Annotated in this window: 56 protein-coding genes, 1 tRNA gene and 1 pseudogene (2 of these 58 running past the window's edge); 35 read left to right on the top strand and 23 right to left on the bottom strand. The window is 60.3% G+C overall.

The window, feature by feature from the left end; translation table 11 throughout:
- The 5 genes from urtA to urtE all read left to right on the top strand — a co-directional run.
- Positions 1-687, top strand: the 3' portion of a protein-coding gene (gene urtA / locus ACOYQJ_RS11930; RefSeq protein ID WP_422906241.1) for an urea ABC transporter substrate-binding protein. 594 nt of this gene lie to the left of the window's left edge; only the last 687 of its 1,281 coding nucleotides appear in the window; its start codon lies off the left edge, out of view; it ends in the stop codon at positions 685-687.
- Positions 688-750: 63 nt separating this feature from the next.
- Positions 751-2,679, top strand: a complete 1,929-nt coding sequence (gene urtB / locus ACOYQJ_RS11925; protein WP_422906240.1) for an urea ABC transporter permease subunit UrtB — start codon at positions 751-753, stop codon at positions 2,677-2,679.
- Between the two features lie 101 nt (positions 2,680-2,780).
- Complete coding sequence (urtC, locus tag ACOYQJ_RS11920; protein ID WP_422906284.1) at positions 2,781-4,013, top strand: urea ABC transporter permease subunit UrtC; 1,233 nt, start codon at positions 2,781-2,783, stop codon at positions 4,011-4,013.
- Positions 4,013-4,753: an urea ABC transporter ATP-binding protein UrtD gene (gene urtD, locus ACOYQJ_RS11915; protein ID WP_422906239.1), complete on the top strand. Its 741-nt coding sequence runs from the start codon at positions 4,013-4,015 to the stop codon at positions 4,751-4,753. Before urtC ends, urtD begins: the two co-directional genes overlap by 1 nt.
- Positions 4,754-4,756: 3 nt before the next feature.
- The gene (urtE, locus tag ACOYQJ_RS11910) at positions 4,757-5,452 is read left to right on the top strand and encodes an urea ABC transporter ATP-binding subunit UrtE (protein WP_422906238.1); all 696 of its coding nucleotides are present in this window, start codon (positions 4,757-4,759) and stop codon (positions 5,450-5,452) included.
- A gap of 75 nt (positions 5,453-5,527) precedes the next feature.
- On the opposite strand, the pseudogene ACOYQJ_RS11905 reads toward urtE, so the two are convergent.
- A pseudogene (locus tag ACOYQJ_RS11905) lies at positions 5,528-6,336 on the bottom strand (ABC transporter permease).
- A gap of 119 nt (positions 6,337-6,455) precedes the next feature.
- Between ACOYQJ_RS11905 and ACOYQJ_RS11900 the strand changes: the two are divergent.
- Entirely contained in the window at positions 6,456-7,049 is a 594-nt protein-coding gene (locus tag ACOYQJ_RS11900) for a GcrA family cell cycle regulator (protein ID WP_422906237.1), read from the top strand.
- A 212-nt stretch (positions 7,050-7,261) separates the two neighbouring features.
- Here ACOYQJ_RS11900 and ACOYQJ_RS11895 read toward each other — a convergent pair whose 3' ends face one another.
- Positions 7,262-7,948, bottom strand: coding sequence for a GntR family transcriptional regulator (locus ACOYQJ_RS11895; protein WP_422906236.1), 687 nt, complete (start codon positions 7,946-7,948; stop codon positions 7,262-7,264).
- Positions 7,949-8,088: 140 nt separating this feature from the next.
- Between ACOYQJ_RS11895 and ACOYQJ_RS11890 the strand changes: the two genes are divergently transcribed.
- Together ACOYQJ_RS11890 and ACOYQJ_RS11885 are read left to right on the top strand one after the other, a co-directional pair.
- A complete protein-coding gene (locus tag ACOYQJ_RS11890; protein WP_422906235.1) occupies positions 8,089-9,246 on the top strand; it encodes a M24 family metallopeptidase in 1,158 nt (385 codons plus the stop codon).
- A 2-nt stretch (positions 9,247-9,248) separates the two neighbouring features.
- Positions 9,249-10,043, top strand: coding sequence for a carbon-nitrogen hydrolase family protein (locus tag ACOYQJ_RS11885; RefSeq protein ID WP_422906234.1), 795 nt, complete (start codon positions 9,249-9,251; stop codon positions 10,041-10,043).
- Between the two features lie 63 nt (positions 10,044-10,106).
- On the opposite strand, the gene ACOYQJ_RS11880 is transcribed toward ACOYQJ_RS11885, so the two are convergent.
- Positions 10,107-12,011, bottom strand: a complete 1,905-nt coding sequence (locus tag ACOYQJ_RS11880) for an AsmA family protein (RefSeq protein WP_422906233.1) — start codon at positions 12,009-12,011, stop codon at positions 10,107-10,109.
- A gap of 177 nt (positions 12,012-12,188) precedes the next feature.
- Here ACOYQJ_RS11880 and rimO point away from each other — a divergent pair, with 177 nt between their 5' ends.
- Positions 12,189-13,553, top strand: coding sequence for a 30S ribosomal protein S12 methylthiotransferase RimO (gene rimO / locus ACOYQJ_RS11875; RefSeq protein ID WP_422906232.1), 1,365 nt, complete (start codon positions 12,189-12,191; stop codon positions 13,551-13,553).
- On the opposite strand, the gene ACOYQJ_RS11870 is transcribed toward rimO, so the two are convergent.
- Both ACOYQJ_RS11870 and ACOYQJ_RS11865 read right to left on the bottom strand, forming a co-directional pair.
- Positions 13,550-14,620 (bottom strand): hypothetical protein, encoded by a 1,071-nt coding sequence (locus tag ACOYQJ_RS11870; RefSeq protein WP_422906231.1) that lies wholly within the window; start codon positions 14,618-14,620, stop codon positions 13,550-13,552. The two genes, rimO and ACOYQJ_RS11870, sit on opposite strands and share 4 nt — an antisense overlap.
- Before the next feature lie 34 nt (positions 14,621-14,654).
- Positions 14,655-15,113, bottom strand: coding sequence for a phage regulatory CII family protein (locus ACOYQJ_RS11865; protein ID WP_422906230.1), 459 nt, complete (start codon positions 15,111-15,113; stop codon positions 14,655-14,657).
- A gap of 286 nt (positions 15,114-15,399) precedes the next feature.
- Between ACOYQJ_RS11865 and ACOYQJ_RS11860 the strand changes: the two genes are divergently transcribed.
- On the top strand, positions 15,400-15,984 hold the full coding sequence (locus ACOYQJ_RS11860) for a thymidine kinase (RefSeq protein ID WP_422906229.1): 585 nt from the start codon (positions 15,400-15,402) through the stop codon (positions 15,982-15,984).
- 124 nt (positions 15,985-16,108) lie between these two features.
- Entirely contained in the window at positions 16,109-17,755 is a 1,647-nt protein-coding gene (locus ACOYQJ_RS11855) for a DUF1963 domain-containing protein (protein ID WP_422906228.1), read from the top strand.
- Between the two features lie 8 nt (positions 17,756-17,763).
- Here ACOYQJ_RS11855 and ACOYQJ_RS11850 read toward each other — a convergent pair whose 3' ends face one another.
- The 6 genes from ACOYQJ_RS11850 to pcaQ form a co-directional block, all read right to left on the bottom strand.
- Positions 17,764-18,675, bottom strand: coding sequence for an MBL fold metallo-hydrolase (locus tag ACOYQJ_RS11850; RefSeq protein WP_422906227.1), 912 nt, complete (start codon positions 18,673-18,675; stop codon positions 17,764-17,766).
- Between the two features lie 18 nt (positions 18,676-18,693).
- On the bottom strand, positions 18,694-19,812 hold the full coding sequence (locus ACOYQJ_RS11845; protein WP_422906226.1) for a beta-ketoacyl-ACP synthase III: 1,119 nt from the start codon (positions 19,810-19,812) through the stop codon (positions 18,694-18,696).
- 75 nt (positions 19,813-19,887) lie between these two features.
- Complete coding sequence (locus tag ACOYQJ_RS11840) at positions 19,888-20,226, bottom strand: tRNA-binding protein (RefSeq protein ID WP_422906225.1); 339 nt, start codon at positions 20,224-20,226, stop codon at positions 19,888-19,890.
- The gene (gene proC / locus ACOYQJ_RS11835) at positions 20,219-21,034 is read right to left on the bottom strand and encodes a pyrroline-5-carboxylate reductase (RefSeq protein WP_422906224.1); all 816 of its coding nucleotides are present in this window, start codon (positions 21,032-21,034) and stop codon (positions 20,219-20,221) included. Before proC ends, ACOYQJ_RS11840 begins: the two co-directional genes overlap by 8 nt.
- A gap of 118 nt (positions 21,035-21,152) precedes the next feature.
- Positions 21,153-21,653 carry a type III secretion system chaperone family protein gene (locus ACOYQJ_RS11830; protein ID WP_422906223.1) on the bottom strand — a complete coding sequence of 167 codons (501 nt, stop codon included), beginning with the start codon at positions 21,651-21,653 and terminating at the stop codon, positions 21,153-21,155.
- Between the two features lie 179 nt (positions 21,654-21,832).
- Entirely contained in the window at positions 21,833-22,756 is a 924-nt protein-coding gene (gene pcaQ, locus ACOYQJ_RS11825) for a pca operon transcription factor PcaQ (protein ID WP_422906222.1), read from the bottom strand.
- Positions 22,757-22,853: 97 nt separating this feature from the next.
- Between pcaQ and pobA the strand changes: the two genes are divergently transcribed.
- The 5 genes from pobA to ACOYQJ_RS11800 all read left to right on the top strand — a co-directional run bounded on the left by pobA (position 22,854) and on the right by ACOYQJ_RS11800 (position 26,750).
- The gene (pobA, locus tag ACOYQJ_RS11820; protein WP_422906221.1) at positions 22,854-24,023 is read left to right on the top strand and encodes a 4-hydroxybenzoate 3-monooxygenase; all 1,170 of its coding nucleotides are present in this window, start codon (positions 22,854-22,856) and stop codon (positions 24,021-24,023) included.
- A gap of 14 nt (positions 24,024-24,037) precedes the next feature.
- A complete protein-coding gene (gene pcaC, locus ACOYQJ_RS11815) occupies positions 24,038-24,415 on the top strand; it encodes a 4-carboxymuconolactone decarboxylase (protein ID WP_422906220.1) in 378 nt (125 codons plus the stop codon).
- Between the two features lie 44 nt (positions 24,416-24,459).
- A complete protein-coding gene (gene pcaH / locus ACOYQJ_RS11810) occupies positions 24,460-25,188 on the top strand; it encodes a protocatechuate 3,4-dioxygenase subunit beta (protein WP_422906219.1) in 729 nt (242 codons plus the stop codon).
- A 1-nt stretch (position 25,189) separates the two neighbouring features.
- On the top strand, positions 25,190-25,810 hold the full coding sequence (pcaG, locus tag ACOYQJ_RS11805; protein WP_422906218.1) for a protocatechuate 3,4-dioxygenase subunit alpha: 621 nt from the start codon (positions 25,190-25,192) through the stop codon (positions 25,808-25,810).
- A gap of 106 nt (positions 25,811-25,916) precedes the next feature.
- Entirely contained in the window at positions 25,917-26,750 is an 834-nt protein-coding gene (locus ACOYQJ_RS11800) for a 3-oxoadipate:acetyl-CoA acetyltransferase (RefSeq protein WP_422906217.1), read from the top strand.
- 23 nt (positions 26,751-26,773) lie between these two features.
- Here the strand turns inward: ACOYQJ_RS11800 and ACOYQJ_RS11795 are convergent, their stop codons facing one another.
- Positions 26,774-27,295: a DUF3859 domain-containing protein gene (locus ACOYQJ_RS11795; protein WP_422906216.1), complete on the bottom strand. Its 522-nt coding sequence runs from the start codon at positions 27,293-27,295 to the stop codon at positions 26,774-26,776.
- A gap of 113 nt (positions 27,296-27,408) precedes the next feature.
- The gene (locus ACOYQJ_RS11790) at positions 27,409-29,007 is read right to left on the bottom strand and encodes a phosphoenolpyruvate carboxykinase (RefSeq protein WP_422906215.1); all 1,599 of its coding nucleotides are present in this window, start codon (positions 29,005-29,007) and stop codon (positions 27,409-27,411) included.
- Between the two features lie 361 nt (positions 29,008-29,368).
- On the opposite strand from ACOYQJ_RS11790, the gene ACOYQJ_RS11785 reads away from it, so the two are divergent.
- From ACOYQJ_RS11785 to ACOYQJ_RS11755, 7 genes are all read left to right on the top strand, one after another.
- Entirely contained in the window at positions 29,369-30,070 is a 702-nt protein-coding gene (locus tag ACOYQJ_RS11785) for a response regulator transcription factor (RefSeq protein WP_422906214.1), read from the top strand.
- 3 nt (positions 30,071-30,073) lie between these two features.
- Complete coding sequence (locus tag ACOYQJ_RS11780; protein ID WP_422906213.1) at positions 30,074-31,801, top strand: sensor N-terminal transmembrane domain-containing protein; 1,728 nt, start codon at positions 30,074-30,076, stop codon at positions 31,799-31,801.
- A 2-nt stretch (positions 31,802-31,803) separates the two neighbouring features.
- Positions 31,804-32,241 (top strand): HPr kinase/phosphorylase, encoded by a 438-nt coding sequence (locus tag ACOYQJ_RS11775; protein WP_422906212.1) that lies wholly within the window; start codon positions 31,804-31,806, stop codon positions 32,239-32,241.
- Positions 32,242-32,243: 2 nt separating this feature from the next.
- The gene (rapZ, locus tag ACOYQJ_RS11770; RefSeq protein WP_422906283.1) at positions 32,244-33,164 is read left to right on the top strand and encodes an RNase adapter RapZ; all 921 of its coding nucleotides are present in this window, start codon (positions 32,244-32,246) and stop codon (positions 33,162-33,164) included.
- Positions 33,161-33,559 (top strand): PTS sugar transporter subunit IIA, encoded by a 399-nt coding sequence (locus ACOYQJ_RS11765; protein WP_422906211.1) that lies wholly within the window; start codon positions 33,161-33,163, stop codon positions 33,557-33,559. The genes rapZ and ACOYQJ_RS11765 overlap by 4 nt, the downstream gene beginning before the upstream one ends.
- A gap of 34 nt (positions 33,560-33,593) precedes the next feature.
- Positions 33,594-33,872, top strand: a complete 279-nt coding sequence (locus tag ACOYQJ_RS11760) for an HPr family phosphocarrier protein (protein ID WP_422906210.1) — start codon at positions 33,594-33,596, stop codon at positions 33,870-33,872.
- A 79-nt stretch (positions 33,873-33,951) separates the two neighbouring features.
- Positions 33,952-34,827, top strand: a complete 876-nt coding sequence (locus ACOYQJ_RS11755) for a lysophospholipid acyltransferase family protein (RefSeq protein ID WP_422906209.1) — start codon at positions 33,952-33,954, stop codon at positions 34,825-34,827.
- A 12-nt stretch (positions 34,828-34,839) separates the two neighbouring features.
- Here ACOYQJ_RS11755 and ACOYQJ_RS11750 read toward each other — a convergent pair whose 3' ends face one another.
- Together ACOYQJ_RS11750 and ACOYQJ_RS11745 are read right to left on the bottom strand one after the other, a co-directional pair.
- A complete protein-coding gene (locus ACOYQJ_RS11750; RefSeq protein ID WP_422906208.1) occupies positions 34,840-35,343 on the bottom strand; it encodes a GNAT family N-acetyltransferase in 504 nt (167 codons plus the stop codon).
- A complete protein-coding gene (locus ACOYQJ_RS11745) occupies positions 35,340-36,215 on the bottom strand; it encodes a 3-hydroxybutyryl-CoA dehydrogenase (protein WP_422906207.1) in 876 nt (291 codons plus the stop codon). Before ACOYQJ_RS11745 ends, ACOYQJ_RS11750 begins: the two co-directional genes overlap by 4 nt.
- Before the next feature lie 156 nt (positions 36,216-36,371).
- Here ACOYQJ_RS11745 and ACOYQJ_RS11740 point away from each other — a divergent pair, with 156 nt between their 5' ends.
- Positions 36,372-37,211, top strand: a complete 840-nt coding sequence (locus ACOYQJ_RS11740) for a DUF6473 family protein (RefSeq protein WP_422906206.1) — start codon at positions 36,372-36,374, stop codon at positions 37,209-37,211.
- Positions 37,212-37,331: 120 nt separating this feature from the next.
- Here the strand turns inward: ACOYQJ_RS11740 and ACOYQJ_RS11735 are convergent, their stop codons facing one another.
- From ACOYQJ_RS11735 to ACOYQJ_RS11715, 5 genes are all read right to left on the bottom strand, one after another.
- A complete protein-coding gene (locus ACOYQJ_RS11735) occupies positions 37,332-38,258 on the bottom strand; it encodes an electron transfer flavoprotein subunit alpha/FixB family protein (protein ID WP_422906205.1) in 927 nt (308 codons plus the stop codon).
- Positions 38,258-39,016 (bottom strand): electron transfer flavoprotein subunit beta/FixA family protein, encoded by a 759-nt coding sequence (locus ACOYQJ_RS11730; RefSeq protein ID WP_422906204.1) that lies wholly within the window; start codon positions 39,014-39,016, stop codon positions 38,258-38,260. Before ACOYQJ_RS11730 ends, ACOYQJ_RS11735 begins: the two co-directional genes overlap by 1 nt.
- A gap of 231 nt (positions 39,017-39,247) precedes the next feature.
- Entirely contained in the window at positions 39,248-40,345 is a 1,098-nt protein-coding gene (locus ACOYQJ_RS11725) for a M48 family metallopeptidase (protein ID WP_422906203.1), read from the bottom strand.
- Positions 40,342-41,571 carry a DUF898 family protein gene (locus tag ACOYQJ_RS11720; protein ID WP_422906202.1) on the bottom strand — a complete coding sequence of 410 codons (1,230 nt, stop codon included), beginning with the start codon at positions 41,569-41,571 and terminating at the stop codon, positions 40,342-40,344. Before ACOYQJ_RS11720 ends, ACOYQJ_RS11725 begins: the two co-directional genes overlap by 4 nt.
- Positions 41,572-41,628: 57 nt before the next feature.
- Entirely contained in the window at positions 41,629-44,052 is a 2,424-nt protein-coding gene (locus tag ACOYQJ_RS11715) for a DNA topoisomerase IV subunit A (protein ID WP_422906201.1), read from the bottom strand.
- A gap of 164 nt (positions 44,053-44,216) precedes the next feature.
- Here ACOYQJ_RS11715 and ACOYQJ_RS11710 point away from each other — a divergent pair, with 164 nt between their 5' ends.
- Genes ACOYQJ_RS11710 through ACOYQJ_RS11695 form a run of 4 tightly spaced genes read left to right on the top strand, consistent with a single transcriptional unit; the run spans position 44,217 to position 46,488 of the window.
- Positions 44,217-44,765 carry an SH3 domain-containing protein gene (locus ACOYQJ_RS11710; protein WP_422906200.1) on the top strand — a complete coding sequence of 183 codons (549 nt, stop codon included), beginning with the start codon at positions 44,217-44,219 and terminating at the stop codon, positions 44,763-44,765.
- A gap of 49 nt (positions 44,766-44,814) precedes the next feature.
- Positions 44,815-45,648: an SDR family NAD(P)-dependent oxidoreductase gene (locus ACOYQJ_RS11705; protein WP_422906199.1), complete on the top strand. Its 834-nt coding sequence runs from the start codon at positions 44,815-44,817 to the stop codon at positions 45,646-45,648.
- 59 nt (positions 45,649-45,707) lie between these two features.
- The gene (locus ACOYQJ_RS11700) at positions 45,708-45,911 is read left to right on the top strand and encodes a twin transmembrane helix small protein (protein ID WP_422906198.1); all 204 of its coding nucleotides are present in this window, start codon (positions 45,708-45,710) and stop codon (positions 45,909-45,911) included.
- A 4-nt stretch (positions 45,912-45,915) separates the two neighbouring features.
- Entirely contained in the window at positions 45,916-46,488 is a 573-nt protein-coding gene (locus tag ACOYQJ_RS11695) for a cob(I)yrinic acid a,c-diamide adenosyltransferase (RefSeq protein ID WP_422906197.1), read from the top strand.
- Here ACOYQJ_RS11695 and ACOYQJ_RS11690 read toward each other — a convergent pair.
- A complete protein-coding gene (locus ACOYQJ_RS11690; RefSeq protein WP_422906196.1) occupies positions 46,485-47,849 on the bottom strand; it encodes a cytochrome P450 in 1,365 nt (454 codons plus the stop codon). The two genes, ACOYQJ_RS11695 and ACOYQJ_RS11690, sit on opposite strands and share 4 nt — an antisense overlap.
- 102 nt (positions 47,850-47,951) lie before the next feature.
- Here ACOYQJ_RS11690 and ACOYQJ_RS11685 point away from each other — a divergent pair, with 102 nt between their 5' ends.
- The 3 genes from ACOYQJ_RS11685 to tuf all read left to right on the top strand — a co-directional run bounded on the left by ACOYQJ_RS11685 (position 47,952) and on the right by tuf (position 50,510).
- Positions 47,952-48,494, top strand: a complete 543-nt coding sequence (locus ACOYQJ_RS11685) for a hypothetical protein (protein WP_422906195.1) — start codon at positions 47,952-47,954, stop codon at positions 48,492-48,494.
- A gap of 146 nt (positions 48,495-48,640) precedes the next feature.
- On the top strand, positions 48,641-49,180 hold the full coding sequence (locus ACOYQJ_RS11680; protein WP_422906194.1) for a hypothetical protein: 540 nt from the start codon (positions 48,641-48,643) through the stop codon (positions 49,178-49,180).
- 154 nt (positions 49,181-49,334) lie between these two features.
- Positions 49,335-50,510, top strand: a complete 1,176-nt coding sequence (tuf, locus tag ACOYQJ_RS11675) for an elongation factor Tu (protein WP_422906177.1) — start codon at positions 49,335-49,337, stop codon at positions 50,508-50,510.
- 168 nt (positions 50,511-50,678) lie between these two features.
- Here tuf and ACOYQJ_RS11670 read toward each other — a convergent pair whose 3' ends face one another.
- Positions 50,679-50,906 (bottom strand): hypothetical protein, encoded by a 228-nt coding sequence (locus ACOYQJ_RS11670; protein WP_422906193.1) that lies wholly within the window; start codon positions 50,904-50,906, stop codon positions 50,679-50,681.
- A gap of 455 nt (positions 50,907-51,361) precedes the next feature.
- Between ACOYQJ_RS11670 and ACOYQJ_RS11665 the strand changes: the two genes are divergently transcribed.
- Positions 51,362-51,437: transfer RNA gene (locus ACOYQJ_RS11665), tRNA-Trp, on the top strand.
- A 116-nt stretch (positions 51,438-51,553) separates the two neighbouring features.
- Here the strand turns inward: ACOYQJ_RS11665 and ACOYQJ_RS11660 are convergent.
- Positions 51,554-52,126 carry a hypothetical protein gene (locus ACOYQJ_RS11660; protein WP_422906192.1) on the bottom strand — a complete coding sequence of 191 codons (573 nt, stop codon included), beginning with the start codon at positions 52,124-52,126 and terminating at the stop codon, positions 51,554-51,556.
- A 246-nt stretch (positions 52,127-52,372) separates the two neighbouring features.
- Between ACOYQJ_RS11660 and secE the strand changes: the two genes are divergently transcribed.
- The 3 genes from secE to ACOYQJ_RS11645 all read left to right on the top strand — a co-directional run.
- Positions 52,373-52,573 carry a preprotein translocase subunit SecE gene (secE, locus tag ACOYQJ_RS11655; RefSeq protein ID WP_422906191.1) on the top strand — a complete coding sequence of 67 codons (201 nt, stop codon included), beginning with the start codon at positions 52,373-52,375 and terminating at the stop codon, positions 52,571-52,573.
- Positions 52,574-52,750: 177 nt separating this feature from the next.
- Positions 52,751-53,281, top strand: a complete 531-nt coding sequence (gene nusG, locus ACOYQJ_RS11650) for a transcription termination/antitermination protein NusG (RefSeq protein ID WP_422906190.1) — start codon at positions 52,751-52,753, stop codon at positions 53,279-53,281.
- A 153-nt stretch (positions 53,282-53,434) separates the two neighbouring features.
- Positions 53,435-54,377, top strand: the 5' portion of a protein-coding gene (locus ACOYQJ_RS11645) for a hypothetical protein (protein ID WP_422906189.1). Its footprint extends 44 nt past the window's final position; the window shows 943 of its 987 coding nt (coding positions 1-943); it begins with the start codon at positions 53,435-53,437; its stop codon lies off the right edge, out of view.

The following is a 54,377-nucleotide window of genomic DNA, read 5'->3' as shown; positions in this document are numbered from 1 at the left end:
TACACTCCCTTCGGTCACTCCGACTGGGCAACGATCGTCTCTGACGTTGTGGCGCTGGGCGCTGACGGCAAGCAGGTTGGTGTGATCTCGACCATCAACGGCGACGCCAACATCGGTTTCTACAAGGAACTGGCTGCCGCTGACGTAAGCGCCGACGACATCCCGGTTGTGGCCTTCTCGGTTGGTGAAGAGGAACTGTCCGGTCTCGACACCTCGAACCTTGTCGGGCACCTCGCCGCATGGAACTACTTCCAGTCCGCTGACACCCCGGCGAACAAGGAATGGGTTGCCAAGTGGAAAGCCAAGATGGGCGAAGACCGCGTGACCAACGACCCGATGGAAGCCCACTACATTGGCTTCAACATGTGGGCCAACGCGGTTACCGCTGCTGGCACCACCGAAGTCGACGCTGTTCGTACCGCCATGTACGGCCAGGAATTCCCGAACCTGACCGGCGGCACCGCCGTGATGCTTCCGAACCACCACCTGTCCAAGCCGGTCTTGATCGGCGAAATTCAGGCGGATGGCCAGTTTGACATCATCAGCCAGACCGACCCGGTTCCCGGCGACGCCTGGACCGACTTCCTGCCGGAGTCGGCGGTTCTCAAGTCCGATTGGAAAGACCTCGGCTGCGGCATGTACAACACCGAAACCGAGACCTGTGTGCAGATCAAATCCAACTACTGATCTGACCTGACCGGGGCGCGCGCTTCTCCCTCGCGCGCCCCAACCCTTTACGGAAAGACCTACATGCTACGCGCGTTTTTCGCCTTTCTCCTGCTTGTCCTGACGGGTCTTTCGGCCCCTGCCAAGGCGCAAGAACTCCAGACACTTCTGCAAAAGCATGCCGATGAGGTGGCCAAGCCGGGCCGCCAGACGGTCAGCGTGGTGATCAACGATCTTATGTTGTCCGGGCTTCCTCAGGTGCAGGTGTTCCTTGAGCGTTGGCAAGCCCGCGAAGTGGTGCAGGACACGGCGACCGGGCTGTTCTACTACGAAGGCGATCCGGTCACGGACGTGGACAGCGGCGAAGCGGTTGATCTGGGCGATGCCGATCTTGACGCGATCAAGCCCAACGGCGGCGTGCGCAAGGCCATTGGCGGCGCGCTGGTCCAATTTCAACTGTCCGATCCCGATAGCGCCAAACGTCGCGAAGCGCTCGATGCGATTGCCCGCGCCCCGAGTGGCGATCAGATTGCCCCGCTCGAAGCCTCTCTCGCCGGGGAAACGGACCCTGATATTTTGCTGCGCAAGCAGGGCGTCGTGGATATGCTCAAAGCCCGCTATGGCGAGACGACCAAGATTCGCGTGGCGGCAATCGAAAACCTTGCTGGCGGGCTCAGCGTAGAAGCCCGCGCGACGCTCAACCAGATCCTGACCACCAGCGCTGGCGTCGGGACGGAGATTCCCGAAAACGCAAATATTGCCCGCATCCTGACGCCCGGCACCGACCTGACCGAGGTCGAAGCCTACGGCCGCCTTGTCGATGCAGGCCTTGCCACCGCGCGTATCTCCAATGCCGCCATCAAAGAGGCGCTGGCCGCCAATATCGTTGGGGGGGCCGTCGCGGGGATTCCAGTGCACGACCTTGATACGCTGGAGCGCCGCTTCGAGGCCTACACTGCCCTTGCGGATCAAGGGCTCGTACCGCCGACAGTCACCGATGATGCGGCCGCTGAAATCCTTGCTGCACACAGCTTCTTTGAAACCTATGCCGAGCAGGACCCCGAGGTCACAGCCGCCGCCGCCCGCGTTCTTGACAGTATCGAACGAAACGTCGCCCTCAATCAGACCGCTGACCTTGCACTGGATGCACTCTCCCTGGCCTCTATCTACTTTCTCGCGGCGATCGGACTTGCCATCACTTTCGGAGTGATGGGAGTGATCAACATGGCGCATGGCGAATTCATCATGATGGGCGCCTACACTGGTTATGTCATGCAGCAGCTCATCCCCGACTACACCCTGTCGCTGATCGTCGCCCTGCCGGTGGCCTTTGCCGTCACCTTTGGAGCAGGCGTGGCGATGGAACGTCTGGTGATCCGTTGGCTCTACCACCGCCCGCTGGAAACGCTGCTCGCCACCTTCGGCATATCGATTGCCTTGCAACAACTGGCCAAGAACATCTTTGGCACGCAGGCGCGTCCTCTGACCTCACCCGGCTGGCTGGACGGAGCGCTGGTGGTCAACGAGGTCGTGCAGATCAGTTACATCCGCATCGCGATCTTCGTGCTCGCGCTGATTTTCCTCGGTCTGATCCTGTTTATCCTGAACAAGACCCGCCTCGGTCTCGAAGTCCGTGCCGTGACGCAAAACCCCGGCATGGCCGCCTCGATGGGCATCAACCCCGACCGCATCAACATGCTGACTTTCGGACTCGGCTCCGGCATCGCCGGGATCGCTGGGGTCGCCATTGGCCTATACGCCAAGGTCACCTCGGAAATGGGCGCGGATTACATCGTTCAAAGCTTCATGACCGTTGTGGTCGGCGGCGTTGGCAATGTCTGGGGCACGCTCGCGGGGGCGTCGATGATCGGCACGCTGCAAAAGGGGATCGAGTTCCTGAACCCTTCGAACACCCTCGCTGCCCAAACCTACATGATCCTCTTCATCATCCTCTTCATCCAGTTCCGGCCCAAGGGCATCGTTGCTCTCAAAGGCCGCGCGGCTGAAGCATGACACAGAGAACAGAAAGCGCGCTTATGGCTTCATCGGTCCAGAAATATCCCGGGGGTCTGGGGGCGGAGCCCCCAGCGGATCGCGGCGCAAAGCGCGGCGAAATCCCTCGTAAAAGCTTTATCGTCCAAAATCCCTCGGTGTTGTGGTTCCTGCTCGCTCTGGCCTTGTTCACGTTTGGCGTCACCCTGTTGTCCGAAGCCACCGGCTCTGATTTCCTATCCACCTCCTTCGTCAAGACCCTGGGCAAGACCCTTTGCCTTTGCCTTGTCGCCATCGCCATGGATGTGGTTTGGGGCTATTGCGGCATTCTTTCGCTGGGTCACATGGCCTTTTTCGGCATCGGCGGTTACGCCATCGGCCAATGGCTGATGTACGCCCGCACCGAGATCATTGTTGAGCAAAGCCTCTCGGCCGCCGCCATCCCGCCGACGACGCAGGAAATCAGCGACGCCATCGGCAACCAGATCTTTGGCGTCGTGGGGTCTTCCGACTTTCCGATGATCTGGGCCTTTTCCGACAGCCTGTTTCTGCAACTATTGATGGTCGTCGCCATCCCCGGCCTCCTAGCGCTTGTCTTTGGTTGGCTCGCCTTCCGCAGTCGCGTCACCGGAGTTTACCTGTCGATCCTGACGCAGGCGATGACCTTGGCCCTGTCGCTGTACCTGTTCCAGAACGACAGCGGTCTGCGCGGCAACAACGGCCTGTCCGGTCTGCAAAATATCCCCGGTTTCGAAGAAACCTCTCAGGCGACCCTCTCGATTGCTTTCTTCTGGGCCTCGGCGATGGCTCTTGGGTTGGGCTATGTTCTTTTCGCATGGGTGACGTCGGGCAAGATGGGGAGTGTGATCCGCGGCATCCGCGATGACGAAGCGCGCGTGCGCTTTCTCGGTTACCACGTCGAAAGCTACAAACTCTTCGTCTTTACCGTCACCGCTATCGTCGCGGGCATCGCTGGCGCGCTGTATTATCCGCAGGCCGGTATCATCAACCCGGCCGAGATCGCGCCCATCGCCTCGATCTACCTCGCCGTCTGGGTCGCCATCGGCGGACGCGGGCGCCTTTATGGCGCGGCGATCGGCGCCGCGTTTGTCTCCCTTCTATCGTCGTGGTTCACAGGAGGAGGCGCGCCGGACATCAACCTTGGTTTCTATACGATCAACTGGACCGACTGGTGGCTCGTGCTGCTTGGCCTCAGCTTTGTTCTGGTTACTCTCTTTGCCCCCAAGGGGATCGGAGGTCTGTTCGACATGATCATGATCCGCCGCACACCGGACCGTCAGGGCGACTATGGCCCGGACAAGGGCTCCAAACGCGCTGAGGAGGGATCTGAATAATGGGAACGCTTCTCGAAATGTCCGGGGTTTCGGTCTCGTTCGACGGCTTCAAGGCCATCAACAACCTCAGCTTCCAGATCGGTGAGCCGGAAATGCGCGCCATCATCGGCCCGAACGGCGCCGGTAAGACAACCTTCATGGACATCATCACCGGCAAGACCCGGCCCGACACTGGTCGCGTCATCTTTGGCGAGAAATCCATCTCGCTGCTCAAGATGTCCGAATCCCATATCGCCCGCGCCGGGATCGGCCGGAAGTTCCAGAAACCAACGGTGTTCGAGGCGCAAAGCGTGCGCGAAAATCTGGCCATGGCTCTGAAAAATCCGCGCGGCCCCTTCGACGTGTTGCTCTATCGCAAGTCCGCCAAAGGTGCGGGTCGGATCGAAGCGATCGCCAGCGAGATCGGGCTTTCCGATCATCTGACGCGCCCTGCGGGCGAGCTGTCACACGGTCAGAAACAGTGGCTGGAAATCGGCATGCTACTGGCGCAAGAGCCTCGGCTTTTGCTGGTGGATGAGCCCGCTGCAGGCATGACCCCGGCGGAGCGCGAACACACCACGGACCTGCTCAAACGCCTTGCGGAAAAACATGCGGTCGTCGTTGTCGAACACGATATGGAATTTGTCCGCCGTCTGAACTGCAAGGTCACCGTTCTGCATGAAGGCTCGGTTCTTGCCGAAGGCTCGCTTGAGCATGTCACCAAAAACAAGGACGTCATTGACGTCTATCTGGGACGCTGATCCATGCTGGAAATCCAAGACCTCACCCTTCGCTATGGCCAAAGCCAGATCCTCCACGGCATTTCCCTGACGGCGGAACCGGGGCAGGTGACGGGCGTCATGGGCACCAACGGCGTGGGCAAGACCTCGCTGCTCAAAGCGATTGCGGGGCGGCATCCGTTCACCGGCGGCACGATCACGCTGAATGGTCAGGACCTTGGCCATCCCACGGGTTTTTCAGCCGCCAAGGCTGGCATCGCCTATGTCCCGCAGGGCCGCGAAGTTTTTCCCCTGATGACGGTAATGGAAAACCTCGAAACCGGCTTTGCCTGCCTGCCGCGTAGCGAGCATCATGTCCCGGATCGAATTTTTGACCTTTTCCCGATCCTCAAAGAATTCCTGCATCGGCGCGGTGGCGACCTCTCCGGGGGGCAGCAACAGCAGCTTGCCATCGCCCGCGCCCTGATCACCCGGCCCAAGGTGCTCCTGCTGGACGAGCCGACCGAAGGCATCCAGCCCAGCATCATAAAACAGATCGGCCGCGTGATCGAAGTGCTTCGCGAGGAGGGCGAAATCGCCATCATTCTGGTTGAGCAGTATTTCGACTTTGCGGTCGGGCTGGCCGATCAGGTCTTTGTCATGAACCGCGGGCAGGTCAGCTTCAAGACACCCAATCCCAAACAAGACCGCGAGGCTTTGCTGGAAAGCGTCTCGATCTGAGGCCTGCCGCGCTTCATCTTGTCAAAAATACCCTGGGGGAGTCCCGCAGGGACGGGGGCAGCGCCCCCTGAACCGCTAGGCTTTCAGCCGATAGCCTTTGCGGAACATCGCCCAAGCCAGCGCGCAGACTGCAAGGGTGGCGCCCAGTGAGATGGCAAATCCCAGCAGTGGATTGCTGTCCGAAACCCCGATGATCCCCAGCGCACCCCGTCGATCAGATAGAACACAGGGTTCACATGGGTGATCTGGTACAGCACCGGCGGCAACGCCTCGACCGAATAGAAAGTACCGGACAAAAAGGCCAAGGGGGTGATGATGAAGTTGGTGATTGCCGCCATTTGATCGAATTTGTTGGCGAAAATCCCGGCAATCATTCCAAGTGCCGACAAAAATGCTGCGCCCATGATCACAAAACCCAATGCGGCCAGCGGGTGCGCCGGAACGATCCCGAGCACCAGTGCCAAGGCCAACCCGATCGCCACCGCAACAAACAAGCCGCGCGCCACGCCTCCTGCCAGGTATCCCAGCACCATTTCCCCCGCCGACAGCGGCGGCATCAGCGTATCGACGATGTTTCCCTGCACCTTTGAGATGACCAAAGAGCTGGAGGTATTGGCAAAGGCGTTCTGGATCACGGTCATCATCAGGATACCGGGTGCGATGAAAGTGGTGAAAGGCACCCCCATCACGTCGCCCCGGCGTGGCCCGATTGCAATTGAAAAGATCAACATGAACAGACCCGCCGTCACCAAAGGTGCAAGCAGGGTTTGTGTCCAGACGTTCGCGAACCGCAATATCTCGCGTAGGGCGAGGGTATAAAGCCCCAGCCAGTTGACCCGTCCAAATCGCCGGGTTCCGGGGGCATAACTTTGAGTCTGCGGCATGGGGCCTCCTTAGGTGTTCGGCGCCTTGTAACTTGCTTTGTGATGATTAGAATAGGGGGGAACCCGGAAACGACAGGCGGCCCGCATGGCGGCGCCGCTTTTTTCAGTAGGAATACCTCATGTCCTGGACCGATGAACGCGTCGAGCTGCTCAAGAAGATGTGGGGCGAAGGCCAATCCGCAAGCCAGATCGCCAAAGAACTTGGCGGGGTCACCCGCAATGCCGTGATCGGCAAGGTGCATCGCCTTGGCCTGTCCAACCGCGCAGGCGGCGGCGCTGCGGCCCCCGCGCCGGCAAAACCGGAGGCCAAGCCCAAAGCCAAACCCGAGGCCAAGCCCAAGCCCGTGAAGGCGGAGGCCAAGCCCAAACCCGAGCCCGAGCCCAAGCCTGCCGTTGCGGCTGCTCCGGCGCCTCAGCCCATGAGCCCGGCCCGCAAGCAGATCATCCCCGCAGGCCAACCCCTGCCGCCGCAGCCTTCGGCCAATGAGATCAGCCCCGAAGCGCTTGCCAAGGTCAGCGCCGTCGAGAAAAAGGCCAAGCGGCTGGATCTGATGGAATTGACCGAGCGCACCTGCAAATGGCCGGTCGGCGACCCGGCGACTGAAGATTTCTGGTTCTGCGGATTGCCCGTACAGCAGGGCAAACCCTATTGCGAAGCGCATGTCGGCGTGGCGTTCCAGCCGATGTCATCGCGTCGGGATCGTCGCCGCTAAAGGTGACAGGTCAAAGAAAATTGGGCTGGCCTAGGCCAGCCCTTTGCATTTCCTGATACTGATAGTTGATTGCTTAAATCGGGGTGGCGACAATCGTTTCGAGCCCGGAATGTTGAATGCCGCAATGCAACGGACTGGTTGCCAGGCTTCGCAAGCAGTCAATGCCGATGCTTGGATGCGCCACAAACTAGGCCAGCTTCATATGGGCGCTGTCAGTCCGGCTCGGGCGACAGCAGGTTGGATTTGATCCGCTGGTAGCCATATCCGATATGTGTGCGCTGGATAAACCCGATGGCGGCAACGTCGCCAAGGTTCAGCGCGGTGTTGATATCCTCCATCTCCTCGACCAGCGCCTGTGCCACTTCGGGGCCAATTTGGTTGCCGGCCCGGTACCACGTGCTGGCGGCCTGATAGTAAGTTTGCCACCAGAATGATTGCAGCGCGCTGTTGCCAATAAGGCTGGCGATCAGGCTATGCAGCCGGTGGTTGATCTCGACATAGTGCCGGACATTGAAATCACGGCACAGTGCTTGCGCGTCTAGCAACAAGTCGCGCCCTGCCTGCTGGTCCGCCTGAGTGATTGCGCGGGGTGACAACGTGCCAATCAGCACAGCCAATTCCAGGCGCATGTCATAGACTTGGCAGATCTGCGCAGCGGAAAGCGCCATAACCACGGTGCCCACGCCGTTTCGCGTTTCAACCAGACCCAAATGGCTGATCCGGCTGATTGCATCGCGCACCGGGGTGCGGCTGACACCAAATTCGGCGGCCAGCTCGGCCTCTTTAAGCTGATCGCCGGGCTGATAGTCCAGAAAACAGATGCGCTGCAAAATCTCGGTTTGGATGGTTTCAACCGCGCTTTTGGGCTCAGATTTATTGGCTTGCCGGTTGGCGGTCATGGAGAGCTCCTCATCGCATGCTGCATACATCATGAGGCCATATTGCACAATATTTCGACTGTTCGACAACATAGACTCGAAAGCTGTATGCAGCTTAGCAATTTCAGGTCAGACTGCCCCACCGACTCCGGAGAATCATCATGCTTGACGAAGCGAAAAACCGCACCCTTGCTCTTCAAGCCCGGATGCAGGAAATAGGCATTCGCCGGGCTGTTTTTACTGACGAAAGCTCGATCGCTTATCTGGCGGGTTTCTGGGGGTATCTGGGTATCGAATTCGGCCGCCCATCGATGTTGGTGGTCGATGCCGATGATGCGCCCATCGTGATCACGCCCCTGATGGAATCCGAGATGGTGGGGGCCATGACATGGGTCGAAGACCTGCGCGTTTGGGAGGATATGGGCCAACGCACCTGGGGCCGGGCGCTGGCTGGGGCTTTGGGTGATAATCCCGGTGAGATCTGGGTCGAACGCGGGACCATCCCCGCGATTGCGCGCAACTATCTGGATGAGACATATCCGGGTGTGCCGATCAAGGATATTTCGCCCGTTCTGGGGGCGATGCGCATGATAAAATCACCGTTCGAAATTCAGGTGATGAAAGAGGCGGGCCAGATTGCCGGGGCGATGATGGCCGCCGCCCATGGCAGCCTGCGTGAAGGCGCGCAGGAGTACGAAAGCGCGCTGGCGGTGATCGATGCCGGAACGCGCAAGGCCGCCAGCTTTCTGACCGACAAGGGCTGGGAACGGTTTGTCTCGCCGATGATCCACAACCTGCAAATCCTGCAAAGCGGCAAGGACACGTCGATGGTGCATCGCCGCGCCTCGGTCCGCCACTACCAGCGCGCCGATCCTGTATATTTTTGCTTTTGCAACATGGCCCAGTTCAAGCAGTACAAGCTGGGGTTTGACCGGATGTTCCACATTGGCGAGGTGACGGATGAGGCCGCCCGCGTGCAACAGGCGGCCATAGATGCGCAGCAAGCCGCAATCGCCACGATCCGCCCCGGAATCGAGGCGCAGGACGTGGCAGCCGCCGCCAATGAGGTTTATGCGTCGCGCGGGTACGAAACCGGCTATCGCACTGGGCGGTCGATAGGCGTTGCCTATCTTGAGGCGCCCGAGCTGAAAGCCGGGGATAAAACGATCCTGCAACCGGGTATGACCTTTGCGGTGGATGGGGGCATTTCCATCGACGGGGTTACCGCAGGGCGCATTGGCGACAGCTTGGTGGTGACGGAAACGGGCTTTGACTACATCACCGACTATCCCCGCACGTTGTTGGTCACGGAACGTTAAGGATGGGCCATACATTCCGCCTGGCTATCGGGCAATCACCAGCGGATCTGCCAACGGCACAGGTCCGGCTGGACTGGTTGAGCCAAGCCTTGCCAGCGGTGGCCGCTGAAGGGGTCGATCTTCTGGTGTTGCCTGAACTTTTCGCCTCTGGCTACAACATTGGCGATCAGGTGGTGCTGCGGGCCGAGGCTGCTGATGGCCCCATCGCACAGACCATCTCGGCGCTCGCCAAGGCGCATGGCGTTGCCATCCACTATGGCTTTGCCGAAATGGACGGGCAGGCAGTTTTCAACGCTGCGCAGTGCATTGGCCCGGATGGCACCCGGTTGGGCGGGCACCGAAAACTGGCCATCCCACCGGGCTTTGAGCGCCAATATTTCACCCCCGGGCAAGGGTGCAGGCTTTTCACCTATCGCGGTGTACGGATCGCCACGCTGATCTGCTATGACGCAGAGTTCCCCGAAACCGCGCGGCATGTGGCGTCACTGGGGGCCGAGTTGATTTTGGTGCCCACGGCGCTTGGCGCTCAATGGGAATGGGTAGCCCAGCGGATGATCCCCACACGCGCCTACGAAAACGGGGTCTATCTCGCTTATGCCAACAGCGCAGGGACTGAAAACGGCATGCGTTTTTTGGGCCAAAGCTTCATCGCAACGCCAGATGGTCAGGAGCTAGCACGCGCCGGATCGCAGCCCGAGGTTATCTATGCGACGCTGCAATTGGACAAAGTGTCTGCAGCCCAAACGCGGCTCCCTTATCTTAGGGATATCAAAGCATTTGGGCCGGACATGCGCTGACATGTGCCGAACGGCTGTAAAGCCGCTTATAGCTGACATTCCGGGCGGGACACCCGCAAGGGCTTAGCGGCCCAGAAGGTTCAGCAATTCGCCCTTGGCGCGTTCTTCGATCTTCTGGCGCAGGGCGTCTTGGACGTTTTGGCCTTCTTGCACGGTCACACCCAGCTTTTCCTCAAGCGCGGCGTTCACCTTGTCGCGGGCTTTTTGCTCCAGCGCGTCACGCTCGTCTGAAAAGTTGGCGTTCAGCGCCTCGGCGGCGTCAACATTGATCGCAAGATTGCCCCATGGGCCTTTGACGCGCACCGGGATGGCCAGCCCGCGCCCTCCGCGCGCCCCGGGGGCAAGGACTGTCAGAAGGTAATCCAGATTGCGCTTTCCCAGATCGACGCGGCCTTCACCCTTGGCCGTAAGACGGGGAAGGGCCATCGACAGATCGTTGTTGCGCATCACGCCGTCTTTCACCGTGAAGGTGCCGGTTGCCTGATCAAAAATCGTTGTTCCCCCTGATGCCTGCCCTGTCAGCGCTGCGGCAAGATCGATCCCTTCGATCACCCCCGGCCCTGCCCGCAAAGCGCCATCTCCGGACAGCGAGGCGACCAGCGCCGCGACCGATCCGCCCGACGCGAGCAGGCTGACGCTGCCATCGGCGGGACCGGAAAAACGTTCGACGTTCATGGTGTCTTTCAGCAAGTCCTTGAGTGCAACCCCGGCAAAGGCCAGATCGGCGCGGGTCGACAGGCCGGAACGGTTGTTGGCGACGAAACTGCCAGTCACCAGACCGCCGTATCCCTGAAGCTCGCGCAGTTCAAACACCGCGCGGGAGTTGTCGACCGTCAAAAGCGCCCGGGTCTTGCCGAACTTGTAGGGATCAAGCGTCAGCGCCCCCGTCACCAGGGCGATTTCCCCGTCAAACCCGGCAAGGCCCGAGGCGTCGATGGGCGATGTGGACCAACCCGAAGACGGCGCGCCGTCTCCGGTGCCGCCAGACAGGGCTGACAGGTCCAGCGCATCGGCCCGGATTTGCGCGTTGACCCGGGGCTTCACACCAAGGTCAATGTCCGCCGCCAGTTCGAGCGTGTTGCCGTCCAGTCTGAGCGTGGAGTCGCGCAGGGCAAGCCGGCCCACGCGGGTCAGGGTCAGACCAAGCTGGCCCTTGGCGGTTTGGCCCAGTCCTTTGGGCAGGCTTAGCCCCAGTTGACCAAAAGCCGCAGCTGTTTTCGCGGTGTCGCTCAGGTCCAGTTTCAACGTGCCCTGCGCCTCGGGGGCGTTGCCTGCCAGCCCGTCAAAGGAAACGGTGCCGCCGCTTGTCGTCATGCTGAGCGTCACGGGCCCGGCGCCGCCCGCGATCATCGCACGCGGCTTTTGCAGCGTCGCTTGCAAGCTGATCGGGCTGACGGCGGGGCGCAGCTTGGCCTCGATCGTCAGGGGGCCGTAGGTATCAGGCCAGCGCAGATCAAGATCGGCATCGTTGATTTCGGTGACCTGTCCGTCGCGGGTCAGGATCACGCGACCCCGGGCAATCGACAGTTTGTCGAGCGTGGTCAGGGTAAACCCGGTTGTGCCTGACGTGTCTGTGCCTGCGCTGTCGCCGTTGCCCACGTGCCAATTGGTGCGGCTTCCCTGCTGGGTCAGGCGCAGAGTAGGGGTGTCGGCCTCGATGCTGCGAAACTCAAGCCGGCCCTGCAAGGCCGCAACCGGATCCAGACCAAAGGCGGCGCTGGTGGCTTCGAACATCGGCGCTTCGCCAGCCCAATCGGCATTGGCAACCCGAACGCCGCCCGCCTGGACCCCCAGAACCGGCCATAGCGAAAGGCTGACATCCGACAGCGTCACGTCGCGCCCCAACTGTTTGCTCAACTGATCCGAGGCAATCCGCCCCATCCCGTCGGCTGGCATCAGGATCAGCGCGCCAAAGGCGACGGCAATCAGGACGGCGAAAAAGCCCAGAGCTTTCCATAGCAAACGCATGACGAACCCCTTTCAATGGTACAGGACTTGGGTGGCAAATGACGGGGCAGGCCGCAAGGGGAATAGAGGACCGGAAGCTGGGTGCGCGGATTTCGGCGCGCGGCGGCGTGGTAAACACTGGTTCAGGTCGGCACAGCAGGCCTTGCCGGGCGGTGAGAGGCGGATGTATGAGGGGCCATGAGCACAAACCCACCCAATCTGCGCCCCGATCTCGCCGCCCCGCGTTTCGCAACCGACAGCCGCGAAGGCCAGCCGACCATCGGCATGGTCAGCCTTGGCTGCCCCAAGGCGCTGGTCGACAGCGAACGCATCCTGACAAGGCTGCGGGCCGAGGGCTATGGCATCTCGCCCGATTACGCTGGGGCGGACGCGGTGATCGTAAACACCTGCGGCTTTCTCGACAGCGCCAAGGCCGAAAGCCTTGAAGCCATCGGAGAGGCCCTGAACGAAAACGGCAAGGTCATTGTCACGGGATGCCTCGGCGCCGAGCCGGAATACATCACCGGCGTGCACCCCAAGGTTCTGGCGGTCACAGGACCGCATCAGTACGAGCAGGTTCTGGATGCGGTGCATGGCGCGGTGCCGCCCAGCCCCGATCCTTTCATAGATCTTCTGCCCGCCCGCGGTGTCAGCCTGACACCCCGGCATTTCAGCTATCTCAAGATTTCCGAGGGCTGCAATCACAAGTGCAAGTTCTGCATCATCCCGGACATGCGCGGCCGTCTGGCCAGCCGTCCGCATCGCGCGGTGATGCGCGAGGCGGAAAAGCTGGTTGAGGCTGGTGTGAAAGAGCTTCTGGTGATCTCTCAGGACACCAGCGCCTATGGCACCGACTGGAAAGACCGCGACAGCAAATTCCCGATCCTTGATCTGGCGCGCGATCTGGGCAGTCTCGGGGCTTGGGTGCGGATGCATTATGTCTATCCCTATCCGCATGTCCGCGATCTGGTGCCGATGATGGCGACCGGCGGCGTGCTGCCCTATCTCGACATCCCGTTCCAGCATGCGCATCCGGATACGCTGCGCCGCATGGCACGCCCCGCCGCCGCAGAACGCACCCTGGACGAGATCGCCGCATGGCGCGCCACTTGCCCGGACATCACGTTGCGCAGCACGTTTATCGTCGGATACCCCGGCGAAACCGAGGCCGAATTCCAGACCCTCCTTGATTGGATGGATGAAGCGCAATTGGATCGCGTCGGGTGTTTTCAGTATGAAAACGTCGCGGGCGCGCGCTCGAACGATCTGCCGGATCATGTGCCCGAAGAGGTCAAGCAAGAGCGCTGGGATCGCTTCATGGCAAAGGCGCAGGCGATTTCCGAGGCCAAACTGGCGGCCAAGGTCGGACAGCTGATGCAGGTGATTGTCGATGATGTGGACGAAGATGGCATCGCCACCTGCCGCACCAAGGCCGACGCGCCGGAGATCGACGGCAACCTGTTCATCGACGAAGGCGCCGAGGCGCTGAAGCCCGGGGATATCGTGACGGTCGAAGTGGACGAGGCCGGCGAATACGACCTTTGGGGGCGGCTGGTTTCCTAACGCAGGCCCAGCTTGCGGACCAAACGATCCAGAACGCCGCCTTGTGTGGCTGCGGCGCATGTCGCCTGCCACAGCGCCTCTTGGCGGGCTGCGTTGACGCTGCAGATATCGGTGATGTCCCTTAGCGCCGCATAGGCCGCCTCAGCCTGAGCCTGGGGCATTTCGGCAGGGCCGACGTCCGGGAAGACAATACCAAAGGTTTCTTCAAGCCAGCTGTATTCCGTCACCCGCGCCTCGACGATGGCGCGGACATGCTCGAACAGCTTGGGGCGGATCTTTCCGGGCAGAACCGCATCCTGTGCAACCACGATCTTGCGCAGCGCCTTGCGATCCTGCACCCCGCGCGGCAAGGGGCGGGCTTCTCGAAAGATTTCCTGCAAAAGCGCCATGGCCTCGGCGGAAACCGAGGTGTTTTCTTCCGATAGGCCTCGGGTCAGGGTCTTTGGGTCAATCTGCGGCAGGGCGGCGTGGCAGAAATCGCTGACTGCGTCGCCATCGATCAAAGCTTCGCGTGCGAACAGGCGGGCGTGAACCGGGCCGTTGCCGTACAAAAGGAAGGGCTCCAACACGTCCCGGCAGCGGGTCGGCGTCAGAAAGCGGAATTCCGGGCGTTTCTTGACGTTTTGCTGCACGTTGGACAGGAAAAATGGCGCAGGACTGCGCAGCCAGGCGTAAACTTCCGTCTGCTCGGCGATCTGATCGGACAACTGCGCAAGGCGCCGAATGGCGGCCTCGGGAAACGGGCGGAACTGGTTTTCGCAGCTCAGCACCACGGTTTCGGGCTGCTCGCGCTCGATCCGGCGCAGCAGATCATGCCAAAGGCTTTCGGCCTGTTTCATGATTTGAGCTGGATCGCGTCCCAAGCTTTGCAATTGCACCGGATCGTCCGGCAGATCCCCATGCAGATAGGGGAACAAAAGCTGGTGATTGTCGTGCCGCCCCGGATCGGGAAAGAGGATGCCCTGGGCGGCAAGCTGCTTGTCCGAAGCCCGCAGGGCGCGCTGAATCGAGGTCGAGCCGGTCTTGCCGTGTCCAATATGCAGGATCAGCCGCTTGGCCTTGGTCATTGCATTTCCCCGACGCCCGGAAACCGTTTTTCCGTCAGGCTTGTTCGTCTTCGAGATGCATCTTGATGTCGATCAGCACTTTTTGAATGGCCAGCGTTTCCTTGAGCAGGCGCTTGGCTTCATTGGCGGTGATGACACCGTCTTCGATGCTTTGCTGGTATTCGGCCATCAGCATGGCGAACCGCTGCGAAAGCGCGATCACATCCGAGTTTACCCCGCCTTCCCTTTTGGAATTGCGGCGGCTCTCATCAAAGGTCAGGGTAATTCCCTTCAGCTCGGCCAAGGCGGAAGTGACATGCGGATATGACGCCGCGTCTTCCAATGCGGCCACTGCGTCGATCGGCATGAAGCGTTCGTCATGTTCCGAATGCTCTGAATAATACCGGCCCAAAGTCGCTTTGGATTTTCCTGTTAACTCGCACGCCGCTTCCACACCTACGTCCTTAACCAGCGCTTCGGTGTGTTTCTTGAGATACCGTCCCAAATTGTTCATAAGTCACCTTCTTGTCCCGGGTGAGTGCCCGGGGAGCCCCCATCGTTTTTTCCCCTTAACCGCATTCACTCAAGATGTCATTCCTAAATCAAGCCTCTTAAATGGGGCATTGGCTGAGGTTTGCCGTGTCTGAGTGTGTGTTCCTCAGGGTTTTGAGTAATTCACGGGCAAGCCCCAAACGGCTGACTGGCGCGAAGGGATCGGTGACCCCCAGGGATTTTCCCACGGTCCTTTCGCGCCTTTTGCTGCCTTGTCAAATCGCTTTGCCAAGGGCAATAGAGCGGCCATGGCCAAATTGCATTTCCACTATTCGACGATGAACGCGGGCAAATCCACGCTGCTCTTGCAGGCTGCCCACAACTACAATGAACGCGGGATGGACACCTATCTGCTGACCGCCGCGTTGGACAACCGGGCAGGCGACGGGCGGATCGGGTCGCGCATCGGTCTGGGGCGCCCGGCCGAGACCTTTGTTCAGGGCGATGATCTGTTCGAAAGGATCAAGGCGCGGCTGGAGCAAGGCCCTGTCGCCTGCATTTTCGTCGACGAAGCACAATTCCTGAGCCGTGACCAGGTATGGCAACTGGCGCGCGCCGTCGATGATCTGAACGTGCCGGTCATGGCCTATGGGTTGCGCGTCGATTTCCGCGGAGAGCTGTTCCCCGGCTCGGCGACACTTTTGGCTCTGGCCGATGAAATGCGCGAGGTGCGCACCATCTGCCATTGCGGAAAAAAGGCGACGATGGTTACGCGGCAAGGCCCGGATGGCAAAGTCGTTAAGGACGGCGCGCAAGTCCAGATCGGTGGCAATGAAACCTACGTCAGCCTGTGCCGTCGCCACTGGCGACAGGCTGTCGGAGATGTTGTCTGATTTGGCAACAGTTTGCGGTTTAACGCCTTATTCCTCCGCAATTTTCCCACGAACCGCCCTTAGCCTACCATTTTTTTGCCTCAACTTGGGGGCCTCATGCCTGAAAAGACGAGAGGACAGGCAAATGGTTTATGCGGCGCGTTCGGTGTTCCTGCTGGGTACGGGAATCATGGGGATTGGTCTGATTTGGGCGATCGCGATCTGGAAAGGCGCGATTGATTTGATGCCCGAAATTTGGGATCAACCGATCACAGCATTGGTCCTTTGCGGCATTGGGTTTGGCATTTCGACAGTTGGCAAGAAAATGGGCGGTGATGTCTTCGGTGACGGGGATGACACGCCTTCGATTGATTTGTCCCGGTTTCTGCCAAGCAAAAAGGCCGCCAAGGAAGAAGTTCCGGCAGGCTCAGGCAGATTGAGCGCCTATAGTGACATGCTTGAGGACGCCCCGGCCGAGATCCACGCGCCCGGTCGCCCGGTCGCCAAAGCGCGCAAACCCGCCGAGGTGATCGCCCCGACCGAAAAGCGCCAGCTGATTGCCGACCTGCTGAGTGGTGGCATCAAATCCGTTCAAAACCGCGTGCCATCCGAGGCTGAAGGGCAAAGTGCCTCCGATATGTCCCAGATTTCTGTCCCTGACGTGGACTTCCATTGCGGTCGCCTGCGCCTGCAGGTTGCCATCCCGCAGCACGAGACGGACAGTTGGATTGGCGGCGGCCCTTCGATGCCCGAGGGGATGGATTGGCCGATGATCGATGGCAAGCCCGCCAGTTTCTACGCCCAGATCGCGTTGAGCGATCTGCCCGCAGAAACCTGGGGCGGGCTTGGTGCGCGCCAGGGGTGGTTGATATTCTTTGGCGCGGATGATCCCAGCGCACGGGCCATTGTTCTTCACAGTACGGAGCGTGGCGCGGACCGCAGCCCGCCCGAGGGCGCCGACTATTATTTCCAGCACAAGTCCGGCGAAGAGGCATTGGCCGAGTTGATCGGCCCCGAGGCTCTGCTGCCGCCGCGCTGGTATCTGACGGTGCAGCCGGATGACAGCTCGGAGCGGCCGGATTTGACGCAGCCCGCGCTGTTTGACCGCCTTCTGGACAAGCCGACGATGACGGACCCGGGTTTCTTGCCATTCGACTGGCCCACGGCGATTGCGCTGTTGGACAGCACCGAGGCGATGCTGTTCCGTCTGATCGCCCGCGCTCAAAAAGCCGTGGCGCAGGGCGACCAAGCCGCCGCGGATCAGGCCGAAGGTATGGCGCAAACTCTTGCCCGCTTGCGCGTGGTTGCAAGCAAGATCGAGGCTCGCGCCGAAGCTGGGCCATTTGACGAAAAGGAATGCGCGCGTCTGATCGGAGCTCTGGCAAAGTTGACCAACGCCGACTGGATGTCAGAAAAGGCGCTGGCCGAGGGCCGCAAACCGCTGAGCGTGTTGCAGTTTCAGGGATACCGCAGTTATCGCAAGGTCTATGAGGCACAAGCGCGCCGCGTCTACAGTGCCGCGGCCGATACTTTGCCCGAGGCCACTTTGAAGCGGCTGTTGCCGGTCTGGGAGGAACAGGCCAAACGCGAGGCGATTTTCATTGGAAATACGTCAGCGGATCACTTGCCCGAGGATCAGCCTTGCCTGTTGCTTCTGCCGACCAGTGAACTGGCCGGCTGGCAGATCGGTGATATGTCGCGCTGGGCCGTTCAAATCTCGCCCGAAGCCTTGGCGCAGGGGGACTGGGCTGCGGCGCGTGCGCAAAACAGCCATGGTCAGGATTGGCAGTAAAGGGGTGGTTACTCCCACTCCATCTGTTCAAAGACGGCTTGGGCGTTGCGCCCGGCCAGTGCCTCGAACTGATCGAGATAGGCGAAATCGGATTGGTCGATCTGGACCGATCCGATGATGTCCCCGCCGTCGTCGATATAGCCGCGCATAGTCGTGCGCAGGTTCTGCAGGTAATCCCGAGTGTCCCTTTGCGCCGTGGCCAGATCGGTTGCCGGTCCATGGCCGGGGACTACGTGCACAGGGTCAAGCGCCTCGATTGCGGCGAAACCGTCCAGCCAACTGGCGCTGTCTGAAAATGCCATCACGCCAAGGATGCGGCCGACATAGACCATATCGCCGGTAAAGACGGTGCGCGTTTCCGGCAGCCAGACAAAGCTGTCCCCGGGTGTATGCGCCGCGCCGGGGTGATGGATTTCGATCTGCGTTCCGCCAAGTGTCAGCGTATAAGCGTCGTCGAACGTGATATCGGCGTACGAGGGCTCGGTTCCATCCAACCCATCCCCGACAAGCGCGCGCAGCGCGGTCAACTGCAGGGACTCGCGATCCTTGTGATCGGCCACCGCATCGGCCGATGCGATCACCTGCGCGCCCTGCGCCTGCCAATAGCCATTTCCCATCCAGCGGTGATCCTGCCCGCCGGTGTCGATGACATAGACCACAGGCTGCGCGGTCAGCGTCTTGACCAGCTCGTCCAGTGCCTTTGCTCCTTCCCAGGTGCCGCCGGGATCGACCAGAACCGCGCCCTCGGGCGTTTCGATCAATCCGAAGGTGGCATTGTTGCCAAGGTTTTCGGGATTGCGCTGCTCGGCGGGGCCTTCAATGGCCCAGACATGATCTGTCACCTGCTGCGGTGTCAGAGTATCGGCCCATAGTGCGGCGGGTATCATGACGGCGACAAGCGCCCCTGCAAATCGGATCATAGAAATTTCCTCTGCGCGTTACTGGCGCTCAATCAGAACTGACCCTACCGAGTAACCTGCGCCAAAGGAACAGATCACACCGCGATCCCCCATGGCCAAATCGCCGCTGTTCTTGGAAAAGGCGATGATTGATCCTGCCGAGGATGTGTTGGCATAATCCTGCAGGATGTTGGGCTGTTCACCCGGTTCGGGCACCCGGCCCAGCACCTTTTTCCCGATGAAGTCGTTCATCGTCTTGTTGGCCTGATGCAGCCAGAGCCGTTTGAGATCATCGGCCTGCCAGCCCATCGCTTGCATGTGGTCCGCGATATGGGCCGAAACCATGGGCAGCACTTCCTTGAACACCTTGCGGCCGTTCTGCATGAACTGCATGTCACGGCGGTCTTCCATCTGGTCGTGGGTGCGGCGCAGAAAGCCGTTGTTGTTGCGAATATTGTTGGAAAACTGCGTGGCGCAGCGGGTCGAGATGATGTCGAACCGGTCGCCTTGCGCGTCATCGCTGCGTTCGATCAGGACAGCGGTGGCCACATCGCCAAAGATAAAATGGCAATCGCGATCGCGCCACTCCAGATGGCCCGAGCAAATCTCGGGGCAGACGACCAGCGCGCGCCTTGCGCTGCCCGCCCGGACCATATCTGCGGCGGCCTGAATTCCGAAAGTGGCGCTGGAACAGGCGACGTTCATGTCAAAGGCAAAGCCGCCCGCGCCCAGAAGTTGCTGGATCTCGATGGCAATCGCCGGATAGGCGCGTTCATGGTTCGAGGCCGCGCAGATCACCAGATCAACATCCTCGCCGTTGCGGTCCGCCATCGTTAGCGCCTTGGTCGCGGCGTCCAAAGCCATCTCGGCCATGATCCCCGGCGCATCATCGGGGCGCGCGGGCAGGCGCGGGTACATCCGCGCCGGGTCCAGTACGCCCTCTTTGTCCATGACAAAACGCTGTTCGATCCCGCTGGCGTTCAGGATGAAGTCCGAGCTTGAATGCGCCATGGCGTCCACCTCGCCTGCCGCAATCTGTGCGGCATGTTCGGCGTTCCAAAGGTCGGCATAGGCGTTGAACGCGACGACAAGTTCATCGTTTGTGATGGTTTGCTCCGGGGTGAATACCCCGTGACCAGTGATGGCGGGCTGATACATGGCGGCTCCTTCTGTGGTGACGGTACGCGCGGGGCGGTCGAGGTCAAGCCGCGTCCTCGGGTCAATGGCGCCAGATCAATGCATCCGCGCGCCATTGGGGACGCTTTGCTCCGGCCCGATCAGCACCACCGCGCCGTCTTTGTCCATAGCGCCCAGCACCAGCACTTCGGACATGAACTTGCCGATCTGCCGAGGCGGGAAATTCACCACGGCCATGACTTGTCGCCCGATCAGCGCTTCTGGGGTGTAGTGCACCGTGATCTGCGCGCTGGTCTTCTTTTCGCCGATCTCGCCGCCGAAATCGATCCAAAGCTTGATCGCGGGCTTGCGCGCCTCGGGAAAGGGCTCGGCGCGCAGAACGGTGCCGACACGGATGTCGACCGCCAGAAAATCGTCAAAGCTGATCTCAGCCATTGGCCAACTCCTTCGAGCGATTGGTTGCTGCGGCCACGGTGGCGCGCATCAGGGGCGGAAGGCCCGCGTCACCGTCCATCAGAACCTCAAGCCCAGCCTGCGTGGTCCCATTGGGCGAGGTTACGTTGACCCGCAGCTGTGATGGTGTTTCCCCCGCTTGCATCGCCAAAGCGCCGGCACCGGCCACAGTTGCCTTGGCCAGTTGCATCGCCAACTCGGGGGCCAGTCCCTGTGCCTCTCCCGCGGCGGCCATGCATTCGATCATGTGAAAGACGTAGGCCGGGCCAGAGCCGCTGAGGCCGGTCACGGCGTCCATCTGGCCCTCGCTATCCAACCGAACCACTTCGCCGATGGCAGACAGCAGTTCTTCGGTCATATTCAGTTGCGTCTCTGAGGCGCGGGGATTGCCGATGATGGCGGTGATCCCTTGTCCCACGGCTGCGGGTGTGTTGGGCATTGCACGGACAATCGGGGTTTGCTCGCCTAGCGTCTTGGTCAGGGTGCCAATCGTCGTCCCCGCCGCAATGGACACGAACAACGTATCGCCATTGCCAAGCGCCTGAAGGCTGGGCAGCGCATCGCCCATCATCTGCGGTTTGACGGCCACCAGAACGACGGCGGGATTGTCTGGCAGGCCAGTGTTCAGATGAACCCCCTGCGCCTGCAGCCAATCGCTGGGCTTCGGATCCATGACCCAGATGGAAGTGGGCGGAAGCCCCCGTGCCAACCAGCCCGCCAGCATGGCCGACCCCATCTTGCCACAACCCAAAAGCACCAGGCCGCGCTGCGCCACTATCCCGTTTTCCATAATCGTCCCCCTGTCCGGTTTGCGGCCAAGCTACGCAAGCGAAAGGGGCGCCGCAAGCATCGACGCCCCCTCTTTGTCTTGTCAAAATCATCCGGCCGAGGCTTTGCCTCGGGGGCGATCAGGCCCGCCCGTAGGCTTCTGCAATGGCCACTTCCAGCGATTGCTTTGCCGTCTTGTCGGTCCAGCTCATCAGTTGGAAGGCCGGGTAATAGCGTTCCGAGGATAGCACTGCCGCAGTGATCAGCGTATCGATCTGCTCGGCGCTGGCGATCTGGCCGCCCGACAGGACCAACCCGTATTTGTAGACCATCAGCTGCTGCTCGGCCCAATAGCTGAAAGCGCCCGCCCAGCATTGGTCGTTCACCAGATTCAAGCCTTCGAACAGGGTCGCCAGCCGGTCTTCGGGCGGCTCGAATTCGAAGGTGCAGATCATCCGCAGCGTTTCATCGTAGTGCGACCATGCAAGGGTGATCGAGTAGGTGCGCCACTGCCCCTCTACCGCCATTGCAATCTGATCGTCCGCGATGCGGTCAAAATCCCAGTCGTTATGCGCCGCGATGTGTTCGACGATATCGATCGGGTGAATTTCTTCGTTCAGGTAATGCTCGGACAGGGCCATGCCGCCACCTCTTTTGTTATGCGTTGGAGGCCAAATTCACCCCCAGCGCTAGCTGCCTGCTCAAGGGACTGGGGCCTGCCTCAGTACCCTTACTAGATATGGTGCCTGTGCTAGGGGGGCTGTGTAAAGTGATAATTTGTGGATAAACACATTAAGTTGTGGACGAAGCCGGGACCGGCTCAGGATATAGGCAGCTCAGATACCGCTTGGTCCAGCGCCCGCGAAAACAGCTGATGTGACCGGGAAAGTGCCGTATCCGGGCGCGTCATCAGGCCAACAGGTCCCCCCGTCAGGCCAAGATCCAAAGGCAAAGCTACCAATCTACCCTCGGCGATGTCCTGTGCCACGACGCCCTCAGAAATGAACCAAAGCACTTGCGAGCCGGGCACGTAATTTCGTCCGAATGCGCCGGAAACGCAGGCGATCTGATGTGGGAAGTCGCCCAGACCCAGCGACAGACGCCAACGATCAAGCAAGGGGCGGATTGCCGCGCCTTCGGGGGGGTAGAGCACACTCCAACCCGCCAAGGCGCTGGGCGCAGGGGCCGGATCGGACAACAGCGGGTGCGCGGGGTCGGCTACGCAAACCACCTTTTCCTGATAAAGCTGGGTAAAGGACAGGCCCTGCATCATCTCGGGCGTGCCCATGCGGCCAATCACCATATCCAGAACGCCAGCGCGCAAATCGCCGGTCAGAGCGCCATGCGCGCCATCGCGCAGCACCAGCCGGGTTTCTGGCGACAACCGCTGAAACAACGCCACGGCCCGCGGCATGAGCCGCGCCGCAACGCTGGGCAGCGATCCGACCTTGAGAACTTCGGCTCCACCTGCGCGGATCGCGCCGACCCCGTCGATCCCCCGTCGGAGCGCCGCAAGACTTTGACCGGCGAATTCCAGAAAGACTTCGCCTTCAGGGGTCAATTGCACACCGCTGCGATCACGCTGCATCAACCGGGCACCAAGCACCTCCTCCAGCTCTTTCAGTGTCTTGGACAAGGCAGGCTGACTGAGATTCAGCTCGTCACAGGCGGTTTTCAGGCGGCCATGACGGGCAATCGCCGTGAACGCCTCGATATGGCGCAGTTTGATCCGAGAGCCGATCATTATCTTGCCTTTTTGGTTATGTATTGCGCGAATAAGATCATTTTACATGGTCAATAGGTTCAGTGTCTACTGTTGGAAAGGGAAAAGGAGGAGTCGCATGCGCACTCAGGTCTGTATTATCGGTGGCGGGCCCTCGGGGTTGCTGCTCAGCCAGCTATTGCACCGCAAGGGCATTGATACCGTGGTGCTTGAGCGCAAGACCAAGGACTATGTGCTTGGCCGCATTCGCGCTGGCATACTTGAAACGGGGATGGTCGACCTGATGCGCGAGGCAGGCGTGGGGGCGCGGATGGACAAGGAAAGCTTTGTCCACGACGGCACTGTGATCTCCTACGGGGATGAGCAGTTCGGTATCAACTTTCAGGATCTGATCGGCGCGCATGTGGTGGTCTATGGTCAGACCGAGGTGACCCGTGATCTGTACGCTGCGCGCGAAGCCATGGATGGCAAGATCGAGTTCAATGTCGATGGGGTCGAAATTCACGGTGCCGACGGCGACGCGCCCTATGTCACCTTCTCGGTGGATGGTGTCACGCGGCGGATAGATTGTGACTATGTGGCGGGCTGCGACGGCTTTCACGGGGTCAGCCGGCAAAGCATTCCCCTGACCGTGCGCAAGGAATACGAAAAGCTGTATCCCTTTGGCTGGCTCGGCATCCTGTCCGAAACCCCGCCCGTGCATGAAGAGCTGATCTATGCCAGTTCCGAACGCGGTTTTGCCCTGTGCTCGATGAGGAACGACAATCTGAGCCGCTACTACATCCAGTGTTCGCTGTCCGACAGCCCACACGATTGGACCGACGTGGCCTTCTGGGAAGAACTCAAGCGCCGCATTCCGGCCGAAGCGGCCGAGAAACTGGTCACGGGCCCGTCGATCGAGAAAAGCATCGCACCGCTGCGCTCGTTCGTGACCGAGCCGATGCGCTGGGGGCGGTTGTTCCTGTGCGGCGACGCGGCCCACATCGTGCCGCCGACCGGGGCCAAGGGCCTGAACACCGCGGCCAGCGATATCCATTATCTCTATCACGGGCTGGTGCAATTCTATCACGATGGCGACAGCGCGGGGATCGATGGCTATTCCGAAAAGGCGCTGGCGCGCATCTGGAAGGCCGAGCGCTTTAGCTGGTGGATGACCAGCCTGCTGCACCGTTTCCCGGACCAGTCCGAGTTCGATCTGAAGATGCAGAAGGCCGAGATCGAGTTTCTACGCACCAACAAGGCCGCGCAGATCGCCATGGCCGAGAATTACGTCGGTTTGCCGTACTGAAAGGGCGCAGCATCATGACCACCAGATTTGACACAGGAATGACCGTTCGGCGTGAGGTTTTGGGAGACACCCATGTGGACCGCGCCGAAGCCGCCAAGACACCGCTGGACACGCCCTTTCAGACGCTGATCACCGAAAGCGCCTGGGGCACCCTTTGGGCAAGCGATGGGATCAGCCGCCGCGAACGCTCGATGCTGACGCTTGCGCTGTTGGCGGCCTGCGGGAATTTCGAGGAAATCCCCATGCATATTCGTGCCTGCGCCCGCACCGGGGCAAGCAAGGAGGATGTCATGGAGACCTTCCAGCACGTAGCCATTTACGCCGGCGTGCCAAAAGCCAATCATGCTATCAAACTGGCCAAGCAAACCTGGGCCGAGATGGAACAGAATTAACCACCGGAAATGCGCACCCCGGACCCCTGAGGAGGAGACACAGAATGCCGACACCCGGCGAATTTTATCAGCGTGACCGCGAGTGGCAGCCGCCCGCCTACACGCACGACTACAAGACCTCGGTAGCGCGTTCGCCGCGTTATTCGCTGATCAGCCTGCAAAATTCGGTATCGGAAATCACCGGGCCAGTGTTCGGGCATGACGATATCGACCCGCTCGATAAGGACATGATCTTCAACTATGCCAAGCCGGGCGAAAGCGCGATTGGCGAGCGGATCATCCTGCACGGCCGGGTTCTGGACGAAAACGGCCGCCCCGTGCCGAATACGCTGGTCGAGGCCTGGCAGGCCAACGCAGGCGGGCGCTATCGCCACAAGAAGGACACCTATCTCGCGCCGGTCGATCCCAACTTTGGCGGCTGTGGGCGCACGATCACTGATGAGAACGGGTACTACTTTTTCCGCACGGTCAAGCCTGGGGCCTATCCGTGGCGCAACTGGGTGAACAACTGGCGCCCCGCGCATATCCACCTGTCGATCTTTGGCACCGGCTTTGTCCAGCGCCTGATCACCCAGTGCTACTTCGAAGGCGACCCGCTGATCGCCAAATGCCCGATCGTCAAGACGATCCCGACGCAGCAAGGCATCGACAGCCTTGTGGCGGCGCTGGACCTGAATTCGACGATCCCGCTGGACACCATTGCCTACAAGTTCGACATCGTGCTGCGTGGGCGCCGCTCGACGCTGTTCGAAAACCGTCTGGAGGGCAACTGACATGGTACAGAAGCTTGATTACCTGAAAGAAACCCCGTCCCAGACCGCCGGTCCTTATGTCCACATTGGCCTTGCGCCGGGGGCTGCGGGCTTTGACATCTACAAGCAAGAGCTTGGCAAGGATATCGCCGGGCCGAACGCGGCAGGTGAGCGTATCCGGGTCGAGGGGCTGGTCATCGACGGCACCGGCAGCCCAGTCAAGGATGTGTTGCTTGAAGCCTGGCAGGCTAACGCCGATGGTCACTATGCTCATCCCGAAGGTGGCGGACCGGTCGAAGAGGGCTTTCGTGGCTGGGGCCGGGTCATCACTGAATTCGAAACCGGTGAGTGGGCCTTTGAAACGGTGAAACCGGGGTCTACACCGGGCCGGAATGTCGGCACGCAAGCACCGCATATCAACCTGTGGATCGTCGCGCGCGGCATCAATATCGGGTTGAACACCCGGATGTATTTCGAGGATGAGGCCGAGGCCAACGCAGCCGATCCGGTGCTGAACCTGATTGAATGGGAACGCCGCCGCGCAACGCTGATCGCCAAGCGCAGCGAAAAGGATGGGCAGGTCGTCTATCGTTTCGACATCCGCCTGCAGGGCGAAGATGAAACGGTCTTCTTTGATATCTGACAAGACCCGGGGGCGTTTCCGGACGCCCCCGGTACTTCTCCTGAGCGAAAATACTCAGTAACCTGCGACAAGCCACAAACGCCCCGACGAAAAGGCAAGCAAGACCATGACCAAACCCTGCATCATCTGCGTCGCGATCACCGGATCGGTGCCGCGCAAGGCCGACAACCCGGCGGTTCCCGTCACCATCGAGGAACAGGTGGAAAGCACGCAGGCGGCGTTCGAGGCCGGGGCCAGTATCTGTCATGCCCATGTGCGTGACGAGAACGAGAACCCCACATCGGATCCCGAGCGGTTCGCACGGCTGGTCGAAGGGCTGAAAAAGCATTGCCCCGGAATGATCATACAGCTGTCGACCGGCGGGCGCAGCGGCGCTGGGCAAGCGCGCGGTGGGATGCTGCCTTTGCGGCCTGATATGGCGTCCTTGTCGGTAGGGTCGAACAACTTTCCGACGCGAGTCTATCAGAACCCGCCGGATCTGGTCGACTGGCTGGCCTCTGAGATGCGCACTTATGAGGTCAAGCCCGAGATCGAGGCTTTCGACCTCAGCCACATTTTCAACGCCGCCGAAATGAACAGGGACGGGCGTATTCCGGGCAAGCTCTATGTGCAGTTCGTCATGGGGGTGAAAAACGCCATGCCCTGCGACCGCGGGGTCTTTGACTATTACATCAAGACCGTAAAGCGCCTGACGCCGGACGCGGAATGGTGCGCGGCCGGGATCGGGCGCCACCAGATCGAGGTCAACGAATGGAGCATCGCCGCCGGTGGCCACACTCGAACCGGGCTTGAGGACAATGTGCGTTGGGACAAGTCCACGCTGGCCCCGTCAAATGCCGCGCTGGTTACGCGGGCCGCAGAGCTGTGTGAGAAATACGAGCGCCCAGTGGCGACCTGGCAGCAAGCCCGCGAAATCCTCGGGCTGCGCCCGGCTGGGTAAACCGCTCCGCTGCGCGGCGGCGTTCAGGACAGCGGGACTGGGTCAAAACAGGCGGTTTGCACCTGTGGCACCGAGCCGGGCGGCAGCACTTCAAAGCTCTGCTCAAAGTGTTTGCCCTGATCGTCAATCACCGCAAAGGTCCAAGTGCCCTGCACCATCTCGTATTCCTTTTCGAAGGTGAAAAGGTTGAGCGCGGGCGCGCCCGGCGCAAGTGGGGCGCTCCAGCTTTCGGTGGTCACGCGTCGTTTGCCGAGCGGCGGATGCGTGACAGTCATACGTGTGCCGCGGCTCGTCTCGCCCTCGGGCAGCAGGATGCGCAACCCGAAGCTCAGCCCCAGATGCGCCGGCACACCGGTGGTGTAGACGTCGAAGGCGCGGGATTGGTCGATGCTGTTGATCACGCCGCTTTCGGTCAGCGGGGCCTCGCGCTGGCCATCCGTGGTGATCTCGCAGATCACGCCGAATTCGACGAGTTCGATGGCAGCGGCTGCCGGATGGGCGAACAGCAGGAAAGTCACAGCTGTAGAGCATAGGCGATGGCGCATGACGGCTCCTTTCATGGAAACTGTCGCCCATGGGCATTACCGAGGCAAGCGTCGATACAAGCAAAAAAAGGCCCCGCGCTGGCGGGGCCTTTGTGTGATCTTCAAGCGATCGCTCAGCTGATAACCGCAGCCTTCACATCATCGTCGATGTAGGGAACGTACTGTTCGAAGTTGTCCGCGAACATCTGTACCAGCTTGTGGGCCTGGGCGTCATAGGCGGCCTTGTCGTCCCAGGTCTTGCGCGGATCCAGCAGCAATTCCGGCACGCCTTCGACGTGAACCGGAACCTCGAAGCCAAAGTTGGCGTCCTTGCGGAATTCGGCCTCGGCCAGTTTGCCGGACAGGGCGGCGGTCAGCAGGGCGCGAGTTGCCTTGATCGGCATGCGCGAGCCGGTGCCATAAGCGCCGCCGGTCCAGCCTGTGTTGACCAGCCAGCAGGTGGCGCCGTGCTTGGCGATCTTTTCGCGCAGCAGGTTGCCATAGGCTTCGGGGCGACGCGGCATGAAGGGCGCGCCAAAGCAGGTGCTGAACGTGGGCTCGGGCTCGGTCACACCGCGTTCGGTGCCGGCCACCTTGGAGGTGAAACCGGAGAGGAAGTGATACATCGCCTGCGCAGGGGTCAGACGCGCAATGGGAGGCAGCACGCCAAAGGCATCGCAGGTCAGCATGATGATGTTCTTCGGATGCCCGCCAAGTGCGGTTTTCGACGCGTTCGAGATATAGTGCAGCGGGTAGGCGCAGCGCATGTTGGCAGTCAGGCTGTCGTCTTCGAAATCCAGATCGAAGGTTTCCGGATCAAAGACCATGTTCTCGATCACGGTGCCGAACTTCTCGGTCGTGGCGTAGATTTCCGGCTCGGCCTCGGGCGACAGGTTGATGGTTTTGGCATAGCAGCCGCCTTCAAAGTTGAAGGTGCCACGATCCGACCAGCCATGTTCGTCGTCGCCGATCAGAACGCGATCCGGATCAGCAGACAGGGTGGTCTTGCCGGTGCCGGAGAGGCCAAAGAACACAGCGGTATCGACCGGGTTGCCCACAGCGTGGTTGGCCGAGCAGTGCATCGCCATGATGCCCTTGCCGGGCAGGATGTAGTTCAGCAGCGTGAAGATCGACTTCTTGTTCTCGCCCGCATACTCGGTGTTGGCGATCAGGATGCGCTTTTTGTCAAAGTTCATCGCCACCACGGTATCGGTGCGGCAGCCGTGTTTGGCCGGGTCCGCCTTGAACGACGGGCAGTTGATCACGGTCCAATCCGCCTCGAAGGAATCGAGATCTTCGCGGTCGGGACGGCGCAGCATGTGGCGGATGAACAGGCCATGCCATGCCAGTTCGGTTACCATGCGCACGTCGATGGCATTGACCGGGTCGGCACCGCCGACGAGATCCTGCACGTAGAAATCGCGGCCCTTCATATGCTCCAGCATGTCTGCCTCAAGCGCATCGAACCCTTCGGGAGCCATCGGTGCGTTGTTTTCCCACCAGATCGAGTCCTCGACCGACGGGGTGCGCACGATGAACTTGTCCTTGGGGGATCGGCCGGTGAACTTGCCGGTGGTGACAAGGAACGATCCGCCCTTGCCCAGCGTCCCTTCGCCTTTCTTCAGAGCGGCTTGGATAAGCGCGGGCTCCATGAGGTTATAATAGACATTGCCCAGACCTTCGATCCCTTGATCTTCAAGTCGGAATTGCGGGTTCACCCGTCCAAATGTCATCTGCATAGCTCCTGTCGCAGCGCTGGTAAGTAAGAATCTTGCGGCAAACGTGCCGCCAGAGGAGTTTTCTTTAACATGACGCCTTCCCGAGTGAACAGGACGCAAGCGCACAGTTAGCGCAACCAAATGACGTTTAGCGATATCATGGCAGAAGCTCGCCCACGCTGTTAGCGCCGACTGTAGCACAGATCGGAACAATCCGCAGAAACAAGGTGAGGCTTTTTAGCCATTCCTTTGCCAAATTCGACTGGAATGAGGGGGCGACACGGCCTGATTCGCAGTTAGGGATTGTTGCAAAGTGAAAATCCTCGCATATTAGGCGAAAAAAATCAGGCAAGTAGAGCAGTATAAGGAATAGCCTATGTCGAAAATCGCCCTTGTGGACGATGACAGGAATATCCTGACATCGGTTTCGATGACCCTCGAGGCAGAGGGTTTCGAAGTAGAAACGTATAATGACGGTCAGGCCGCGCTTGATGCCTTCAACAAGAAGATGCCCGATATGGCCGTCTTCGACATCAAGATGCCGCGCATGGATGGCATGGATCTGCTGCAGCGCGTTCGGCAGAAATCCAAGATGCCGGTGATCTTCCTGACGTCCAAGGATGATGAGATCGACGAGGTTCTGGGACTGCGAATGGGCGCTGACGATTACGTCAAGAAACCCTTCTCGCAGCGTCTTCTGGTCGAACGTATTCGCGCCCTCTTGCGTCGCCAGGAAGCGGTTGCAGGCGACGTTGTCGGCGACACCGAAGAAACCAAGCTGATGACCCGCGGATCGCTGACGATGGACCCGCTGCGCCACGCTGTCTCGTGGAAGGGCCGGGATGTGACCCTTACGGTCACCGAATTCCTGCTTCTTCAGGCACTGGCGCAACGGCCCGGGTTCGTGAAATCGCGCGACCAGCTGATGGACGTGGCTTATGACGATCAGGTCTATGTCGATGACCGGACAATCGACAGCCACATCAAGCGTCTGCGCAAGAAGATGCGGACCGTGGACACGGATTTCTCGGCGATCGAAACGCTTTACGGTATCGGATACCGCTACAACGAAGAGTGATCGATGGCCTTGGCCGAACGGATCTCAGTGGATGACGACCGGGACGAAGGGTCTCGGCATAGTGCCGATGTTGTTCTGGGCGACGATTGGGTCGCTCCGGACAGCACGGTAGAAAAAGAGCTGCGCGACAGCCGGGCTCAGCGGAGCCTGTTTTCGCTGAACCGCTCGCCTCTCACCCGCAAGATCATCACTTTCAATCTGGTCGCCCTCAACGTGCTAGTTGCGGGCATTCTTTGGCTAAATTCGTCGCGCGACACGCTGGCGGTGCAAAAGGCCAATGCCCTCCAGTCCGAAGTCGAATTGATTGCCGATGTCTTTGAGGCGCAGTTGCCGCAAGATGTGCCGGTCAGCCTTGGCACATCGGACGGGATTGATGTCACGACTACGGTGCAGGGGATTGACCTTCGTGTTGGGGCGCAGTTGCTGGTCTATGATGCTGCGGGGTTCCTTATCGGGGAAACCTCCGGCGCGCTTCCTCCGCTGCTCAGCGCTGTTCCGGAAGAAGATCAGCCTACTCTGATTTCCAACTTTCTGAACGGCGTATGGCGAACGGTCGCGGGCTTTTTTACCTATTTTTCGTCCGAACCGGATTTGGTGCTGGAAGACAAGCTGCGCCGCATGATCGAAGCCGGAGATCCCACCGTGACTCGGGTCGTTTCCGGCAATGGCGCGCATGGGGAAACGCTGTTCCACGCTTTCTCGCCGATCCGGCAGGGCGGGGCGGTTTTGGGCACCATTGCGCTGGTGTCTCCCGCGACAGAAATTGACGCAGCCGTCAGCGCCGAGCGTGAGCGTGTCTTGCAGATGTTCGTGATCGCGACGCTTGTCTCCATCGGACTAAGCCTGGTTCTGGCGTCGACAATCGCCAATCCTATCTCCGATCTGGCCGACGCCGCCGAGATTGGCCGCGACCGCAATCGCCGCAGCAAGACGACGGGCCGTATCCGCATTCCCGATCTGACCGCCCGCCCGGATGAAATTGGCCGCCTCTCCGGCGCGCTGCGCGGCATGGTCGGAGCGCTGTATGACCGGATCGACAGCAACGAACAATTCGCCGCCGACGTCGCACATGAAATCAAGAACCCGCTGGCTTCGATGCGCTCGGCGGTGGGCAGCTTGCGCATGGTGCGCAAGGAAGAGCACCGCACCAAGTTGCTTGAGGTGATCGAGCATGACGTGCGCCGCCTTGACCGCTTGGTCAGCGACATCTCGAACGCGTCGCGACTGGATTCCGAGCTGGTTAAAGAGGAAGAACAGGAGTTCAACCTGCTCGATCTTTTGGGGAATATCACCGAATTTCTTGGTCAGGACGCGGAAAAACGCGGGGTGGAATTCATCACCGATCTGCCGCCGCGCCCGATCCTGATCAACGGACTGGAGCCGCGCCTCGCACAGGTTTTCGTCAACTTGATCACCAACGCCATTTCGTTTTGCGAAGATGGCGATGCGATCCGAGTTTGGGCGCGCCGCCGCGACAACCGCGTGTTGGTGGTGGTCGAAGATACCGGCCCGGGCATTCCAGAAGAGGCGCTGCAAAAGATCTTCAAACGCTTTTACACATCGCGCCCGCAACAGGACTTTGGCAACAATTCCGGCCTTGGTCTGGCGATTTCCAAGCAGATCGTCGAAGCGCATGGCGGCGTGATCTGGGCCGAGAACATCCGGCCAACCGAAGCTGACGTAACCTCGGAACCGCTGGGCGCGCGTTTCGTGGTGGGTCTTCCCATCTAGCCATGCCTGACACCGCCACGCCGCTTGTCCTTCACGCCAGCGCCGTTGCAGTCGAGGGGCGCGGGCTGTTGATACGTGGGGCATCGGGCCGCGGAAAATCATCACTGGCTTTGGAATTGATGGCGCGCGGGGCGCTGTTGGTTGCTGATGATCGCGTGATCGTTACCCCTCGGAAGGGCCAAGCGCCTTGGCTGTCGGCACCCAAAACGATTGCCGGGCTGATCGAAGCAAATGGCATTGGCATCTTGCACGCGGCTGCGTTGACCACGGGCGCCGAGTTGACCGCTGTGGTCGATCTCGATCATGAGGAAACGCACCGTTTGCCGCCAATGCGCGAGACTATCCTTATGAACCGGGCCGTGCCCTTGCTTCACTTTTGCGCCTCTCCCTATTTTCCGGCAGCCATTTTGCAATATCTCAAGGGGGGGAGAAAGGATTGACCGTGCTCCAAGGCATTCAAAGAGTGGTGCTTGTCACCGGGCCATCAGGCGCCGGACGGTCCACTGCGATCAATGCCCTTGAGGACTTTGGCTTTGAAAGCATCGACAACATCCCATTGTTGATGATCCCGCGCCTGATTGACGGCACTGAGCCACTGCCGCGTCCGATGGCTTTGGGGATCGACGTGAGAAATCGCAATTTTTCGGCCGAAGGGTTGCTGGAACTGCACCAATCCCTATCGAGCATTGCGGGTCTGAGTTGTGATTTGCTGTACCTCGATTGCGCCCCCGAGGTTCTGAGCCGCCGCTATTCCGAGACCCGCCGCAGGCATCCTTTGGCCCCTGACGAGTCCCCAAGCGAAGGCATCGCGCGGGAACTGGCCTTGCTGGAAGACGTGCGGTCGCGCGCCGATGTTCTGATCGACACCACCGACCTGACAGTTCACGAGCTGCGCGCCGAAATGGAAGGTTGGTTTCGGCATGAAACGGGGCAGGGCATGGCGCTGTCGATCCATTCCTTTTCCTACAAACGCGGTCTGCCACAGGGGCTGGACATGGCCTTTGATTGCCGTTTCCTACGTAACCCCCATTGGGAACCGGACCTGCGCGCCCACACCGGCCTTGATCTGCCTGTTTCGACCTATGTTTCCCAGGATCCAAGATACGACGGCTTTCTTGAGCGCACGCTCGAGTTGCTGCTTTTCGTGCTGCCGGGCTGCGTCCAGGAAGGCAAAGCGCACTTTTCGGTTGGCTTTGGCTGCACCGGAGGGCAACACAGATCAGTTTCCGTTGCGGAAGACGTGGCAGGTGCCCTTGCACAAGAAGGCTGGCGGGTGTCAATTAGGCACCGCGAACTGGAAAGGCGCGGCGTGATGCCGGCTTTGGGGCGCGTGCAGGACAAAGCTGGAAAGGCTCCGCAGTGATCGGAATCGTGATTGTGGCGCATGGTGGATTGGCAAGAGAGTATCTCTTGGCGGTCGAGCATGTGGTTGGTGCACAGCCCGGAATCCGCGCGATCTCGATCGAGCCGGACTGCGATCGTTCGGACAAACAGGCGGAAATCTGTGTCGCCGCGGACGATGTAGACACTGGCGATGGCGTGATCATCGTGACTGACATGTTCGGCGGCTCGCCGTCAAATCTGGCGTTGATGGCCTGCCAGCCTGACAATCGCCGCATTTTGTATGGCGCCAATCTGCCTTTGTTGATCAAGCTGGCCAAAAGCCGCCAAATGCCGGTTGCCGACGCGGTCAGGGGTGCATTGGAGGCCGGGCGGAAGTATATCGACAGCCGGAATATTGGCCCCGGTGCTGCTTGACTAGCGTTATTCATTAATTCGAAAGACTTCCTCAATGTCACAGACCGTTCAACGCGCGCTGAAGATCGTCAATGAAAAGGGGCTGCATGCCCGCGCCTCGGCCAAATTGGTCGAGGTCGTCGAAGGATTTGACGCCACGGCCGAGGTCAATCGCGATGGTATGTCCGCGAGTGGAGACAGCATCATGGGTCTTTTGATGTTGGCAGCCGCCAAGGGAACCACTATTGAGGTTCAAACCTCGGGGCCGGATGCCGAGGCGCTGGCCGATGCGGTTGAGGCGCTGGTTGCAGACCGCTTTGGGGAAGAGTGTTAGGCGCGAAATGGGCGCCTCGGATGAGACCATTGCCCGGCCGGAAAGTCGCTCGGGCCAAAAAGACGGGACAAAGACGGGCATGGTCGAAAGCACACATGCGCCTGCCACTGGCAAGAACGGCCCGTCCAATCCTGCCCCCTATGATAAGCGCAAGGTCAGCTACGCCAATACATTCACCAACCCGTGGAAGGCCAACACCATCCGCGCAATGGAATGGCTGACGGGCAAGATCCCGATGCTGCGCATGGTCCGCCGCTTTGAACGCATGGGCCCAGCCGAAGGCCAGGCCTTTTGGACCCAAGCCCTTGGCATCATGGGGATCGACCTGCAAACGCCGGATGATCAGATCGCGCGCATCCCAAAGAGCGGGCCGGTAATTGTCGTGGCCAACCATCCTCATGGTCTGGTGGACGGCATGGTTTTGGCCGAACTGATCGGACGCGTGCGCACCGATTACAAGATCCTCACCCGCTCTCTTTTGACCGGAGTGAAAGAGATCGAACCATTCATGATCCCGGTGCCTTTTCCCCATGAACAGGACGCCCGCGAGCAAAGCCTCGAGATGCGTGCCCGCGCAATGACGCATCTGAAAGACGGCGGCGTGATCGTGTTGTTCCCGTCAGGCGTGGTGGCCCATTCCGAAACATGGTTCGGACCCGCCATCGAGGCAGGCTGGAATCCGTTTACAGCCAAGATGGTGCAGCGCTCTGGCGCGACCGTGGTGCCTGTCTACTTTCCAGGTCAGAATAGCCGCGCTTATCAGATCGCCAACAAACTGTCGGCAACAATTCGGCAGGGGTTGTTGATCCACGAGGTCATACATGCCTGCAAACGCCCGCAGAAACCGGTGGTTGGTACGCCGATTTCTCCAGAAGACATCAAGACGTTTTCCGGAGGCCAGCGCGAATTCGTCGCTTGGTTGAGGGATCAGACGCTGGGTCTGAAGGACGGCTGAGGCGCCTCGGGCCTAGGTGATCCGACGCAGGTCGGGCCATTGGTAGACCACGTGGACAAAGCCGCGCGGATCGGCCTCCTCCCCCATCAATTCCGCCCCGAGATGTTCATAGAAACTTCGTGCCGGGGCATTGCTGTCCAGCACCTCGATCCAGGCGCGGTCAAAGCCCTGCGGCTGGATGGCGGCGAAACAGGCCGAGAGCAAGGCGCGCCCGTAGCCTTTGCCATGATAAGCCTGAAGAACGTAGAGCGAGTCCACCTGCGCCATGCTGGCATCCCGCGCCGAGACCAGATTGACAGAGGCAAAGCCGACGATCTTTGCGTCTGGCGCCGCGACGAACACCCGTCGTTTGGCATCCGGGTGTTCCGGGAGCCTCTGCCAGAAGGCAAGCCGTTTATCAAAGCTCTGCGCATCGATGAGCGCATCGGGCAACAGGCCGCGATAGGTCTCTTCCCAAGCCTGAACGTGGACGCTTGCGATGGCGCGCGCGTCCGCCGTTTGGGCTGGTCGGATCATCGTGTCGGCACAGGTGTATCGCCGCGGTAATCGTAGAAACCACGTTGCGACTTGCGCCCAAGCCAACCAGCCTCGACATATTTGGTGAGAAGCGGGCAAGGGCGGTACTTGGTATCCGCCAGCCCGTCATGCAGCACGTTCATGATCGCAAGACAGGTGTCCAATCCGATAAAATCCGCCAGTTCAAGCGGACCCATGGGGTGGTTCGCGCCCAGTTTCATCGACTGGTCGATCGAGTTAACGTTTCCGACGCCTTCATAGAGTGTATAGACCGCTTCGTTGATCATCGGCATCAGGATGCGGTTGACGATGAACGCCGGGAAATCTTCGGCCGAGGCTGCTGTTTTACCCAGTTTTTCAACGACGCCAAGGCAGGCATCGTAGGTGGGTTTGTCCGTCGCGATGCCACGGATCAATTCCACCAGCTGCATCACCGGCACGGGGTTCATGAAGTGAAACCCCATGAACCGTTCCGGACGGTCCGTGCGTGACGCCAGCCGCGTGATCGAAATGGACGAGGTGTTCGAAGTCAGGATGGTATGCGGCGCAAGGTCGGGCAGCAGTGTCTCGAAGATCTTGTTCTTGACCTCCTCGCGTTCGGTCGCGGCTTCGATCACAAGATCCGTCTGAGCAATGTCCTGCAAGGCCATCGTGGTCGTAATGCGGGCCATGGCGCTGTCACGTTCGTCGGCGGTAATCTTTTCGCGGCTGACCTGGCGATCCAGATTCTTGCCGATCAGCGCAATGGCATTGTCCAGCGACTCTTGGCTGATGTCATTGAGCCGCACCTCATAGCCCGCAAGGGCCATCACATGTGCGATCCCGTTGCCCATCTGGCCTGCGCCGACAACGCCTATTGATTTGATCTCCATGGGACAATCCTTTGATGCTCGGGCCAACCTTATGCCCGCTTTCAGGGGGGCTGCAAGGGCAGGTGTCTCAACTTATTGACGCATTTTTACTTTAGGAAAATCGCAATCTGTCTGAGCGATTCTCGATCTTGGGTGAGAAGAATATAGGTGGGTGTCATGACATGCCATTCCGGTGGGCCGGGGGCTCTTGAATATTATCCATGCAGGTATGGGAACTCCCGCGTTTTGTTTCGCGGCCCCCAAAGTCATATGGATGGGGATTACATCGCCTTTCTGGGCGGGATCGAAACATACGGTCGTTTCATTGCAAAACCATTCCCGAATTTGGTGGGGCAGATTTTGTCGGTGGAATGCGTCAACTTTGGCTTGGTGAATGCCGGGGTCGATCTGTATCTTAACGATCCTGCTGTGCTGGATCTGGCGGGCGGCGCTGTGGCCAAGGTGATTCAGGTCATGGGCGCTCAGAATATGTCCAATCGTTATTACATGGTGCATCCGCGCCGGAATGATCGCTTTCTTCGGGCCTCGGAAAAGTTGGAAAAGCTCTTCCCTGAAGTGGATTTTACCGAATTCCACTTCAATCGGCACATGTTGGCCCGCCTATCCGAAATCTCGGAAGATCGGGCAGCGATTGTCATCGAAGAATTGCGCACGGCTTGGGTGGCCCGGATGAAGCATATTCTCACCATCATTCGTGGGAAGGTGGTTTTGTTGTGGTTCGCCGACCATCCGGTTTCGGAAGGGGGCGTGTCGCCGAACGCGCGCGACCCGCTGTTCGTAACGCGGTCCATGATCGAAACGCTTCGACCACGTGTGGCGTCGGTGGTTGAGGTGGTCCAATCCGAGGATGCGGCGCTTCAAGGCACGTTGGGGATGACTTTCAACGATTTTGAGGCCTGTGCGGCGACCGAATTGATGGGCCCGATGGCTCATGCCGAAGCGGCCGACTCGCTGGTCGAGGTTTTGGGTCCGATTGTGGGCAATGGGCTGGCATAGACTGGTCGCTTGGGCAGATGGGTTGCCGCGCCGACCTGCGTAAACCAAGGAAAAAAGCCCGCCAAAATTGGCGGGCTTTGGTATTCTTTTTAGATGAAAGGCGGAAGAACCGCCCTCACGTTACAGCTTTTCGGTGAGTTCCGGCACCGCTGTGAACAGGTCGGCGACGAGGCCGAAGTCGGCGACCTGGAAGATCGGGGCCTCTTCGTCCTTGTTGATGGCGACGATGATCTTGCTGTCCTTCATGCCCGCGAGGTGCTGGATCGCGCCCGAGATGCCGACGGCAACGTAAAGATCCGGCGCCACGACCTTGCCGGTCTGGCCAACCTGCCAGTCGTTCGGGGCAAAGCCGCTGTCAACCGCGGCGCGTGATGCGCCAACTGCGGCACCCAGCTTGTCGGCGAGGGCTTCGATGATCTTAAAGTCCTCTTCCGACCCGACGCCGCGTCCGCCGGACACCACGACACCAGCCGAGGTCAACTCGGGGCGGTCGCTGGCCGCGACCTTGTCTTCGACCCATTCCGACAGGCCCGAGGCCGCGGCGCCGCCGATGTTTTCGACCGGCGCCGAGCCGCCCGTGCCCGCTGCATCAAAGGTCGAGGTCCGGAAGGAGATCACCTTGGTCGCGTCCGAGGATTTGACCGTCTGGATCGCGTTGCCGGCATAGATCGGGCGTTCAAACGTATCGGCATCAACGACGCCCGAAACGTCTGTCAGCACCATCACGTCCAGCAGCGCCGCGACGCGCGGCAGCACGTTCTTGGCGTCGGTGGTCGCAGGCGCGACGATGTGGCTGTAATCACCAGCCAGGCCGACAATCAGATCCGCCGTGGCCTCGGCCAGACGATGACCCAGCGCGGCGTCTTCGGCGACCAGAACCTTGGCCACGCCGTCGATTGTCGCCGCTTCGGCGCCGGCCTCGGCCGCCGATCCGCCCGCGCAAAGCACGGTCACATCGCCAAGCGCCTTCGCGGCGGTCACGGCCTTTGCGGTGGCGTCCATCGCCAGCGCGCCGTCATTGACTTCTGCAAGAAGAAGAACAGCCATTATACAGCCCCCACCTCTTTGAGTTTCGCAATCAGCTCGTCGACCGAGCCTACCTTGATCCCGGCGGCCCGTTCAGCGGGCTCCGAGGTTTTGACAACCGTCAGGCGCGGCGTGACATCGACGCCGTAGTCAGCGGCGGTCTTTTCATCCAGCGGCTTTTTCTTGGCCTTCATGATGTTCGGCAGCGACGCATAGCGCGGCTCGTTCAGGCGCAGATCGACCGTGACAACGGTGGGCATCTTGACCGAAATCGTCTGCAGGCCGCCGTCAACCTCGCGGGTGACTTTCGCGGTGCCGTCTTCGATCTCCAGCTCCGAGGCGAAGGTCGCCTGACTCCAACCCAGCAGCGCCGAGAGCATCTGTCCGGTGGCGTTCATGTCGTTGTCGATCGCCTGCTTGCCGCACAGAACCAGCCCGGGCTGCTCCTCTTCGACAACCTTGGCAAGGATCTTGGCGACGGCCAGCGGCTCGATGTCCTGATGCACATCCTCGGCGGCGACCACCAGAATGGCGCGATCCGCGCCCATGGCCAGCGCGTTGCGCAGCGTGTCGGTGGATTGTTTCACACCGATCGAGACCACCACAACCTCAGAGGCCTTGCCGGCCTCTTTCAGGCGGATCGCCTCTTCGACGGCAATCTCGTCGAACGGGTTCATCGACATTTTGACATTGGCGAGATCGACACCGCTCCCGTCCGCTTTCACACGAACCTTCACGTTGTAGTCAATCACGCGTTTGACGGGCACCAAAACCTTCATCGGCGTTCCTCTCCTTGGTCTGGCACGGCGGGTTCTGCCGCGCGGCAATCCTCGGACAGGGTGATACCGCGCCACTGCCCGGGGAAACAGAGCAAAATCGTCTTGTTAGCGCCAAAGGACGTCGCGTTTTTGAACCTGAGGCAAGTTGGTTGGGCGTTTTTTCCGAAATACTGGCGCCCAGCGAAGGCTTTAGTGGCAGATTCGCTGCCTGGCCCGCTGTTGGGCAAGTCGTCAGTTCAGCCGTTTTTGATCGCAAATATTCTGAAGGTCACGCCATTCATTGGCATCCATCAAGGGGGCGGCGATAAAGCCTGACGGTGTTGCGGCCCGCGCTGCTGCAATCCGATCTCCCAGCGCCGGGTGCGACAGGAAATGCGCGACGATGCCATCGTGATCACCGCCGAGTGCGCGGAACCGTTCGAACATATCCGCAAGGGCAGACGGCGTCAGGCCCGCCTTGAGCATGGCGGCATGTGCATAGACATCGGCCGAAGCTTCGGCGCCTTGCGAGTATTGCGCGTCGATCAGGCGTTCGGTCAGAAACAGGACCAAAGCGCCGCCCGCAAAATCTCCGAACATCAGTCCCAGAACGCCGATGGACCCGGCTGAGCGCAGGGCGTGGCGCGTCGGATCGCGGCTGACCACATGGCCGATCTCATGGGCAAAGACGGCGGCGACCTCTTCGGGTGAACCGGTGGCCTCGATCAGGCCCCTGAAGAAAACAATATGCCCGCCTGGCAGGGCGAAAGCATTGACCATGTCGTGGTCAAGCACATAGACCGACAGCCCCGTCGGCAAATCGGTCACGTCCTCCAGCCGGGCTTGAAGGGTTTCGAGCGCCGCGCGGCCCTTGGTCGCCTCGCAAAAGGCGATGGGGGCAAAGCCGGTTTCGTCCATGGCATCGCGAATCTGGGTCAGGGTGACCTCTCCCAGCGCGCGTTCGCCTTCGGGCGGGATAAAGACCGCAAGTTGGTCGGCCATGATGGGCACCAGCACAAAGACGATCGTCACAACCGAGGCCACAGCCGCCGCAGCCCATTTGAGCAAAGGGCCACGCCTGGTCACCGGGGCGGCTTTGAGGCGCTTGGGAAATCGCAGTTCAAAGCTGCGATCCGGCAGGATCAGCCGCTGCACAGGGTCGTTCGCCCGGCGTATCAGCAAAAGGTCGCGTTGGGCCTGATCGGGAACTTCGCGCACCTCGTCCAGCGGCCAGTCGATGCTGCCCCCGACCAGCGCTTGCCGATCTTCGTCAATGCGCAGGGTGATCGGCTGTTGCGAGCCGGTTTCGCCGTCCAGTAGCAGGGCGCGGGTTTCTATCTGCACCGTCATATCGAGGCCGCAACATCCAGCGCCTCGGCAAAACCTTCGGCCTCGGAATGTTCATCCCGGGGGCGCTGGCGGATCGCGGAAAGCAGGTCGGCGCCTTGCAGGGTCAGGCCGCGCGCGTAATGCCGGATCACCGGCATGGTCACCAAGGCATGCGTGAGAGCGGACCAAACCAGAAAGATCGCGAAATAGGACATCACACTGAGGGCGATGATCACCCAACGGTTGGCGCCATCCAGAAGAACGGGGAAATCCTCGACCCCCAGATCGACCAGCGTTTCCAGCGATTGCAGTTGCAGGAACAGCAGACCAAGCACCGCAATCGGCACCATCGCCACGAGCCCTGCCAACGTATAGCCAAAGATATGGATCCACAGTATCCGCATCGGGCTGGCCTTAAGGGTCAGGGAAATTCCGTCCAGCGTCTTGGTTGCCGTCAGGCGGCGCAGGCTGTCGACCTTGTAGTAAACAAACCCAAAAGCGCCCATGAAACCCGCAACAATGCAGCCAATGATGCCCACCGCGACGCTGCCCACCGCAAGCAGGAACGTTGCAGCAACCGCCAGCGCCGCCGCGAAAAAGAGCCATTTCATGGAGCGATACAGCATGCTCCACCTGCCGCCCTGTGCCATGCGGCGATCACCAAAGAAAGTGCGATCAGTTTGGTATTTTTCCAGCCGAAAGGTCATCAGAGGCCAAAGCAACCCAGCTGAGAGAAGCATCAGCAGCCAATACCCCATCGCTCGAAAGGCATAGCCCCAGGCTCCGGGTTCAAGCCCAAAGCGCAGGCCCAGCCATCGGGTGCGGGCCAGCACATAGCGGCGGGCGCGGTACTGCGCATAGAACCAGATCGGCACGACGCCGATGAAGGACAGCAGGTAAGCGGCGGTATTGCCTTGCAACAAGGCAAAGCTGGCGAACATAAGCAGCAGGTTCACGACGCCGATGTAGAAGGCCAAGATCACGACGGCGACCAGAAAGCCCAGCAGCTTTTCCAGCGGATCGCCAACGTATTCCATCGGGAGCCCGCCGATCCGGATCGCCGACCAATACCACCGGCGCAGCCGCGTCTTCATCCAGAACCGGTAAACGCCAAGCGTGAGAACGGTCAGAACACCGGTCTTGAAGGCCAGTGCGAAGAGGCCGGACCTCGTGCCGTGAAACTCAGTCGTCAGCGGCGGTTGGATCGTCGGCGCGTCCCATGGCCCTTCATGATGCGTTTCGGTCAAATCCTGCCCTCGTCAGTCATCTCAACACAAAACACCGGGGCAAGCTTCTGGGTAAAGTCAGTTAAACCGGTTGTCCCTGGGAAAGCCGCGCGGCGCCATGCGGCCTGTCCCGGCCCGCTTGCCAATCCATTCCTCAAGCGCGGTTTCGGTGCGCGTCCGCCCGGCGGGATCAAGCCAAGACAGCCCTTGGGCAAGCGCAAAGGTGCGGGCGTCGGACATGCCTCCATCCTTGTACTTTTGCAGGCGCACACCCTTGCCGCGGCCCATCTCGGGCAGTTCATCCAGCGCAAAGATCAGCACTTTGCGGTTTTCGCCGACCACGGCAACATGATCGCCGCTGACGGTTTTGCAGACGCGGGCGCGCACGTCGCCTTTGACGTTCAGAACCTGTTTGCCAGCGCGGGTCTGGGCGATCACATCATTTTCCGGCACGATGAACCCATCGCCCGCCGAAGAGGCGACCAGCAGTTTGCTGTCGGGCTTGTGGATGAACAGATCGACGATCTCGGCCTCGTTCGGCAGATCGACGATCAGACGCAGGGGTTCACCCATGCCGCGGCCGCCGGGCAGAGTGGCCGCCGACAGCGTGTAAAAGCGCCCGTTCGAGCCAAAGGCCAGAAGACGGTCCGTGGTCTCCGCATGGAAGATGAAGCGCGGCCCGTCACCGTCCTTGAACTTCAGTTCGCGGGTCAGGTCGATATGGCCGGTCATCGCCCGGATCCAGCCCATTTGCGAGCAGACCACGGTGATCGGTTCGCGTTCGATCATCGCCTCAAGCGGCACATCCTCGGCCTCGGAGGCTTCGGAGAAGGCGGTGCGCCGGGCGCCGCCCTCGTAGCCTTTGCCAAAGGCCTTGCGGACCTCGCGCAGCTGTTCGGCGATGCGCGACCACTGCAATTCGCCCGAGTCGAGCAGGTCTTCAAGGCCCGCGCGTTCTTCCATCAGCTTGTCGCGCTCGTTGACCAGTTCAAGTTCCTCAAGGCGGCGCAAGGAGCGCAGCCGCATGTTGAGGATCGCCTCGGCCTGAACGTCCGACAGACCTTCGGACCGGCCGACAAAGCGGGCGGGCACCTTGGCGTCGGTGCCATCATCGGCCAGAACGCCGCGTGCGATGGCATCGGGGTCTTCGCGCAACTCCAGCGATTTGACGTCGATCCCCGCCAGCGGCGAACGATAATCGCTTTCATCGGTGGCGCGCACGATGGTGGCCTGATGCGGCTTGGACCAATCTTCGTACATCAAGGCGGCCTTGGGATCATCGTCATAGCGGATGATGTCGATTACGCGGTCGAGGTTCAGGAAAGCAACGATCAGGCCTTCGAGCACCTCAAGGCGGTTGTCGATCTTGGCCATGCGGTGCCTGGCGCGGCGGATAAGCACTTCGCGGCGGAAGTCGAGGAAGGCGCGCAACACCTCTTTGAGCGAACAGACCTTTGGCGTCACGCCGTCAATCAGCACGTTCATGTTGAGACTGAACCGGGTTTCCAGATCCGAGTTGCGGAACAGCAGGTTCATCAGCACATCGGGGTCGACGTTCTTGGACTTGGGCTCCAGCACCATGCGGATGTCTTCGGCGCTTTCGTCGCGGACATCGGCAAGGATCGGGACTTTCTTGGTCTGGATCAACTCGGCGATGCGTTCGACCAGCTTGGATTTTTGTACCTGGTAGGGGATCTCGGTCACGATGGCCTGCCATGTGCCGCGGCCCAGATCTTCGACCTCCCACTTCGCGCGCAGGCGGATGCTGCCGCGCCCGGTGCGATAGGCGTTCGCGATGTTCTCTGCCGGTTCCACGATCACCCCGCCGGTGGGAAAATCCGGGCCGGGAACATATTGCAACAGCGTGTCGTCGCGTGCATCGGGCGCTTTGATCAGATGCAGGCAGGCGTCGATCAGCTCGCCAATGTTGTGGGGCGGGATATTGGTCGCCATACCCACCGCAATCCCGCTTGAGCCGTTGGCCAGAAGGTTGGGGTAGGCCGCCGGAAGCACCGAAGGTTCCTGCAGGCGACCATCGTAATTGTCGCGGAAATCGACGGCGTTCTCGTCCAGCCCATCCAGCAGGGCTTCGGACATCACGGTCATGCGCGCCTCGGTATAGCGCGAGGCGGCGGGGTTATCGCCGTCGATGTTGCCAAAGTTGCCCTGGCCGTCGACCAGCGGATAACGGATGGTGAAATCCTGCGCGAGCCGTGCCATGGCGTCATAGATCGCGGCATCGCCATGCGGATGGAAATCCCCCATGGTGTCGCCGCTGATCTTGGCAGATTTAAGGAAACCGCCCGAGGATGACAGGCGCAGACGCCGCATGGCGTACAGAATCCGCCGGTGCACCGGCTTCAGCCCGTCGCGGGCATCAGGCAGCGCCCGGTGCATGATGGTCGACAGGGCATAGGTCAGATAGCGGTCGCCGATCGCGCGGCGCAGCGTCTCGGACAACTGCCGGGGGTTCATGTTGGGGTCGATTGTATCGTCATCCATAGATGCTGTGATACCGTTGCGCATTGGCACCGTAAAGAAGGACTCTGGGAAAAACGCCGGGAATTTCCCTTAGCCGCGAAAGGGGAATCGGTTAACACTATGGGCTAACGCGAATTCTGCGCGCGGTTTACATGGTGTTTGGGTCGTTTTCGGGGGGGTAAGCGATGACAAGAATTATTCTTGTGACGTTCTGTTTTTTGGGTTGGGCATGGTTTGAGGTGTCCGGCGGACGCGATTTTGAGCCCGGCAACCATTCATTGGCCGTGCTTGCCCCCTTTGATGCACAGCCTGCCCCGAAGTCCGAGCGTGTTGCCGTTGTCAGCACCAAGTCAGCCCCGGCACCCGAGCCCGAGGTAACCCGGACAAGCGGCATGGGCACCAGTCTGGCCGACGTCAGCAACCTGTCCATAGTCTCGTTTCCCGCCCAGAACACGCAGCCCGAGCCGGAAAAAGTGGCGGCAGTGATCGCCTCTGATCCCGTCCCGGCCGCCGTTGTGATCGCGGCGTCCAGCATTGATTATCGGTTGGTGACGGGCACCCGCGTGAACCTGCGCAGTGGACCGGGCACTGGCTTTGACGTGGTGGCCAAATTGCTGCGCGGCGACAAAGTCGAAGTGTTGCAGGACGAAGATTCAGGCTGGGTCCGGCTGCGCACGCTCAGAGGCAGCGACGTGGGCTGGATGTCCGACACCTTTCTTGCCTCTGCCGATTAAAGCGAAAAACGCTCTTTTCGCGGTGGGGCTGCTCGCCTAAACCACGCGGATGAGAGAAAAATCCATCCTGATTACCGGCTGTTCCTCGGGCATCGGCTATGACGCGGCGCACGGGCTTAGGGCGCGCGGCTGGCGCGTTTTTGCCTCCTGCCGACAAGACGCAGACTGCGCCGGCCTGCGTGCCGAGGGCTTTGAAAGCCCGCAATTGGATTACACCGAACCTGGCAGCCTCAAGGCTGCCTTGGCCGAGGTGCTTGAGGCCACGGGCGGCACTCTGGACGTTTTGTTCAACAATGGTGCCTATGCTTTGCCCGGCGCCGCCGAGGATCTGCCCGCCGATGCCCTGCGCGCGGCGTTTGAGGCAAACGTCTTTGGCTGGCACGATCTGACGACACAGGTCATCCCGATCATGCGGGCGCAGGGCCATGGCCGGATCGTCAACCATTCTTCCGTTTTGGGGTTGGTGGTGCAGCCGTGGCGGGCGGCCTACAACTGTACCAAGTTCGCGATGGAAGGGCTGACCGATACGCTGCGTCTTGAGATGCGCGACACGCCGATCCACGTCATCACCCTGAACACCGGGCCAGTGACCTCAAAGATTCGCGCGAATGCGATCCCGCATTTCGAAAAATGGATCGACTGGAAGTCCTCGCCCCGCGCTGCGCAGTATCAGGAAACGCTGTTGCCACGCCTTTACGAAGATCGTGGCCCCGATCCTTTTGAACTGCCGCCCTCGGCGGTCACTCGCAAACTTGTCCATGCCTGCGAGGCAAGCCGCCCGAGGCCGCGATACTACATCACGACGCCGACCTATATCTCGGGCGTGGCCCGCAGGCTTTTGACGACCCGCGCGTTGGACTGGCTTTTGACCAAAGGCACTTAGACGGGTTCGCTTTTCATGCAGATGCCGCTATGTGACACTGAAAGCTGTAGGAGGCTGTCGTGACCAAAGATCCTCTTTTCATCGTCGTAGCCGTTGCCATGCTTTTTGTGGTGGCGGTTCTGCTTTTCGGCATCGGTTCATTTGCCAAAGGCGGAGAGTTCAACAAGAAATATGCGAACAAGGCCATGCGTCTGCGGATTGCAGCCCAATTTGTGGCGGTTGTGCTGATCCTATTGTTCGTCTGGATTCGCCGGGGAGGCTGACAACATGGTTGTCCTGAACAAGATTTATACGCGGACCGGCGACAAGGGCGACACCGCGCTTGGCAACGGTGCGCGGGTGGCAAAGTTCGACCACAGGGTTGAGGCATACGGCACATCGGATGAGCTGAATTGCGTGGTTGGCATGGCGCGGCTGCATGCCGAAGGTGACGTGGATGCGGCGCTGAGCCGGATTCAGAACGACCTTTTCGATCTGGGCGCTGATCTGTGCCGCCCCGACATGGAAAAAGACAACGAATCCGAATACCCGGTGCTGCGTATGGTCTCCTCGCAGGTGGACAGGCTGGAACGCGAAATCGACGCGATGAACGCCCGGCTGGAACCTCTGCGCAGCTTTATCCTGCCCGGCGGGTCGGCCCTGTCGGCCTATTTGCACATGTGCCGGACTGTGGCCCGGCGGGCGGAACGTCTGGCGGTGCAACTGGCCTCGGTCGAGACGGTGAACCCCGATGCGGTGAAGTATCTCAACCGCTTGTCCGATTGGTTCTTTGTCGCGGCGCGGATCGCCAATGATGATGGCCGCGCGGATGTCTTGTGGGTTCCGGGCGCAAACCGCTAGACGGGTTCGGCCTCCAACCAGACACCGCCTTGGGGACGCAGGGTCAGGATCATCACCGGCTCTGGATCCCGTCCCTTCACCGCCTTGAAGCGGAAATTCGCGAGCAGGGTTGCCAGTACCAGTACCGCCTCCTGAAGGGCGAACGAAGCACCAATGCAAATGCGCGGCCCGTCGCCGAACGGCAAATAAGCGTAGCGGTCGGGTTTGCCTGCTTCCCAGCGCGCAGGTCGAAAGGCGTCGGGTTCATCCCAAAGCAGGTGGCTGCGGTGCAGGGCGTAGATTGGCAGGATCACCGTGTCGCCCTTGCGAATGTGCCGCCCGCAAAGCTCGTCATCGGCCATCGCAGTGCGCGACACCATCCCGGCTGGCGGATACAGCCGCAAGGCTTCGTCCACGATCCGCCGGATCAGCGGCAGTTTTTCGACATCCGCGCCAGTGGCCGCACCGTCTTTGACCACTGAAAGCACTTCGGTGCGGGCCTCCTCCTGAACTTTTGGATCAAAGGCCAAAAGGTAAAGCGACCATGCCAGCGTCAGGGCAGTCGTCTCGTGCCCGGCGACGATGAAGGTCAACAGGTTGTCGCGCAGTTCGGCAGTGTTCATGCGCCGCTTGGTTTCGGGATCTTCGCCTGCCAGCAACAGGTCAAGCAGATCCGGAACGTCCTCGGCACCGCGCTGACCGCGCGACTCGATTGCGGTATCGGCGACCTTTTTCATTTGTGCCACCGCGCCTGCCGAAAAGACGCGCCCGGGGCGCGGCACCCAGTCAGGAAAGCCCAGAAGGTCGAACAACGAGATTTTCCCCGCCTCTGAGATATAGGCGTCGATCGCCCCGTGTACGCTGTCGCGGTCAAACCCCTCATCTCCGGAAAAGGTCACGTCCGAGATCACGTCAAAGGTCAGGCTGACCATCTCATCCAGAAAGTTGATCGCCCGCGGGCCAGCCTCGTGGATACGCTGAACTGACCGCTTGGCGGCACCCGTCATCACTGGCGAAAGGTTCATCACGTTCCGATGGCTGAAAACCGGGGCGGCGGTGCGCCGTTGCCAGCGCCAGTGCGCCCCCTCAGCAATAAAAAGGGATTCGCCGATGGCCGGGCGCAGCAGGTTCTTGGTGACCACGGACTTGGGATATTGATCCAGCTTTTCCAGCAGCACCTGCTTGTTTCCCGCCGGATCCATCAGCATGTGCCAGCGCTTTCCGGTCTTGCCCGACAGGATCGGCTGACGCGTCGCCACTTCGGGGATGATGGACAGCACATTGCGGCGCGAGGCCTGAAGGCTGTCCCAAATGCCCATCGGCCGCGTCACAAGGGGGACCCGGACGGGCAGGGGGGCAAGGATCGGTTGTTGATCTGTCATAGGCTTAATGTAGGTCCGGGCAAGACACAGGCAAAGCCCCATTGATTGCAAGGCGCCCCGCTTTCGCGCTATCAAAACCGGGACGATGAAAAGGGGGGATCCATGATCCGCATTCTTGCTGCCTTTGCGCTGGTTCTGGGGCTTGCTGCCTGTACCGACACGCCCGCTGACCTGTCACGGCCCGTCGTGGATCTTGGCGACTTCAAACTTGGCCATTCCGAGGTTGTCGCGCCCAACCTGCAACAGCTTCTGGTCTCGCGCGAAGCGACGGCGGAAGAATGGACCAAGGTGGTCGATGACGCGATGGAAGCGCGTTTCCGCCGCTACACCGGCGATAAGTTCTATCACCTTGGGATCAGCGTCGAGGCATACTCCTTGCCGCCCCCGATCGTGCCGGGAAAATCGGCGCTGGCCTTGAACGTCACCGTTTGGGATGACGCTGCCAAGGCCAAGATGAACGCCAAGCCGAAGGCAATTCACGTCATCAAGGTTTTCGAATCGCGTCTTTCCAAGAACCGCGACGATCAAATGCGCGGATTGGCCCAGGAAGCGGCGCTGCTGGTCGAAAAGTGGATGCGCGAGCAGCAGGAGGCCGAAGGGTGGTTCGGCAGTGTGTCAGAAGAGGCCGAGGCCGCCGATGGCTGAGTGACGCAACTGAGCATCAGAACCCGGACAAAAACGGGCGGTGTCTTGCCGCCCGTTTTTGTTTTTGATTTCAGAGCGTCTCAAAGGCGTATGGGGGTCGTGCGTTTGGTGATGGTCCACAGGCCCGAGTACAAGGAGTACAGCGAATGTTGAGAAGAACGGTTTTGCTAGCGATGATGATGGCCGGATTGAGCGCCTGCATGAGCAGCGAGCCGGCGGCGAAAGTCACGCCGATTCCCGTGGGCCGGGTCAGCGTATCGCTGGCCGAAAACGCCTCCTACGGATTGTTGCAGTCAACGCAGGACCCTGCGCTGGCCAAGTCCTTTTCCGCGAAATTGGGGGCGGCACTGAATGCCGATGCCGTGACGCGCGGTGCCGCGAATACGGCCGAAGTCGTGGTGAGCCGTGTCACCATCCAGTCCGGTGCAAGCCGCACTGTGGCGGCCGCAGAAAGCAGGGTGACAGGGGATGTGATCGTGCGCGACGGCAGCGGCAAGACCCTGCGCCGCATCGACGATGTGAGTTTTGCCAACAAGGCGGCGCGCAACACCTCGACGATCAACGGCCTGCCCATCGGAGCGCTTATTTCCATGGCGAACAACGCCCAGAACGCGTCGCCGGAGAAGCAGATCAGCCTGCTCGCGCAGGGCTTCTCCAAGGTGATCGCAGGCCAACTCGGGCGGTAACGCAGGGCACGGCGGGGCCAATCCGGGCGAAGCCTGCAATCAGTCGGGCATCGCCGCGCTTACCCACTTGATTTTCCGCGCTCAAGCCAATAAACGGCGCGCGATGCAAACCCGGGTCCGCGTGTGGCCCCTTTAACCGTGAGGCGTCTCAAAGATGGCAAAGGAAAAGTTTGAACGCGGCAAGCCGCATTGCAACATCGGCACGATTGGTCACGTTGACCACGGCAAGACGACGCTGACGGCGGCGATCACCAAGTATTTTGGTGACTTCAAGGCCTACGACCAGATCGACGGCGCGCCGGAAGAAAAAGCCCGCGGGATCACGATCTCGACCGCGCACGTGGAATACGAGACCGATGCGCGTCACTATGCGCACGTCGACTGCCCCGGCCACGCCGACTACGTCAAGAACATGATCACCGGTGCTGCCCAGATGGACGGCGCGATCCTGGTTGTGAACGCTGCTGACGGCCCGATGCCGCAGACCCGCGAGCACATCCTGCTGGGCCGCCAGGTGGGTATCCCTGCCATGGTCGTGTTCATGAACAAGGTTGACCAGGTCGACGACGAAGAGCTGCTCGAGCTGGTGGAAATGGAAATCCGCGAGCTTCTGTCGGCCTATGACTACCCCGGCGACGATATTCCGATCATCGCGGGCTCGGCTCTGGCCGCAATGGAAGGCCGTGATCCCGAGATCGGCGAGAACAAGATCCGTGAACTGATGCAGGCCGTGGATGACTACATCCCGCAGCCGGCACGTGCGGTTGACCAGCCCTTCCTGATGCCGATCGAAGACGTGTTCTCGATCTCGGGTCGTGGTACGGTTGTGACCGGTCGTGTTGAGCGCGGCGTTGTGAACGTTGGCGACGAGATCGAAATCGTCGGCATCCGCGACACCACCAAGACGACCTGCACGGGCGTTGAAATGTTCCGCAAGCTGCTGGATCGCGGTGAAGCGGGCGACAACATCGGCGCCCTGCTGCGCGGTGTTGACCGTGAAGGCGTTGAGCGTGGCCAGGTTCTGTGTAAGCCGGGTTCGGTCAAGCCGCACACCAAGTTCGAAGCCGAGGTCTACATCCTGACCAAGGACGAAGGTGGCCGTCACACGCCGTTCTTCGCGAACTACCGCCCGCAGTTCTACTTCCGCACGACGGACGTGACCGGCACGGTTCAGCTTCCCGAGGGCACCGAGATGGTGATGCCGGGCGACAACCTGAAGTTCGAAGTCGAACTGATCGCCCCGATCGCGATGGAAGACGGCCTGCGCTTCGCCATCCGCGAAGGCGGCCGCACCGTCGGCTCCGGCGTCGTCTCGAAGGTCATCGAGTAAGACGCGATCCCGATAAATCTTCGGGAACAGAAGACATTAAGAGGCCGCCCATTTGGGCGGCCTTTTTCTTTTGTCAGTGCCTTTGTAGCAAAGCCCCAACATCTGGGTGATCGGCAGAGTGGCCCACCGCGCGTTGGGGAGTGCAGCGCGCGGCGGGCAGAGCTGTGATCACCCGCGGATCCAGGCTTTGACGCGGCTGCTCTTGTCGCCCTCGCTGTCGCCGGAATGGATGATCGACAGGATCACATCCACGTCCTGTGCGGTCAGGTTGGACAAGTCCGCCTGCGGGGCAAAGTTGCGGATCGAATTCAGGTCCGCTTGGTTGACGGTCATGGCCTGTGCTGCGCCTGCGGTGGTTGCGATGGCAAGGACGGCTGTTGCGATCATACGTTTCATGTGATGTTCCTTTTTCTTGTGTGGGGGCTTTCCCCGTTTCCGAGTTTGTTTGTGCCGGGCTGTTTGCCTGACACCAATCAACTTAGGGGCGGGGCCGGGAAACCTGAAATCACGAAGAAATATCAATGGGTTCACACAAATGTGCCCTTGAAGATGATCGACGTTGACCCGGCCCCTGTGTGCGTTTGCACAGCTTTGGTGCGGATCAATGTTTATTGGTCGAAAATGCCCTATCCGAAGATGCAGGTAGGTGATCTGAACGCGAGAACTCTGAAAGTGTCCGTGCGATCACATAATTTTGTGCAGCCGGATTTCGCCCTTTGTTTCAAGACGTGCTCTGCTGCGTGAAGCGCCGTGTCTGGTTTCGTGATGCCAAAGATAATCCGAGGGCGGCAAAAGGCGCTTTTCCGGGTTGCAAAGCGCGCCGCGCTTTCGTAGATGAGGCGTCGGACCTTAGGGGTATAGCTCAGCTGGTAGAGCGACGGTCTCCAAAACCGTAGGTCGCGGGTTCGAACCCTGCTGCCCCTGCCATTTTCCAAATATGTGACGATCGCTTCCCGGCCGCCGGCGCGCTGAGCTATTGTGCTGTGCGCTTGCAAAAAAAAGGGGCCGCGCGTGGCGGCCCCTTGTCGTTTCACAGTGATCAATCAGCTTGCAAGCGCGCTGTTGATGGCGCTTTCAATGGCGTCGTCGTCACCGCTGGTCAGCGCGGCGCGAATCTGGCGGCTTTCAACGGCGTCGATTTTCGAGAAATCCGCGTTCGGGGCGACGTTGAGGATTTTCGCCTCTTCCACTTCGGTGAAATCCGCGGGCTCGACCATTGTATCGTTTGCCGTCAGCGTGCTCAGAGTGCGCTCGATCGCATCGTTATCACCTGCCGCAATGGCAAGGCGCAATTCGGAGATCTCGGCGTCGGTCAGCAGCGAAAAGTCGACACTGGGATCCACGTTCTTGATCGTGCCCATTTCGACAGCGGTCAACGGTTCGACGTTCAACGCGTTCCTGGCTGTGACAACAGCCTTCATCTTGTCGATCTTGTCGGCGTCTGATCCTTCGGAGGTCGCGATGACCAACAGTTCATCCACCTGCGCTTCGCTCAGCAGTTCAACATCGACCGTCGGCAGATAGCTTTGGAGCATATTCAGTTGGCCCGAAGTTGCGGCAAAGGCGCCGGTTGCAAGAGTTGCAGCAAGAGCGGTTGTGGCAAAAAGGCGTTTCATAGGTGATCTCCTTTATTCTCAATCTTGGGGAAGCTTGGCGCCGCCCCATCGTCTGACACCCCAACGACCGCGTGCCTTAGCCGTTCCAAGTTTTTCCTTCACCGTCCTGTGAGGTCGCCGTGATGTGAGGATTGGCGCAGACATGGGCCAAGGGATTTGGCCGTGCCTGCGCAACAGGCTTGTAATTCGGAAGTCGCGCGCGTAGATACGCCCGAAATCGAGACATCGAGAAAAAGGCAGCCCGGCATGGCCCGCACCACCAATCCGTTTCAATTCATCCAGCAAGTCCGTGCTGAAGTTTCCAAGGTTGTCTGGCCCTCGCGCCGCGAGGTCGTGCTTACGACAGTCATGGTCTTTATCATGGCGACCTTGACGGCCATCTTCTTTGCGCTGGTCGATATCCTGATCCGCACTGGCCTCCAGGGTGTCTTGACGCTCTTTGGCTGATCCCTGCATGCAGACCCCTTGAATTCACGGGGGCTTGGCGGTAGGGACACGGCATTGAATGAAGGGCGTGCACTGATTCGAGTTGCACGCCGCTTTTTTGTTTCCTCGGCGCACTACGACGGGGATGAACGGAAAGGTCGGGCCAGGGGCCGGACCATGGAACGAGGGTGAGGCCAGATGGCAAAGCGGTGGTATTCGGTGAGCGTGCTCTCGAACTTCGAAAAGAAAATCGCTGAGCAGATCCGTACTGCAGTAGAAGAGCAGGAACTTCACGATCAGATCGACGAAGTGCTGGTTCCCACCGAAGAGGTGATCGAGGTCCGTCGCGGCAAGAAGGTCACGACCGAGCGCCGATTTATGCCCGGCTACGTTCTGGTCCACATGGAAATGTCGGACCGTGGCTATCATCTGGTCAACAGCATCAACCGCGTCACCGGGTTTCTTGGGCCGCAGGGCCGCCCGATGCCGATGCGCGATGCCGAGGTCGAAGCGATCCTTGGCCGCGTTCAGGAAAACGAAGACGCGCCGCGGACGCTCATCCACTTTGAAACGGGCGAGAAGGTCAAGGTCAACGACGGCCCGTTCGAAGGCTTCGATGGCATGGTCGAGGGCGTGGACGAAGACAACCAGCGCCTGCGCGTGTCCGTATCGATCTTTGGTCGGGAGACCCCTGTCGAATTGGAATTCACTCAGGTCTCCAAGCAGTAAGCGCCGCGTTTTTGCAGGCAAATGTCGGGGGCGCCTTTGGGGCGCCCTTTTTCGTTGTAAAGGCTTTGGGTTTTTGACATCAAATGCTTGGAGGGGCGCTGAGAGCGGCGCGCTGACTGAGTTGTGTCCAATCTGTGCGAGTTGCGTTCTTCCATGACAACAGATCCCTTGATTGTTCGAGACGTCTCGCTTTCCGGAAGTGATCAGTTGCGGCGGGACATTGCGTGTATCGCAGTGGCACGGGATTTTTTCGGAGTGCAGGTCGACGCGGCGGCGATTGCGCAGCTGGAAGCCGCGGATATGGGGGCGGCCGCCTTTTATGCGCTCGGGTCCGAGTGTTTGCCAACGGCATGGGACTGTTGGGGCATGGTGCTGCATTCCGCGACGTCTGACGATCCGGGCATCATTGACGTTGTCCCCGGCATCTATCGGACGCTGGGCTTTGATCGGGTTGCCGATTTGTGGGAAGAGCACGCGTCGTTTCTGCGCACGATCCGATTTGAAAAGGTTGCTCCGAATGAAGGCGACGATCTGGATGAGCTGATGCCCGACATGGATGGCGGGTACTACCTGATGCAAGATCGCGCCGCATTCGAGCAGGGCTGCGAAGAACGGGCCTCGGCCTCGGCCTCGGTTTTCAGGGGTGCAGGATTGCCATCGGTGGATGTGGCGGCCGAGATGTCGGTGTTGTTCAATCTCGAAGGGGTCAGCGAAGAGGCGTTCGATGTCTATTGGGCCCGGCGGATCACCGAGACCCCGAAATTTGCAAGCTATGCCCCCGAGTGGCCGGATGATGCCTGGATCGGGCCGATTGACCCTTTTGGATGGCTGACGCGGCGGCATCAGGCGGCGCTGCGGGCGCATGGCTTTGAGTATAGCTTTGCCTTTTGGGAGCGCGAAGACGGCGATGATCGCGGCGCGTTGTGGATACAGACGGACAAGGGGCCGCTTCGGCTGTTCGACAGCACCGATGCGCTCTCAATGCGCAGCAACTTCCCGGTGCGCGTCTCCAGCCTTGACGGCACGCCGTTGTTCGATCTGACCCGTGACGATGTTCCCGACTGGCTGTTCGACGTAAGCCAGAATACCTGGGCAC

The sequence above is a fragment of the Pacificoceanicola algae genome, assembly GCF_049341065.1.
In the GTDB taxonomy this organism is placed as follows: Bacteria; Pseudomonadota; Alphaproteobacteria; order Rhodobacterales; family Rhodobacteraceae; genus Pacificoceanicola.
This window is presented reverse-complemented; position numbering and strand designations above follow the sequence as displayed.

Excerpts from the sequence above, each read along its gene's own strand:
- secE (WP_422906191.1), top strand. The coding sequence starts at position 52,373 with ATGGCCCGCACCACCAATCCGTTTCAATTCATCCAGCAAGTCCGTGCT.
- ACOYQJ_RS11895 (WP_422906236.1), bottom strand. The coding sequence starts at position 7,948 with ATGACCGCCAACCGGCAAGCCAATAAATCTGAGCCCAAAAGCGCGGTT.
- ACOYQJ_RS11685 (WP_422906195.1), top strand. The coding sequence starts at position 47,952 with ATGATCCGCATTCTTGCTGCCTTTGCGCTGGTTCTGGGGCTTGCTGCC.
- ACOYQJ_RS11800 (WP_422906217.1), top strand. The coding sequence starts at position 25,917 with ATGACCAAACCCTGCATCATCTGCGTCGCGATCACCGGATCGGTGCCG.
- ACOYQJ_RS11745 (WP_422906207.1), bottom strand. The coding sequence starts at position 36,215 with ATGGAGATCAAATCAATAGGCGTTGTCGGCGCAGGCCAGATGGGCAAC.
- pcaQ (WP_422906222.1), bottom strand. The coding sequence starts at position 22,756 with ATGATCGGCTCTCGGATCAAACTGCGCCATATCGAGGCGTTCACGGCG.
- pcaH (WP_422906219.1), top strand. The coding sequence starts at position 24,460 with ATGCCGACACCCGGCGAATTTTATCAGCGTGACCGCGAGTGGCAGCCG.
- ACOYQJ_RS11755 (WP_422906209.1), top strand. The coding sequence starts at position 33,952 with ATGGTCGAAAGCACACATGCGCCTGCCACTGGCAAGAACGGCCCGTCC.
- ACOYQJ_RS11880 (WP_422906233.1), bottom strand. The coding sequence starts at position 12,011 with ATGCGTTTGCTATGGAAAGCTCTGGGCTTTTTCGCCGTCCTGATTGCC.
- ACOYQJ_RS11760 (WP_422906210.1), top strand. The coding sequence starts at position 33,594 with ATGTCACAGACCGTTCAACGCGCGCTGAAGATCGTCAATGAAAAGGGG.
- ACOYQJ_RS11705 (WP_422906199.1), top strand. The coding sequence starts at position 44,815 with ATGAGAGAAAAATCCATCCTGATTACCGGCTGTTCCTCGGGCATCGGC.
- ACOYQJ_RS11885 (WP_422906234.1), top strand. The coding sequence starts at position 9,249 with ATGGGCCATACATTCCGCCTGGCTATCGGGCAATCACCAGCGGATCTG.
- ACOYQJ_RS11740 (WP_422906206.1), top strand. The coding sequence starts at position 36,372 with ATGACATGCCATTCCGGTGGGCCGGGGGCTCTTGAATATTATCCATGC.
- ACOYQJ_RS11730 (WP_422906204.1), bottom strand. The coding sequence starts at position 39,016 with ATGAAGGTTTTGGTGCCCGTCAAACGCGTGATTGACTACAACGTGAAG.
- tuf (WP_422906177.1), top strand. The coding sequence starts at position 49,335 with ATGGCAAAGGAAAAGTTTGAACGCGGCAAGCCGCATTGCAACATCGGC.
- ACOYQJ_RS11785 (WP_422906214.1), top strand. The coding sequence starts at position 29,369 with ATGTCGAAAATCGCCCTTGTGGACGATGACAGGAATATCCTGACATCG.
- ACOYQJ_RS11900 (WP_422906237.1), top strand. The coding sequence starts at position 6,456 with ATGTCCTGGACCGATGAACGCGTCGAGCTGCTCAAGAAGATGTGGGGC.
- ACOYQJ_RS11680 (WP_422906194.1), top strand. The coding sequence starts at position 48,641 with ATGTTGAGAAGAACGGTTTTGCTAGCGATGATGATGGCCGGATTGAGC.
- pcaC (WP_422906220.1), top strand. The coding sequence starts at position 24,038 with ATGACCACCAGATTTGACACAGGAATGACCGTTCGGCGTGAGGTTTTG.
- urtD (WP_422906239.1), top strand. The coding sequence starts at position 4,013 with ATGGGAACGCTTCTCGAAATGTCCGGGGTTTCGGTCTCGTTCGACGGC.
- ACOYQJ_RS11725 (WP_422906203.1), bottom strand. The coding sequence starts at position 40,345 with ATGACGGTGCAGATAGAAACCCGCGCCCTGCTACTGGACGGCGAAACC.
- ACOYQJ_RS11660 (WP_422906192.1), bottom strand. The coding sequence starts at position 52,126 with ATGAAACGCCTTTTTGCCACAACCGCTCTTGCTGCAACTCTTGCAACC.
- ACOYQJ_RS11695 (WP_422906197.1), top strand. The coding sequence starts at position 45,916 with ATGGTTGTCCTGAACAAGATTTATACGCGGACCGGCGACAAGGGCGAC.
- ACOYQJ_RS11670 (WP_422906193.1), bottom strand. The coding sequence starts at position 50,906 with ATGAAACGTATGATCGCAACAGCCGTCCTTGCCATCGCAACCACCGCA.
- ACOYQJ_RS11865 (WP_422906230.1), bottom strand. The coding sequence starts at position 15,113 with ATGAACAATTTGGGACGGTATCTCAAGAAACACACCGAAGCGCTGGTT.
- ACOYQJ_RS11780 (WP_422906213.1), top strand. The coding sequence starts at position 30,074 with ATGGCCTTGGCCGAACGGATCTCAGTGGATGACGACCGGGACGAAGGG.
- ACOYQJ_RS11860 (WP_422906229.1), top strand. The coding sequence starts at position 15,400 with ATGGCCAAATTGCATTTCCACTATTCGACGATGAACGCGGGCAAATCC.
- ACOYQJ_RS11750 (WP_422906208.1), bottom strand. The coding sequence starts at position 35,343 with ATGATCCGACCAGCCCAAACGGCGGACGCGCGCGCCATCGCAAGCGTC.
- ACOYQJ_RS11850 (WP_422906227.1), bottom strand. The coding sequence starts at position 18,675 with ATGATCCGATTTGCAGGGGCGCTTGTCGCCGTCATGATACCCGCCGCA.
- ACOYQJ_RS11775 (WP_422906212.1), top strand. The coding sequence starts at position 31,804 with ATGCCTGACACCGCCACGCCGCTTGTCCTTCACGCCAGCGCCGTTGCA.
- ACOYQJ_RS11830 (WP_422906223.1), bottom strand. The coding sequence starts at position 21,653 with ATGGCCCTGTCCGAGCATTACCTGAACGAAGAAATTCACCCGATCGAT.
- ACOYQJ_RS11890 (WP_422906235.1), top strand. The coding sequence starts at position 8,089 with ATGCTTGACGAAGCGAAAAACCGCACCCTTGCTCTTCAAGCCCGGATG.
- proC (WP_422906224.1), bottom strand. The coding sequence starts at position 21,034 with ATGGAAAACGGGATAGTGGCGCAGCGCGGCCTGGTGCTTTTGGGTTGT.
- pcaG (WP_422906218.1), top strand. The coding sequence starts at position 25,190 with ATGGTACAGAAGCTTGATTACCTGAAAGAAACCCCGTCCCAGACCGCC.
- ACOYQJ_RS11790 (WP_422906215.1), bottom strand. The coding sequence starts at position 29,007 with ATGACATTTGGACGGGTGAACCCGCAATTCCGACTTGAAGATCAAGGG.
- ACOYQJ_RS11735 (WP_422906205.1), bottom strand. The coding sequence starts at position 38,258 with ATGGCTGTTCTTCTTCTTGCAGAAGTCAATGACGGCGCGCTGGCGATG.
- ACOYQJ_RS11795 (WP_422906216.1), bottom strand. The coding sequence starts at position 27,295 with ATGCGCCATCGCCTATGCTCTACAGCTGTGACTTTCCTGCTGTTCGCC.
- ACOYQJ_RS11690 (WP_422906196.1), bottom strand. The coding sequence starts at position 47,849 with ATGACAGATCAACAACCGATCCTTGCCCCCCTGCCCGTCCGGGTCCCC.
- ACOYQJ_RS11840 (WP_422906225.1), bottom strand. The coding sequence starts at position 20,226 with ATGGCTGAGATCAGCTTTGACGATTTTCTGGCGGTCGACATCCGTGTC.
- urtE (WP_422906238.1), top strand. The coding sequence starts at position 4,757 with ATGCTGGAAATCCAAGACCTCACCCTTCGCTATGGCCAAAGCCAGATC.
- ACOYQJ_RS11715 (WP_422906201.1), bottom strand. The coding sequence starts at position 44,052 with ATGGATGACGATACAATCGACCCCAACATGAACCCCCGGCAGTTGTCC.
- ACOYQJ_RS11845 (WP_422906226.1), bottom strand. The coding sequence starts at position 19,812 with ATGTATCAGCCCGCCATCACTGGTCACGGGGTATTCACCCCGGAGCAA.
- urtB (WP_422906240.1), top strand. The coding sequence starts at position 751 with ATGCTACGCGCGTTTTTCGCCTTTCTCCTGCTTGTCCTGACGGGTCTT.
- pobA (WP_422906221.1), top strand. The coding sequence starts at position 22,854 with ATGCGCACTCAGGTCTGTATTATCGGTGGCGGGCCCTCGGGGTTGCTG.
- rimO (WP_422906232.1), top strand. The coding sequence starts at position 12,189 with ATGAGCACAAACCCACCCAATCTGCGCCCCGATCTCGCCGCCCCGCGT.
- ACOYQJ_RS11710 (WP_422906200.1), top strand. The coding sequence starts at position 44,217 with ATGACAAGAATTATTCTTGTGACGTTCTGTTTTTTGGGTTGGGCATGG.
- nusG (WP_422906190.1), top strand. The coding sequence starts at position 52,751 with ATGGCAAAGCGGTGGTATTCGGTGAGCGTGCTCTCGAACTTCGAAAAG.
- ACOYQJ_RS11870 (WP_422906231.1), bottom strand. The coding sequence starts at position 14,620 with ATGACCAAGGCCAAGCGGCTGATCCTGCATATTGGACACGGCAAGACC.
- ACOYQJ_RS11855 (WP_422906228.1), top strand. The coding sequence starts at position 16,109 with ATGGTTTATGCGGCGCGTTCGGTGTTCCTGCTGGGTACGGGAATCATG.